We start from the raw sequence: 56522 nt of genomic DNA on the forward strand, positions 1-56522 counted from the left end.
TCCGGTGCTGGTCGGCCTCTCGTTCAAGGCCGGCGTGTGGTCCATCCTGCTTGGCGTGCTCGCCGGCACCTGCATTCTCGCGCCCATGAGCCTGTTCGGTCCGCGCAACGGCACGAGCGATCCCGTTTCGTCGGGTGCGCACTTCGGCATACACGGGCGGATCGTGGGCTCGTTCCTCGCGCTGCTCACGTCGATCGCGTTCTTCGCACTCGCTGTATGGAGTTCGGGCGATGCACTCGTGGGCGGCGCGCACGACATGGTCGGCGTGCCGGTCAACACCTGGACGCTCGGCTCGGCCTACATGGTGTTCGCCGTGCTCGTGGTGGTGGTGTGCATCTACGGCTTTCGCTTCATGCTGTGGGTGAACAAGATTGCCGTGTGGGCAGCGAGCCTCATGTTCGTGGTGGGCGCCTTCGCGTTCGCGGGCGCGTTCGATCCGAGCTATGCCGGCACGCTGCATGAGCGCGGCGCGGGATTCTGGGTGGCCTTCGTGAGCGCCGTGCTCGTCGCATTGAGCAACCCGGTGTCGTTCGCCTCGACGCTCGGCGACTGGGCACGCTACATTCCGCAGCACACGCCGCGCCGCCGCGTGATGGGCGCTGTCTTCGCCGCGCAGATCGCCACCTTCGTGCCATTCTTCTTCGGCCTCGTCACGGCCACGCTCATCGCAACGAAGGCGCCGAGTTATATCGCCGCGAACGATTACGTGGGCGGACTGCTGGCGGTGTCGCCGCGCTGGTTCCTGCTGCCTACGTGCCTCATCGCGATCATCGGCGGCATGTCCACAGGCACGACCGCGCTCTACGGCACCGGGCTCGACATGTCGAGCATGTTCCCGAGGCTCCTGAACCGCGTGCGCGCGACCATGCTGATCGGCACGCTGGCCATCGGCTTCATCTTCGTCGGCCGTTTCGCGTTCAATCTCGTGGAAAGCGTCTCGACCTTCTCCACGCTGATCTGCACGTTCAGCTGCCCGTGGATGGCGATCATGGTGATCGGCTTCATGACGCGTCGCGGCCACTATCTCGCCGACGATCTCCAGGTCTTCAATCGCGGCGGCCGTGGCGGGCACTACTGGTTCACGCACGGCTGGAATCTGCGCGCGATGGGCGCATGGCTGCCGGCGGCGTTCCTCGGTCTTTCGTTCGTGAATCTGCCGGGGCAATTCGTCGGTCCACTTGGCTCGCTGGCGGGCGGGCTCGATCTGAGCGTACCGGTTTCGCTGGCAGTGGGCGGGATGATCTATGTCGTATTGCTTGCGATGTTCCCCGAGCCGGATGCCGTGTATGGCCGGGAGGGGCGCCGCTTCGTGCGCGGCGGTGCGCGCGGGCAAGCCGTTACGCTGGTACCTGCTCCATGCATGCGCGAAGAGCAGACTGCTAGCGCGTTGCGTGAACTGCAACGCAGCCCGGAGTACGCTGAGTAAAGCTGTCAACACGGATCGCCTCGCCGGAGGCCGTTGCGCGCAGACCGGGTAAGATCACGGCTTTTGCGCACCGCGTAAGGAGGCGATCTTGCTTCGTTCACTCGTAGGGGCCTGTGCCGGCGCTCTGCTGTTCGCCATAGTCCTCAACAGTCCCGCCTTTGCCGCCGAACCCGCCACCGGTAGCGACGCGCAGATACGCGAAGCTGCGCTCGCGTTCATGCGCGAGAACGGCATTCCCGGTCTCGCGATCGGGGTCGCCGTGAACGGCACGGAGCGCTTCTACAACTTCGGCGTCGCATCGAAGGAAACGGGCGAGCCGGTCACGAATGAAACGCTCTTCGAACTTGGGTCGATGAGCAAGACGTTCGCCGCAACCCTCGCCGGGTGGGCGCAGGTGACCGGCAAGCTCTCGCTCGATGCGCCGGTGAGCGCTTATGTACCCGAGATGCGCGGCACGCCGTTTGGCGCGCTTACGCTCATCAATCTCGGCACGCATACGGGCGGCGGCTTTCCGCTGCAGGTGCCCGACGAAGTCACGAACGACGCACAGCTGATGGCGTGGCTCAAGGCATGGCGGCCGCGCTATCCGGCGGGCACGCAGCGCACCTATGCGAACCCGAGCATCGGCATGTTCGCGCGCATCACGGCGCAGCAGCTCGGCATGAGCTACCCGGATGCGGTGGAGAAAATGCTCTTCCCGAAGCTAGGACTCGCGCACACGTTCATTCGCGTGCCCGCCGCGGAGCGCGCGGCCTATGCGCAGGGCTACAGCAGCAAGAATGCGCCGGTGCGCCTGAATCCTGGCGTGCTCGCCGACGAAGCCTACGGCGTGAAATCGGATACGCGCGACATGCTGCGCTTTCTCGAAGCGAACCAGGGCCTGGTCGAAGTGGAGCCGGAGTTGCAGCGCGCGCTGGAGGCCACGCATGTGGGATATTTCCGCACGGGTCCGTTCATTCAGGACCTCGTATGGGAGCAGTACGCGCAGCCTGTGAGCCTGAACGATCTCGTGAAAGGCAACGCGAACCTCATGGTGCTGGAGGACAACCCGGCCACGGCGTTGACCCCGCCGTTGCCGCCGCAGCCCGATGCGTTGCTCGACAAGACGGGCGCGACCGATGGTTTTGGCGGCTATCTGGCGTTCGAGCCTTCCCGCAAGACGGCCATCGTCATTCTCGCCAACCGCAATCACCCCACCGCGTCGCGCGTGCGGTTCGCGTATCGCGTGCTGGAGTTGGTGCAGGCCGCGCCTGCGCCTTAGGTCGAATCGCTCGTCGCCCGGGCGGTTCTGCTGGCGGCCATATTCGTGTTGGCTGCCGGGCCGTCGTGCGCAGGCAGCCCGCTCACCGCAGCCGTGAGCCCGCGCCCGCCCGGGTTGTTGCGTAGCGTGAACGTCAGGCCTTGACGCTGCGCGATGCGCGCCACGATCGAAAGACCGAGCCCGCTGCCCGTGCCCTGGGCATGATCGCCGCGAAAGAAGCGGTCGAGCACGCGCTCGAGATCGGCTTCCGGAATCCCGGGCCCGTTATCGATGACTTCGAAGCCAAGCGTGTCCTGCGAACGCGTGAGCACGAGGTCGATCTTGCCGCCTGCCGGCGTGTAGCGGATCGCGTTGTCGAGCAGGTTGTTCAGCAAGGTGTTCAGGCCGTGCGCGTCGGCGTTCACGTTGCAGATGCACTCGGGCGTCACGGGCGGCCGCGACTCGAGGCCGAGGTCGATGCCTTTTTCCTCGGCGAGCAGCGAGAAGTCGCCGATGGCCTGCTCGCCCACCCGCCGCAGGCTCACGACAGTGGCGGGCGTGCTCGCTTGGGCATCTTCGCGCGCGAGCGTGAGCAATTGCTGCACGAGGCGTATCGTCCGGTTCAGGCGCGCTTGCATGCGCTCGAGCGTGCGCGCCTCGCCGTTCAGCGTGCCGTCGTGCAGCGCCGCCTGCCATTGCAGCTTGAGCGCGGCGAGCGGCGAGCGCAGCTCGTGCGCCGCATCGGCGATGAAGGTGCGCTGCGCCTGCGAGGCTGCATTCAGGCGGTCCAGCAGATCGTTGAGCGCGACGACGAGCGGGCGCAGTTCGACGGGCACCGAGCCATCGAGGCGCAACGGCTCCAGCTCATGCACCGAGCGCGAGGCGAGCAGCGCCGACAGCGCGCGCACCGGCGCGAGCCCGCGCGTCACCACGAACAGCAGGAGCACGATGGCCACCGGCACGAGCAGTGCGAGCGGCCACAATGTATGCAGCGCGAGGTGCAGCGCTAGCCCATCGCGCACGGAAATGGGCTGCGCGACCTGCACGAAGCGCTCCGGTTGCGCGATGCCGTACACGCGCCAATGCACCTCGTCGTGCTCGATCGTGCGAAAGCCCGTGGCCTGGCGCGGCAGCACGGGCGTTTCCTGCGAGCGGTAAACCAGCTTGCCGTCGCGGTCCCAGATCTGGATGAGAATGCGGTCGTCGGCGATCTCGTCGAAACCGGGGCCGGACTGCTCGACCTCGCGTGCCGTCGCGGCGTTCGCGGGCATGGAAAGCGCCACGGCATGCAGCTCGTAATCGAACAACTCGCCCGCTTCTTCGCGCGCGCTGTGAAAAATGCCGAAGCCCGCCACCATGGAAGCGGCCGCGAAACCGCAGATGAGCCAGCCCAGCAGGCGGCGGCGGATGGAATTCATTCCGATCTCTTGAGCCGGTAGCCCACGCCGCGCACCGTCACGATCTGGTCGGTGCCGATCTTGCGGCGCAAGCTGTGCACATGCACCTCGATCGCATTGCTGCCGACTTCCTCGCCCCAGCCGTACATGCGCTCTTCGAGTTCGGCCTTCGTGAACACGCGCGCAGGCTGCTCGATGAGCACGCGCAGCAGCGCGAATTCGCGCGGCACGAGCGCGACGCTTTCGCCGTCTTTCGTCACCTCGTGCGCGGCGGGGTCGAGCGCGAGTCCGCTGTGCGTGTAGACGGGCTGTTTCTGGCCCGTGCGGCGGCGTAGCATGGCGCGCGTGCGGGCGGCCAGTTCGTCGAGATCGAAGGGCTTGATCAGGTAGTCGTCGGCGCCGGCGTCGAGCCCGGCGATGCGGTCCGTCACCGAGTCGCGCGCGGTCAGGATCAGCACGGCCGCTGCGCCGCCCTTGCGGCGATAGCCGTTCAGCACTTCGATCCCGTCCTTCTTCGGCAGCCCGAGATCGAGCAGCACGAGGTCGTACACGTCGTTGTCGAGCGACAGCTCCGCTTCCCGCCCGTCGCGCGCCCAGTCGACGGCATGACCCTCGCGGCGCATCGAGTCGAGCACCGTTTCGGCAATCATTTCGTCGTCTTCCACCAGCAACAGGCGCATCGCTCGCTCCCCTAATTTCAGCCTTACATTGTCGCTCATCCCGGCTTAACCGGTGCTTAAGCGGCACGCTGAGCGAGCGCCTGGAGTTAGTCGAGGAGTTTCAGCACATCGTCGTAAAGCGCGCGCGGCACCTTCACGCCGTCTCGTTCGCTGCGCTCGCGTGCCTCGAAACGGCGCTGCGACGGCAAGCGCGCGCCCTGGGCGGTGATGGCGGCGAACAGCCGCTCGGCGCGCGCCTGACCGGCTTCGTAGCCGTCGCCGCCAAAGCGCCGGGGATCGATGGCGATGACAAGCTCGCCATGGCAAGGGCTCGCGCCCGCGCCGCCGTCGAAGGCCTGCGACTCCATGCTCGTGAGGTCGCCGATCAGCGCGCCCGCGAGCAGCTCGATCATGGCCGCGAGCGCCGAGCCCTTGTGGCCGCCGAACGTCTGCATCGCGCCGTCCAGCGCGGCGCGGGCGTCGGTGGTGGGCTCGCCGTCGCTATCGAGCGCCCAATGCGGCGGAATGGGCTTGCCCTCGCGCGCGCGCAGTTCGATGTCGCCGCGCGCAATCGCGCTCGTTGCGAAGTCGAACACGAACGGCAGGCCGCCTTCACGCGGCCACGCGAACGCGAACGGATTCGTGCCGAACACGCCGCGCGTGCCGCCCGCCGGCGCGACCCAGCTATGGCTCGGATTCATTGCCATGCCGACGAGCCCTTGCGCCGCGATGGCTTCGACCTCGGGCCACAGCGCCGAAAAATGAAAACAGTGGTTGATGGCCATCGCCGCGATGCCCTGGCTGCGCGCTTTCTGCGCGAGCACGGGGAGGCCAGTTTCGAATGCGAGCAGCGAAAAGCCATAGTGCGCGTCCACGGCCAGCACGCCGGGCGCGATATCGCGCAGCGTGGGCTCGGCGCGCGCATCGACTTTGCCGCTCTTGAGCGAGCGTGCGCAGACGAGCAGGCGATAGATGCCATGCGAATGGCATTCGTCGCGCTGGCCGTGGGTGATGACGCGCGCGATCGCATCGGCGTGCGCCTCGGACATGCCGTGCCGCAGCAGCACGTTACGCGAGAGCGTGAAGACTTCGTCGAGCGTGAGGACGACGGTGGTGGACATGGCATCCCGTGTAAAAAGACAAACCGGGCCAACTTGGCCCGGTTTCGGTGATTCGAATGTAGATTGGGAGAGAGGCGCGCTTGATTCAGTCTTACAGACCGACGTCCGGTAGCGCGGGGCGAGTGGCGAGGGCCTTCTCGACCACGGCCTTCACATGCGCGAGTGCTTCGCCTTCGAGCGCCAGGCGCGGCGGGCGCGTGATCGCGCTGCCGCGGCCCACCAGCTCCTCGCACAGCTTGATGCATTGCACGAGGTCGGGGCGCGCGTCGAGGTGCAGCAGCGGCATGAACCAGCGGTAGAGCGCGAGCGCTTCGTCAAAGCGCTTTTGCTTCGCGAGACGGAAGAGCGTTTCGCCTTCCTTCGGGAATACGTTCGACATGCCCGAGACCCAGCCTTGCGCGCCCACGGCCACGCTTTCGACCACCACGTCGTCGAGGCCCGCGAACAGCACGAAGCGGTCGCCCACGGCGTTGCGCAGATCGATGAAGCGGCGCGTATCGCCCGACGAATCCTTGAAGCAGACGATATTTTCGCAATCCTGAAGAGCGATCAGGATGTCGGGCGTCACGTCGTTCTTGTAGATCGGCGGATTGTTGTAGACCATCACCGGCACGTCGGTGCCGGAAGCCACGGCGCGGAAATGCGCGGCCGTTTCGTGCGGCTTCGAGGAATACACGAGCGCCGGCATGACCATCACGCCGTCCACGCCCACGCGCGCCGCTTCTTTCACGGTTTGACGCGCGAACTCGGTGGTGAATTCGGCAATGCCCGCGATCACCGGCACCTTGCCGCCTGCCGCGTCGCGCGCGGCCTCGATCACCGCAATCTTTTCATGCGTCGCGAGCGACGTGTTCTCGCCGACGGTGCCGCACACCACGAGGCCAGACACGCCGTCCTTGACGAGATTGCTCACCACCCGGTGCGTGGCGTCGATATCGACCGAGAAGTCCGCCTTGAACTGCGTGCTGACGGCGGGAAACACCCCGCTCCACTGGATAGCGCTCACTGTGACTCACTCCTTGAATGCGTAGCGGCTCGCGCCGGTACCTGTTGAATGTGAGTGAAGTATCGCTGTCCAAATCGTTTGGCGCTTGGGGCCTTTCGCTCTTCAAAAAGACGAAATCTGCATAGTCCGCCGCATGCTTCAACGGCCCAGGGACAACCCTGGGCGCGCTGCCGCGAGGCTCAAGCGCCGGACGTTTGCGCGCTTTCGGGCGTGTGCAGCAACGCGCGATACTGGCTTGGCGTGACGCCCACCGTGGCCTTGAATTGCCGCGTGAATGCGCTGTGATCGTTATAGCCGCACTGCGTGGCGATGTCGGTGATGCTCAGGTCGCTCGCGAGCAGCACCGAGGCCGCTTCCAGACGCGTTTTCAGCAGCATCTGGCGGGGCGTGAGGTGGAAGATCTTGTGGAAGTAACGCTCGATCTGCGCCACCGACATGTTGATGAGCTTTGCCAGGTGCGCGAGCTTGAGCGGTTGCGCATAGTTGTCCTGGATGTACTTCGCGGCGACCGCGAGCCGCTGGTAAGCGGGATGCGTGCCTTCGGCGGCCTGCAGGTCGCGCGAAATGCCCGCCACGCCCAGCACGCGGCCGCGCGCGTCGTGCAGCGGGACTTTCGAGGTGAGACACCAGCCCGGCTGCCGGCCCGGATACAGATGCAGTTCGAGCTGGTCGATGAGACTGCTGTCGTGCCGCACGACGGCCTGGTCCTGCGCGGTATAGCTGTGGCCGAAGCGCGAGGGGAAGACCTGCTCGGCCGTCTTGCCGAGCAGCGCGCGCTTCTCCTTGAAGCCGCAGCGCGCGGCGAGCGTGGTGTTTGCGATCACGTAGCGCGCCTCGTGATCCTTCACGAAGAACACCACGTCGGGCATGGCGTCGAACAGCGGTTCGAGCATGGTGAAATGCGCGACCATCTGCGCAAACGTGGCGTTTTCGGGGGCGGCGGGCAGGACCAGTTCGGGCATCGCGAGGCGCTTGGGACGGGATCGGCGGAAATCGCCATTGTGCCGATTTGCGCACGCTCGCGCATCTGCAACAAAAAACGTGTGCCGCGCTATTCCGTTGTTTCTGCGTGCATCAAGGTGTCGATGCGCGCGGGCGAGAACGGCGGGCGCTGCCCGTTTTGCGGCCAGCCGAAGCAGAACGCCGCCGCCTCGCCGCAAATCTTGCCCTGGCAGGGACCCATGCCGCAGCGCGTCTGCAGCTTGGCGTCGCGCCACGACGCGTGGCGCGCAACGTCGCGATACGCGACGTCCTCGCAACGGCAAAACACGGTGTCGGGTTGCGGGAGCGCCCGCAACGCGGGTGCGAGTTCGAATGCCGCGTGCAGGCGCATGGCGAAACGGCGGTAACGCTCACGCTCGGCGAACAGGGGCTGGGCGTTCGCGTTGTCCCCGAGCGCGGCGTATGCCGCGATGCGTCCTTCCACCGCCGCGAGTTCCATGCCGCCCACGCCGGTGCATTCGCCAGCCGCGTAGACGGCTTCGGCGGAGGTCTGCTGCCATTCGTTCACGGCGATGGCGGGAGAAGCCGCTTGGGTTTCGAGGTGGCAACCCAGCGCCGCGCCGAGACCCGTATTCGGTACGAGGCCATAGGCGCACGCGACGCGGTCGCAATCGACCAGCACTTCGTCGTTGCCGCGCCGCACGCGCGCCTGCGTCACGCGCGTTGTGCCGATGGCTTCGGTGACGTACGCATCGCACCAGTAAGGCGTGGCGCGCAGATCGAAGCGCATGCGCAGCGCCTGAGCGAGTTTCGCGGGCGTATGGACGAGGCCTGCCGCGAAGCGGCGCACCGCCTGGAGCGGCGCCTGCTCGACGATGGCGCCGATCGTCGCGCCATGCTGGCGCGCGGTGACGGCGGCGGCCCAGAGCAACGGCCCGCTGCCCGCGATGACGATGCGTTCGCCGCGCACGGGCATGCCGCTCTTGATGAGCGCCTGCAAGCCTCCCGCGCCCGTGATGCCCGGCAAGGTCCAGCCAGGATAGGGCAGGAAGCGCTCGCGCGCGCCCGAGGCGACGATGAGATTGCCGTAAGCGAGCGTGAGCGCACGGTCGGGGCTTTCCGCGAGCAGTTGCCGCCCCGACAGCGCTTGCGCGATGCGCGTGCCGCTCAGGAGCGTGACGTTGGTGCGCGCCGCGAGGGCGTCGAGCACGACGCGCGCGGGGCCAGCCGCACGATGACCGGGACCCTGACGCCAGATCTGGCCGCCAGGCAGCGCATTGTCATCGACGATGCCGACGCTTGCGCCCGCCTGTGCGGCGGTGCGCGCGGCGTTCAATCCGGCCGGTCCGGCGCCGATGATCAGGATATCGAACTTCATGGCGCTGCATTCCCGGTGACGACATTCATGCCCGCGGCGCAAACCGTCTGGCATGCAAGTCGATGCGGCACGCCGTCGGTGGTGACGCGGCATTCCTGGCAGATGCCCATGCCGCACAACGGCCCGCGCAGCGCGCCGCTCACCGAACGCCGCGTGACTGGCGCCGCGTGTTGTGCATTCGCGGCAATGGCGATGGCCGCTGCAACCGAACTGCCGGGCGCGACGCTCACTTTGCGCCCATCGATCGTCAACGTCGTATTGGATTCAGGCATGCACGGCCCCCTGGGCAGCGAAGCGCGCGGGGAGATACGGCGTCGCGTCGATGTCGGCGGCGCGCCCGAGCATTTGCGCGGCAATCAGCCTGGCGGTGCCGAGCGCCGTGGTGACGCCAAGGCCCTCGTGTCCGGTGGCGAGCCACGTGGACGGATGGCAGTCGTCATTGGCGAACGAGGCAGCGGGGCCGATCAGCGGCATGCCGTCGCTCGATGCCGGGCGAAATCCCGTCCATGCGCGAATCGCGTTGAGCGCGGGCAGTTGCGGCAGATATTCGGCGGCGCGGCGCAGCATGCGCGCGAGAATCGCCGGCTCGACGGCGGGGTCTGTGCTGTCGAACTGGCGCGACGAGCCGATCAGCAATTGCCCGGTCGGCCGCGGCTGCACGTTGAACGCAACCGATGTTCCGCTCGCGTTGTGCGCGCTCTTGATGTAGCCGAGTTCGAGAATCTGATGACGAATCGTGCCGGGATAGCGGTCGGTAATGAGCAGGTGTCCCTTCTTCGCCTGGAGCGGCAGGCGCGGCAGTAAATCGAGCGCCTGGAGGCCGTTCGCGATCAAAACCGCGCCCGCGCCAATGACCTCGCCATCGGCGAGGTGCACACCTGCGCGGTCGATACGCGCTACCTGCGTTTGCGTGCGGCAAGTCAGGCGGCCGCTAACCGGTTGTTCGAGCAACCATGCTGCTACGGCAGGCGCGTAGACCACAGCGTCGTTGTCGACGATCATTCCGCCTGCGAGGCCATTGCTCAGACCCGGTTCCGCTTCGCGCAACTGGCGCGCGTCGAGCGTCGAGCACGCCACGCCCTGGTGTTGCAGCGCCTGCTGACGTGTTTGCGCGAGCGCCAGTTCTTCTTCGTCGGCGGCGACCCAGAGCGTGCCGCAGCGCAAGAACGCATGGCGCTCGTCGAGACGCGGCGCAAGGGCGTGCCACAGTGCCAACGACCACGCGCTCAGCGCGAATTCGGCGGCCGTGTCGTCCATCACGACGAGGTGGCCCATACCGGCGGCCGTCACGCCGCCGCCTACGCCGGCTCGCTCGATGACGAGTACATTCAAACCCTGCGCCGCGAGTTCATGCGCGCATGCTGCGCCCACGATGCCCGCGCCAATCACGACGACATCGTGTTGACCGCTCGAACTTTGGATCACGCGGGAATGCCCCACGCGAACGGATCGTTGTCGGCGAAAATCAATTTGGACTCCGCGCTAATATGCGCGCTGCCGCGTATGCTCGGTCGCACGTGGCCCGCGGGGAGTTCGGGCGTGGTTTCATAGCATGCTTCGAACACGCTGCCGATGATGCTTTCCTGGCGCCACTGCGCACCGGGCGCGAGCGTGCCGTCCGCGGCGAGGCACGCGACCTTCGCACTCGTGCCGGTGCCGCACGGCGAACGGTCGTAGGCCTTGCCGGGACACAGCACGAAATTGCGGCTGTCGATGCCCGCGACGTCCGAGTGCGCGAACAATTCGATATGGTCGATCAGCGCGCCGTCCGCGCCGGTGATGCCGTTCGCCCCGAGCGCCTGGCGCATGGCCCACGTGGCTTCGGTGAGCGCTTCGACGTTGCTCGCTTCGAGCGTCAGGTTGTGATCGGCGACGAGGAAAAACCAGTTGCCGCCCCAGGCGATGTCGCCGTGAACGCGGCCGTAACCGGGCACGTCGAGCGGCACAGCCTGACGGTAGCGATACGCAGGCACGTTGCGCACGGTGACGCTGCCGTCGGCGTGCAGTTCGGCTTCGACATTGCCCACCGGCGTTTCAATGCGATGCACACCTGGCGCGATGCGCCCGAGATGCGCAAGCGATGCGATGAGGCCGATGGTGCCGTGCCCGCACATGCCGAGAAAGCCGACGTTGTTGAAGAAGATCACGCCGGCGGAGCAGGACGGATCATGCGGCTCGCAAAGCAGCGCGCCGACCATCACGTCCGAGCCGCGCGGCTCGTTGACGACGCCCGCGCGCACGCGGTCGAAGTCGCGACGGAAAACGGCGAGGCGTTCGGCGAGCGGGCCGTGGCCCAACTCGGGGCCGCCGGCGATCACGAGGCGTGTGGGTTCGCCACCCGTGTGGGAGTCGATAACGGTCAGGGTTTTCATGCCGACAATCGTAGGTCGCGCCATTTTGGCCGTCTTGCTCGAACGACCCATGCGCGGTGACGATTTCGGCATAGTGCGCCGGGCGTGAAAGCGCGGCGGCCAGGGGGAACCCTGGCGCGTGCTTTCTTTAGTCTTTCACGAGCGCCAGTTGCTCCAGCTGGCGGACCACTTCGGCGCGCAGGCGCGGCGGCATGTTCTGGTAGCCGAGCAGGTCGGAGATCCACAGGCCGTCCGCTGCGAGCCGGCAGATCATGAGGCGGGCGGCGGCTTCGAGCGCAAGCGGGTCGGGGCGCGTCCACTTGCGCATGGGCGCGGCGTAGCGCTCGCGAATCGCGGGATCGGTCATCATCGCGGCCACCAGTACGCGCAGCACGTTGGTGCTGGCGGCGGGGCTCGCTTCGTCGATCGTCGTGTGCAGGTAGGCGCGTGCGGCCGCGCTGTGTTTCGGCGCGCCTTCCGCCACGCCTTCGTCGATGCGCGTATGCATCTGCTGCTCGAAGCGCGCCAGCGTCTGCTCGAAGAGCGCATCGAGCAAGCCCTGCTTGTTGGCGAAGTGATATTGCAGTGCGCCCTTGGTCACGCCCGCGCGTTCGGCCACGGCGTCGAGCGTCACGGCGGGCACGCCTTGATCGGTGGCGATGTCGGAAGCCGCTTGCAGCAACTGCGCGCGCACCTGGGCCGGGGCTTTCTTGCGGCGCGTGCCAACGGCAGGCGCCGCGTCCTTGCGTGGGGAAGGGTGCTTCGAGGTCGAGGGGGCCGGCGGAGCCGAGGGTGCCGCTGCGTCAGCCGCCTTCGCGCTACGCCTTGCCGCGCGCGCGGGCGCCTTGACGGAGGAGTCTTTCATGGCGGCGATCATACCATTGCAGGCTTCCCGGCTAAACATTCCGTACGGATGGTATGATCCGCCGATGAAAAATTCCGCCCCGCCTTTTACTGCCTCCGCAGCCGCCATGGCGGCGCTCGACGCCTCGATCATTCGCGGCCGCGAGGCACTCGCGCGACAGCAGGACGCCGATGGAAGCTGGTGCTTCGAGCTCGAATCGGACGCTACGATCACCGCCGAATACATTCTCATGATGCATTTCATGGGCAAGATCGACGCGGTGCGTCAGGAAAAGATGGCGCGCTATCTGCGCGCCATTCAGCGTTTGCAGACACACGGCGCATGGGACCTCTACGTGGATGGCGCGCCCGATGTCTCGTGCAGCGTGAAGGCGTATTTCGCGCTGAAGGCGGCAGGAGATTCGGCGAACGCGCCGCACATGGTGCGCGCGCGGGAGACCATTCTGAAGCTCGGCGGCGCGGCGAAGTCCAACGTGTTCACGCGCATTCTGCTTGCCACCTTCGGTCAGGTGCCGTGGCGCGCCACGCCGTTCATGCCGATCGAGTTCGTGCTGTTCCCGAAGTGGGTGCCCATTTCGATGTACAAGGTCGCCTACTGGGCGCGCACGACCATGGTGCCGCTGCTCGCGCTCTGTTCGCTGAAGGCGCGCGCGGCCAATCCGCATGACGTATCGATTGCCGAACTGTTCGTCACGCCGCCCGAACAGGAGCGCGAATACTTTGCGCGCGGCAAGGGCATCCGCCGGTTCTTTCTCGCGGCTGACCGGGCGCTGCGTCATATCGAGCCGCTGCTGCCGCGCGCGCTGCGCCAGCGCGCCATGAAGCACGCCGAGGCCTGGTGCGCCGAGCGCATGAACGGCGAGGACGGCATGGGCGGCATTTTTCCGCCTATCGTCTACAGCTACCAGATGATGCAGGTGCTTGGGTATCCTGAGGATCATCCGTTGCGACGCGATTGCGAGAATGCGCTGGAAAAGCTGCTCGTCGAGCGCCCGGACGGCAGCGTGTATTGCCAGCCATGTCTCTCGCCAGTCTGGGACACAGCGTGGAGCACGATGGCGCTCGAGCAGGCGCGCACGGTCGTGCCCGCCGATCCGGCAACCGCCACTATCAGCGACCAGGAACTGCAGCGGCGCATTACGCGTGCGTACGACTGGCTCGCCGAGCGTCAGGTGGACGACGTGCGCGGCGACTGGATCGAGAACGCGCAGCCCGACACGCCGGTTGGCGGCTGGGCCTTTCAGTACGAGAACCCGTACTATCCCGACATCGACGACACGGCCGTGGTCGCTGCCATGCTCCATCGTCGCGGCCTTGGGGAGGCGCGCAAAACGGGCGTGGACCCGTATGCGGCGCGGGTCACGCGCTCGCTCGACTGGATGCGCGGCCTGCAATCGCGCAACGGCGGCTTCGCGGCCTTCGACGCCGATTGCGACCGCCTCTATCTGAACGCGATCCCCTTCGCGGATCACGGCGCCTTGCTCGACCCGCCGACCGAAGACGTATCGGGCCGCGTGCTCCTGTGCTTCGGCGTGACGGGCCGCGCCGAGGACAAGACAGCGCTCGCGCGCGCCATCGAGTACGTGAAGGCCACTCAGCAAGCCGACGGCAGCTGGTGGGGCCGCTGGGGCACCAACTACATCTACGGCACGTGGAGCGTGCTGGCGGGTCTCGCGCTCGCGGGCGAGGACCCGAGACAGCCGTACATCGCACGCGCGCTCGCGTGGCTGCGTGCACGCCAGCACGCCGATGGCGGCTGGGGCGAGACCAACGACAGCTATATCGACCCGCGCCTTGCCGGCACCAACGGCGGCGAAAGCGCGTCGAACTTCACCGCGTGGGCGCTGCTCGCGCAAATGGCGTTCGGTGACTGGGAGTCCGAATCGGTGCGGCGCGGCGTGGCGTATCTGCTATCCGTGCAGCAGGCCGACGGGTTCTGGTGGCATCGCTCGCATAATGCGCCGGGGTTCCCGCGTATTTACTACCTCAAGTACCACGGGTACACGGCTTATTTCCCGCTGTGGGCGCTGTCGCGTTATCGGCGGCTGGCGAGCGGTGCGGTTGTGGTGCGAAACGTGGAAGAAGCCGCGCTCGCGGACTGAATTCGAAGCGGGGCGCAAGCGCCCCGCGTTGTTCGCTCAACGTGACTTCGCCAGCGTAATCGTTTCGAACAACTCATAATTCCCGGTCGGCGTTTGATCCGCACCGGGCGCGTGATAGTAATTCATCGTGATCGTCGTCTGGCCGCCGTGCGTGCCGGGATCGACGTCGAACACCGCAATGCCATAGCCCGTGCCCGTATCGCGCTGCGCTGACCAGATCGCGTCTTCGAGCGCATCCGCTGTGGGGCGCGCGAAGGTGCCCGCGGTCGTGCCCGGCACCGGGTGGTTGGCCTTCGTGAACACCTGTGCCTGCGGATTGCCGTTGCCGGCGTCCACGCCATACACATCGAGCGGCGCGCTCGTGCCGCCGCCGCCCAGGATCAGGTGGATCGTGCCGTGGCTCGTGTCGAAGGTGTTGCTCGCGCCCTGAGCGTGCGTGACGGGACGCGGCTGAAGCGTATCGACGCTCACGCCTGTCTTCGCATCGACGCCCGCGTGATGATTGCAGCCGCGCACCGGGTAGCTGCGCTCGTAGTCGTGATCGTGGCCGCACACCACGAGGTCCACGCCATAGCGGTCGAAGAGGGGCAGCCATGCTTCCCGAATGCCCTTGTCCGAGCCGTTGCCGGTTTTCGACGAGCTGAGCGCGTCCTGGTGCATCTGCACTACGATCCAGTCGATGTCGTCGTCTTCCTTCGCCTGCTTCAGGGTTTGCTCGAGCCAGCGCGTCTGCACGCCGTTGCTGTAGCCGCGCACGTAGAACGAAGCGCCCGGTTGAATCGGCGCGTTGCCCGTGCTCGCGGCAGGCACGAGCGGCGCGGGGCCGGCCACGAACGCGGCGGCGTCCTGGTAGACCACGTCGTCGGCGTCGAGCGAGACGAACAGCACGTTGCTCACGCGGAAGCTGTACCAGCGCCCCGAAAAATGCGTGCCGTTATCGGGCAGCGTATAGCGCGTGAGATACGAATTCAGACCCTGCGGGCCGTTGTAGAACTCGATCTCGTGATTGCCGGGGCACGGCATCCACGGACGATTCGCCGACGAGGTCTGATTGTTGTTGCCGAAGTCGCGCCACACATCGGTCTGGTGCGCGGGATTCAGGTTCGCGTAGCAGAGGTCGCCATTGAGCAGATGAAAGAGCGGCTGGAAGCGCTCCACGGCTTCCACGGCGAAGCGGCTTTGCGGCGACGACAGCACCCAGCCCGTGTTCGGCGTGGCGAGGTCGCCGTAGCTCGTGAAGCGAAACGGTGCGCGCCCGCGCGGCGCCGTGGCGAAGCTCGACGAAAACGGGCTGCTCGCGTGGCTGTCGTTATCGGCGGTGACTTCGTAGCGGTAGGTCGTGGCCGGGTCCAGCCCTCGCAGCCGTGCGTGATACGTGAATACGACGACGCCGGTGAGCCCGTCGGTATAGGTGCGCTGAACGGCGTGCACCGTCTCGCGTTTGCCGCGATCGGCGCTGTAGATCACGCGCGGATTCGTGGAGGAGGCGAGCGATGCCCACGAAACGACGACTTCGCGTGTCGGGTCTTCGCCCCAGGTGAGGTGGATCTGCTCGGGCGTGCCGTCGGGTGTGGTGGCGTCGGCTTTCGCGGTGCCCGCGAAAGCGCTGGCCGCGCTTGCGAAGCCGGAAGCGCCGGCAAGCTTGAGGAAGCCGCGGCGCGAGACACTGGCGCCGCTTTCGGTGGATGCATTCTCGGGGATCTCTTTTTTCGTCATGTCGTCTCGCCTCGGGAGCAGAGGGCGAAGCCTGCGCTAGCGGACTTGCATGACTGACGCGCGCGGGCGCAAGCATCGCAGGGTGAGTGTCTGCGCAACGATGGCTCGCTTGCATGACCTGGCGATGACACTGCCCTTGTTTACGTAGCTTGCCGGGTCGCGCTGATGTCGCGCGACCCGTTAAGCATGAGCTTAGAACTTCAGGTGCATGCCTGCTGCGACGACTGCTTGCGTATTGCTGGACGAAGCCGCGAGATTGTAGATCGACGCATTGCCGAGCACCGGGATGCCTTGCGCGCCAGAAACGCGCTGGTAGACGCCTTCCAGATACACGTCGGTGCGGCGGCTCAGCGCGTAGTCGGCCTGCAGCATGAACTGGTTCCAGTGCGGCGACGCGTTGCCTTCCGCGCGGCTGACCGAGCCGTCCGTATAGGTATAGGCGCCGCCCCGGCTCAGTTGCGGCGTGAGCGCATAACGGCCGTTCACTTCGAAGTTATTGAACGTCAGGTAATCGGCGTCGAACGCATTGAGCGAGCCGCCCTGGGCGATTTGCGTGGGCTCGTCGACCATCGTGCGCGTGAACACGAGGCCCACCTTCGCCGGCCCTATCGTATAGCTGCCACCCGCGCCGAGCGTGCGCGTGCGCGCCGCTACGAACATCCGGTCGTTGGCGGTGCCGCTGCCGGCGCTCAATGCGCCGTTCGTGGTCGAGCCGGGCTCGTTGCCCTGGAAGTACGCCACGCCCAGGTTGATCGGGCCGCCGTTCCACGAAGCGCCCATCGTGTAGGCGTTATTGTTCGAGAAGCCGCCGCCCTGGTTGCTGAACGCGTAGGCGCCTTCGACCTGGAAGCCCGCGTAGGTCGCGCTGCGGAACTTGACGGCGTTGTTCATGCGCACGTCGTTGTTGAGGTTGTCGTTGTCGAACGGGTGCATCGCGACGTTGCCGCCGAAGCCCGAGCCCGTGGCCGACATGGGCGCGATCATGTCCACGAGCGTGTCGTACTGGCGCCCGAGCGTGAGCGTGCCGTACTGGCCGCTGGAGAGGCCCAACCATGCCTGCCGGCCGAACATATAGCCGCCGTTGGAGCCCTTGCCGTTGACGACCGAGAAGCCGTTCTCGAGGTCGAAGATCGCCTTGAGTCCGCCGCCCAGGTCTTCCGTGCCGTGCAGGCCCCAGCGGCTCGTGCTCACGTTGCCGGACTGCATGCCCCACGTCGTGCCATGACCCGTGGACGACTTCTGATTGCTGACGTAGTCGAGGCCCGCATCGACCGTGCCGTAGAGCGTAACGCTGCTTTGTGCGTGAGCGCTCGTGCAGGCGGCGGCCGCCGCGAGCGCGAGGATGTTCAACAACGCCTTTTTCATTTCGGTTCCGTAGAGAAGAAGGATTCTTCGTGTGTGGCGGAACCGGAAATTTAGGCGAGGGCGATTACGCAAAACGTGTCGAAAATGGCCCGTAAAATGAAACTTCGTTTAGGTTCTTGATACGTTCAGGTCATCGGAAAATCCGGCTCCAGATTATGGTTGATAAATCAACCATAATCTGGAGGGTTAGCGCGATAGATGTCCGCTCGAGAGGAGGCGTCAAGGCGCCGCAAGTTTGACGTCAGAGGATTTGACGATGGCAACGACCGCCGCGCCGGCTCTCAGGCCGAGCTGGTCCAGGATTCGGGTTTCGATGACGGACGTGAAAATCCCGGCCGCTGTGGAGACATCGACCTCACAATGCTCCGTGCCTCTGATGATTCCGACAATTCGGCCGGGGAACTGGTTGCGAACGCGGGTCGTTGGAATATCCATGATTCGCAAACGTCCAGGGTAGGGGTAAAGCGCTGGACCATACCGCGCGGCGCGGCTCCCGGGAAATCGGGTTTTCCCGCAGCCGGGGCGAACTTATCGAAACTATCGGATTTCGTGATGACTGGTATCCGGAATGCAAAGTTGAGTAGTCAATCACATAGGCCTACCATTTCTAGCACATAGACGGCGTGGGGCGGCGGTTCCCGGACACCCGTCAGTCGTAAATGGAGGCCTCTAGTGGACCACGGCGCCCGAACTCAAAACGAAAAGCTGGAAATCAAGACCACGACCTGCTACATGTGCGCGTGCCGTTGCGGCATTCGCGTGCATCTGCGTGAGGGGGAAGTCCGTTATATCGACGGTAACCCGGAGCACCCCTTGAACCAGGGGGTGATCTGCGCGAAAGGTTCGTCGGGGATCATGAAGCAGTATTCCCCGGCGCGCCTCACGCAGCCGCTCATGCGCAAGCGCGACGCTCAGCGCGGCGAGGCGCAGTTCGAGCCCGTTTCGTGGGACGTGGCGCTCGAAACGATCGAGAAACGTCTCGCCCACCTGCGGGCAACCGACCCCAAAAAGTTCGCGCTCTTTACCGGCCGCGACCAGATGCAGGCGCTCACAGGGCTCTTCGCCAGGCAGTTCGGCACCCCCAACTACGCCGCCCACGGCGGCTTTTGCTCCGCGAACATGGCCGCGGGCATGATCTACACGATGGGCGGTTCGTTCTGGGAGTTCGGCGGCCCGGACCTCGACCGCGCGAAGCTCTTCATCATGATCGGGACAGCGGAGGATCATCACTCCAATCCGCTCAAGATCGCCATTTCGAAGTTCAAGCGCGCGGGCGGCCGCTTCATCGCTATCAACCCGATCCGCACCGGCTACGCGGCCATCGCCGACGAATGGGTGCCCATTCGTCCCGGCACCGACGGCGCGCTGTTCATGGCGCTGATCCACGAGCTGATCGAGGCCGACGCGTACGACCACGAATTCGTCAAGCGCTTCACCAACGCGGGCGAACTGCTGGACATGCGCACGGAAAACGACACGTTCGGCCTGTTCGTGAAGGACGCCAATCTTCCCGAGGGCAATCCGCTGTTCCCGCAAAACCATCTGTGGTGGGACGAGAACGCGGGCAAGGCCGTGCAGCATCACACGCCTGGCGCGCAACCCGCGCTCGACGGCCGCTATGTGCTGGACGACGGGACGCCGGTGGCACCTTCGTTTGCGCTGCTGCGCGAGCGCTTCAAGGAAACGACGCCCGAATGGGCGCAGGAAATCACGGGCATCGCGGCGGAGACGATCCGCCGCCTCGCGCGCGAGATGGCGCAGACGGCGCGCGACCACAAGATCACGCTGCCGATTCCGTGGACGGACGCGTGGGGCATGGAGCATGAAAGCGTGACGGGCAACCCCATCGCTTTTCACGCCATGCGGGGGCTGGCCGCGCATTCGAACGGCTTTCAGTCGATCCGCGCGCTCGCCGTGCTGATGTCGCTGCTCGGCACGATCGACCGGCCTGGCGGCTTCCGTCACAAGTCGCCGTATCCGCGCGCGGTGCCACCATCGGCCAAGCCGCCACGCAGTCCGAACGATGTCAAGCCGAATACGCCGCTGCCGTCGGGGCCGCTCGGCTGGCCCGCGGCGCCGGACGACCTCTTCATCGACGAAGCGGGCGATCCGGTGCGCATCGACAAGGCCTTCTCGTGGGAATACCCGCTGGCCGTGCATGGCCTGATGCACAACGTCATTACCAACGCATGGCGAGGCGACCCGTACCCCATCGACACCTTGCTGATCTTCATGGCCAACATGGCGTGGAATTCGTCGATGAACACGAGCGAGGTCCGCAAGATGCTGACCGACCGCGGACCGGACGGCGAGTACAAGATTCCGTTCCTCGTGGTGTGCGACGCGTTCCAGTCGGAGATGACGGCGTTCGCCGATCTGATCCTGCCCGATACGACCTATCTGGAACGGCATGACGCGATGTCGATGCTCGACCGGCCGATTTCGGAGTTCGACGGTCCGGTGGATTCCGTGCGCGTGCCGGTGCTCGAGCGCACCGGCGAGTGCCGCCCGTTCCAGGAAGTGCTCGTCGAACTGGGTAGCCGCCTGAAGCTGCCGGCGTTCACGACGGCCGAAGGCAAGCGCAAGTTCAAGGACTATCCGGACTTCATCGTCAACTTCCAGACCGCGCCGGATTCCGGCGTCGGCTTTCTGATTGGCTGGCGCGGCAAGGACGGCGACAAGGCGCTCGTGGGCGAGCCCAATCCCCGCCAGTGGGAGGAATACGCGAAGAATAACTGCGTGTTCCATTACAGGCTGCCCGAAGCCCTTCAGTACATGCGCGGCGTAAATGGGCCGTACCTGCAGTTCGCCGTGGAGAAGGGATTCCGTAAGTTTGGTGAGCCCATCCTTATCCAGCTCTATTCGGATGTCATGCAGAAGTTTCGCCTCGCCGCGCAGGGCAAGACGGATGCGCGCCAGCCGCCCGAGCATTTGCGTGCGCGCGTCGAGCGCTATTTCGACCCGCTGCCTTTCTGGTATGCGCCGCTGGAACTCGCCGCGACTGATCTCGAACGCTACCCGTTGGCGGCGGTGACGCAGCGCCCCATGGCGATGTATCACTCGTGGGATTCGCAAAACGCGTGGCTGCGCCAGATTCACGGCGAAAACTACCTGTATGTGAATCCGCGTATGGCGCAGGAAAACGGCATCGAGGACGGTGGCTGGATCTACGTCGAGTCGCAGTGGGGCAAGGTGCGCTGCATGGCGCGTTACAGCGAGGCGGTCGAACCGGGCACCGTGTGGACCTGGAACGCCATCGGCAAGGCCGCTGGCGCATGGAATCTCGGCCCGGACGCCAATGAGTCGCAACGCGGTTTCCTGCTCAATCACCTGATTACCGAAGAATTGCCATTCGGCGATGGCCGGCGCGTTTCGAACTCGGATCCCGTGACGGGGCAGGCCGCGTGGTACGACGTGCGCGTGCGAGTGTATCCGGCCGAGGCCGATGCCGACCACACGCTGCCGCAGTTCGCGCCGATGCAGCCCTTGCCGGGTTCGACCGGCACGGTTGGCCGGATTCAGGCGTATTTCGCGGGCGGCGGCAAGTTCGCTGCGCGTCTGCGCAATGTTGTGACAGGCAAGTAAGGAGGATCCCGAAATGACGCAAATGGCCTTGGTGATCGACCTGAACGTCTGTGTGGGGTGCCAGGCGTGCGTGACGAGTTGCAAGGAATGGAATACCTCGGGGCAAGCGGGGAGCCTTTCGGACGTGCGCCCATACGACGCCGATCCGTCCGGCACCTTCTTCAACCGCGTGCAGACCTATGAGGCCGGAGAGTTTCCGAATTCGGAGACCATTCACTTTCCGAAATCGTGCCTGCATTGCGAAGACCCGCCGTGCGTGCCGGTCTGCCCGACCGGCGCGAGCTTCAAGCGCAAGGAAGACGGGCTCGTTCTCGTCGACTACGACAAGTGTATTGGCTGCAAGTATTGCTCGTGGGCATGCCCCTATGGCGCGCGCGAACTCGACGAAGAGCGCAAGGAGATGACGAAGTGCACGCTGTGCGCGGACCGCATCTACAACGAGGCGCTGCCCGAGCGCGACCGCAAGCCCGCATGTGTGCTCGCGTGCCCGACGTCGGCGCGGATTTTCGGCGACATTCACGACCCCGAGTCGGATGCGTCGAAAGCCATTCAGGCGCGTGGCGGTTATCAGTTGATGCCGGAGTGGGGCACGAAGCCGTCGAATCACTATCTGCCGCGCGTGAAGACCGAAGGCAGTTGTGGCAGCGGATCGTGTGGGTGCAGCGGCGGCGCATCGGCATCGTCGCCGGTGAGCATGCTCGAAGCTGGCGAGCCCATCAATCTCGCGAACCTGGCGATCCGGCGCGGCACACCGGCCATGTCGCGCGAGAAGCGGCTCGATGATCAACCGGATTCGGGCAAGCTCAATCTTGCCGGCTTTGCAACGCGAGTGAAGTCGCTATTCACGCGCGCACAAACGGTTGCGACCAGGGAGATTTGAATGAGACCCGCATTTTCCGTTGTTTTCCTGACCACGCTTTCAGGTGCGGGGCAAGGTCTGTTGATCGCGCTGTTTGGCGTCGAGTGGCTTTCGCGGCTACACCCTGAATGGACGACGTGGCAACTCGTGCCGACTCAGTTCTACGTTTGCGGCGCTGCGCTCGCAGTCACGCTTGGCGTGCTGGGGCTCGTTGCTTCGATCTTTCACCTTGGGCATCCGGAGCGCGCGTGGCGTGCCATCGCCATGTGGCGCACCTCATGGCTTTCGCGCGAATGTCTCGCACTGCCCGTGTTTCTCGCAACGACGTTCCTCTACGGCCTCGCGCACTGGATGCATGCGTCGTGGTCGCTCGCCATCGGTGTGGTTGCGGTGCTCGCGAGCGCCAGTCTTTTTATCTGCACGGCCATGATCTATGCGTGCCTGCGCTTTCTTCAGGAGTGGGCTACGCCGCTCACGCTGGTGAATTTCGTGCTGCTCGGCTGCGCATCGGGCTTCACGATCGCAACGGCGAGCGCTGCGTGGCTTGCGCCCGGCATCGTGCCGGGCCTTGGGTTCGCGGCCGGTGTGCTGATCGTGGCCGCTTGCGTGAGCCGCGTCGCCGCACTCGCGCGCAATCAAAGGCTGCATCCGCGCTCCACGTTGCAAAGCGCCACGGGTATCCGGGCCGGGAAAGTCAGGCAGATTTCACGCGGTTTTACGGCGAGTGCCTTCAATTTGCACGAGTTCTTTCACGGCCAGTCCGACACCGTGATGCAATGGGTCAAGTGGGGGTTTCTCGCGGGCGCGTTCCTCGTGCCGCTGGCGCTGCTCGCAATGGCGCTGCATACGCTCTCCGCAACGTTGCTCGTCGCGGCGTGCATCGTTCAGTACGCGGGCCTCGTTGGGGAACGCTGGTTCTTTTTCGCGCAGGCGCGTCATCCGCAGAACCTGTACTACCAGCGCGCGGCCTGATGGGCCCCCGGGGCAGCGCCGATGCCCCGGGCGTGCTTCGCGCTTCGGTCAATCGACGATCTTCTTCGTGACCACGAGTGCGATCACGAGGAACACCACGCACAGCACCACAAAGATAAAGAACAGGATCTTCGCAATTGCGGCCGCACCGGCCGCAATACCCGTGAAGCCAAACAGGGCCGCAATCACGGCTATCACGGCAAAGAACAGCGCCATTTTTAGCATGATCGGTTTTCTCCTCGCGTGAAGGCGCCGCCACGTGGGCCGCGCGACTGGGTGGACTGACGGCGCACCTGCGCAGCAATCGATGTGCCCGGCCGGGGGCGCCGTCGAGGGTCGAAAGCGAACAAAACGTTCGCGAGAATGGATGCGCGTTGCGCTTAGAGGTAGGAGGTTCCGTCGATATAGGCCTTGCGCCAGCGAACGATCTTCACGCTCTCGAACAGCCCGACATGCGTGAACGGATCCTGCGCGATGAAGCGCTCGGCTTCCTCACGGGTTTCGAGGTCGACGATATAGATACCGCCGCCTGCGCTGCTGCCATCGTCGTTGAGCTTCGCGCCGCAGGCAAGCAACAGCGGCTTGTTGCGCGCGAGGAATTCCAGGTGTACATCGCGCTCGCGTGCCCGCACCTCGGCGTGACCGGGCTTGTCGAATGTTTCGATGAGAAAAGGCATGGCGCGTTCTTCTTAGTTGGGCACGATGGCCGAAGGATGCTGGGCGAGCGGCGTCACGCTGATCTTCAGGAACGGGAAAAGCGGCAGTGCGGTAAGCAGCGTATGGAGTTCGTCGTTCGATTCGACATCGAACACGCTGTAATTCGCGTATTCGCCGGCCACGCGCCACAGGTGGCGCCACTTGCCTTCTCGTTGCAGCTTCTGCGAGAACGCTTTTTCCTTAGCCTTCAGGGCGTCGGCGAAGGCGGCGTCGGTGCCGTGCGGAATCTGCACCTGCATGTGCACGAGATACAGCATGAATGGTCTCCGGTGAGGATGGGGTTCAGGGAAGGGCGCGTATGAGATCCGGTCAGCCCCAGGCGAGAATCGCAACCGAATAAACGATGCCGATCCAGAACATCATGATGACCGTGTAGCCCATGATGTCCTTGAGTTTGAGTTTGGAAAGCGCGAGGGCGGGCAAGATCCAGAACGGCTGTACAAGATCGTTCCATGCGTTGCCGAGCATCACGGCCGTCGAGGTATGGCCCACGGAGGCGCCGATGGTCTTCGCCGCTTCGATCATGAACGGTCCCTGAATGACCCAGTGGCCGCCGCCCGAAGGCGCGAAGAAGTTGATGACGAACGAACTGATCAAGCCCCAGAACGGCAGCGTGCCCGGCGTCGCGATCTTCACGAACGCTGCGGAAAACGTATTGACGAGACCCGAAGACGCCATGATCGCCATGATGCCCGCGTAGAACGGGTACTGCAGAATGATGCCGCTGATCGTGCGAATGCCTTCGTTGAGCTTCTCCACATAGCGGATCGGCGTGCCGAGCAGCAGGATGCCGAGGAACAGAATGAAGAAGTTGATGAGGTTCAGGTCGATCGAGCCGCCCTGCACGAAGTGCAGCGCGACATAGCCCATGCCGATCAGGCCGATCACGTAGCTCAGAATACGACTGTTGTTCAGGCGGTTGGCGAGCGTGTTGCCTTCGTCGAGATCCACGCCGAGCGCGGCGGCCTTCTGCTGCTTTTCTTCCTGGGCGCGATCGATTTCCCTGATCGGCTGACCAGGCTTGGGGTGCAGCCATGCGTTCAGGAGCGGCAGCGTGATGATGGTCACGAGGCTCGTGATGAGCATGGTGGGCGAGAAAATCGTTTCGGAGAGCGGAATGACGCCCATTTGCGCTTCGAGCGGATGTCCCTTCGTGGAGATCAGCACGGGAATACTGGCCGAAAGCCCGAGGCCGTAGAGCGTGAAGCCGCTATACGCCGAAGCGATGATGAGCGGGTAGTGCACCCCTTTCACACGCAGCGCGAGCTTGCGTGCGACGATCCCGCCCACCACGAGGCCGAAGCCCCAGTTCAGATAGCTGCCGATGCCGCCCACCAGCGTCGCGACGATGATCGCCATGCGCGGATCGTTCACGCGCGCCACCACGCGGTTCAGAAAGCGGTCGGTGAGCGGCGCGGTCGCCAGCACGTAGCCCATCGCGAGAATCACCGCCATTTGCGTGGTGAACGCGAGCAGCGCCCAGAAGCCCTTGCCCCAGCTCGTAGTGAGGGCCGTGACGGCTTGTCCTTGCACGATCACGGCAAGTGCCATCGTCAGCAGGGTGAGGCCGATCGCGAACACGAACGGATCGGGCAAATACCGGCGCATCAGCTCGGTAAAGAAAGCGGTGACTTTCTGCATGGAAGTGTCTCTATCTGAATCGTAATAGTTGTCGGGTCTCTTCGGCTCTCGGCGCGCGTTCGAGGCGCTTATGAGTCGTCGTGGCTTTGGGTCTTGCGATGGCGGGTGAGATGCATGAGCTGGCGGTCGCGCCAGCCCACACGCTCGTCCCATTGATCGAGCGGCAGCGCTGCCCGTCTCGCCGTCTCGACCTGTGCGACGAGTTCAGGTGTCCACGGGTCGTGCTGGCCGCGTTCTGCGCCCATGCGTGCGTACGAAGGGCCCATTTTCTGCGCATGCGAGGCGATGCCGCCGCGCGTGTTCAGGTCGACGGTCTCGAACGGGCCGATCACCGACCAGCGCGGGCCGAGGCCTTCGCGCATCACGGTGTCGATGTCTTCCACCGACGCCACGCCGTCGCGCACGAGGCAATACGCTTCGCGCAGCACGGCGCCTTGCAGGCGGTTGAAGATGAAGCCTTCCACTTCGTGCTTCACGCGCACGGGCTTCATACCGGCTTCGGCGTAGAGCGCGATCGCGCGCGTGGCCGCCGCTTCGGACGTGAAGGGTGCGGGCACGACCTCGATCACGGGCACGAGGTAGGGCGGGTTGCCGGGATGGGCGACGAGGCACCGCGCGCGGCCGGGTAGCGTATCGTCGACGAATTTCGAAGTCGCGAGAAACGACGAAGCGCTCGCGAGTATCGCTTCGGGCGGCGCGGCGCGGTCGAGCTGCGCGAAGATCTCGCGCTTGAGTTCGGCGCGCTCGGGCGCACATTCCTGCACGAGATCGGCTTGCGCGACAGCGGCTTCGAGCGTATCGACGATCGCGACGCGCGCGGCGATTTCTTTCGCGCTTTCGTCGAGCAGGGCGTATTGCGTGAGATCGTTCAGGCGCAGCGCAATCTCTTCAGGCGCGGCGGCGCGGCGTGCAGCGTCGGGATCGTAGAGGCGCACGCGCCAGCCGGCCCGCGCAAAGCAGATCGCGAACGCCACGCCGATGCTGCCCGCGCCGACAATACCGGCGCGGCGCGTGTTGCATGCTTGCGCAGGCGTTTCGAGGGCCGCCATCGTCAGACCCCCGCGACGCCAACGGTCATGCCGCCGCACACGTAGAGCACCTGGCCGGTCACGAAGCCGCTGCGCGCGTCGAGCAGATACGAGGCCGCGTGTGCGACATCGTCGGGCGTGCCTACGCGCTTGACGGGCACGGCATTGATGATTGCCTCGGTGCGCGGCGCGCCGGGCGGATTCGCGCGGTCGAACAGTTCGGTACGGATCGGGCCCGGGCCAATGGCGTTCGCGGTCACGCCGAATGCGCCGAGTTCGAGCGCCCATACGCGCGTCATGCCGATCAATGCGGCCTTGGTGGCCGAATAGGCCGTGCGCAGCTCCTTACCGAGCGCGGCGCGCGACGACATGTTGACGATGCGGCCGAAGCCCGCAGCCTTCATGCCGGGCAATAGCGCCTGCATGCACTGCTGCGCGCAGCGCACGTTGAGCGACCATGCGCGTTCGAGTTCTTCGAGCGTCTGGTGCTCGGCGTCGTTGGGCACGACCACGCCCACGTTGTTGATGAGGCGCGTGATCGGGCCGCCTTCCAGCGCGCGGGCGAGCGCGGCTGCCGTTGCCTGGGTGTCGGAGAGATCGGCGATGATGCCGTCGCCCACGCGGTCGATGACGACGGCTTCGTAACCGTCAGCCTCGCAGCGCGCGGCGCACGCGGCGCCGATGCCAGCGGCGCCGCCAGTAATCAGGACTCTTTCTTTAGCCATGTTGTTCAGGAATGCGGACAAAACAAAGGATTACGGATTAGTTCATCAAACTGTTGCAACGGGCGTGACAGGCGAGCCCATGGCGCCCGGCAGCCGCAGCGGGGGCGCGGTGAGCATAAAGCGCGAGCGTTGGTGCTCGCGCAGCCACTGGGCAAGCTCGCGCAAATACCAAAGCTCGCCCAGCGGCAGACCGAGCTTGAAGAGGCAGTGATGATGCAGCGGCATGAGCGGGTGCTCGCCAGGCGTGGCCGGCGCACGCGCGGGGTAACGTTCGACGGCGTAGTTGTCGGCGGCGAGCGCGGCGATGCCCGAATCGGTGATCCATTGCAGCAGACGCTCGTCGCGCCCGTCGAGCGCGCTGCAGTGGCTCGACAAAATGGCTTCGTCGGGCTGGCGGTTCATTTCGAGCACCATCTCCGCGAAGCCGGTGCGCAGCACGAGCATGTCGCCGCGCTCGACTTCCACGCCGTCAGCCTCGATCACGCGCATCAGGTCGTCGTAGCCCACGGTGCGAAACTCACGGCCAAAATGCGCGGCGAAATCGATCAGCACGCCGCGGCCTTGCATGCCCTTGACGGCAAGGTGCTCGATGCCGAGCACCTCGGCATGGCTATGCTCGCCGCCGCACGCGTGAGGCGCAAAGTTGTCTTCCGCGCGATATTCCATCGGGCCGACCACGTCCACGTTCGCGCGATAGCCGTTGTAGTAAACGCTCTCGGCCGTGCCGTCGCCGTTGGCGTCGAAGCGCGCGCCCACGTGCGCAAGCGAATCCCACTGCGTGGAGTATTGGAGCGAGAGCAGCACCTGATCGTCGCTCACCACGTCGATCGCGCCCGCAACGTTCCGCGCGAACGGGAAGTTCACATAGGGCAGGCCGTCGCGGAAGGTGGGACGAAGCACCGGCGGATGGCGGCGCACGTTGAGCTTGCTGTCGCCGGGAAAGTCGAGCGGCAGAGAAAGGGTGAACGTGAGACCCGCGCGTATCTCCTGCGCGCCCTTGAGCACCTGCTCCGCGCCAATGAGATTGGGGCGGCCCAATTGATCGTCGGGGCCGAAGTCACCCCAGTTCGAGCCTTCCGGCCGGTTCTTCCAACGCATGCTTAACCCTCCACTTCAGGAATTCCGCGCTTGCTCACCGCTACATTCAGTGCCCGAGGCATTTGACGTGCCTTACGCGGCGAGCAGCGTTGGCGGGATTTGCGCGTACACCTCGAGCAGCGCCTTCACGGCGTTCTGCTCGTTCTTGAGAAGACGCGCCTTGGGCGCGCCGATGACGAGCGCAAACGCCTCACCATGAATCAGGAAACCGCGCGCGAGGCCGGCGACGTCCTCCACGCTCTCGCCCGTCGAGCGATGCCAGCCGTCCGTTACGCCCTGCTCGACGTCGCGCTCGAACGCGCCGCGGTCGATCACCGTGCCATTGGCCGAGTGCAACTGCGGCTCGCAACTGTCGAGCAGTTTGCGGCGCGCGGCCGGCGCGAGCGCGCCGAGCAGCGCCTTGCCCGCGGCGCTCGCAATGGTCATGAAGCCGCCCGGCTCGTCGCTGTAGCGGATCTTCTGGCGCGACTCCATCACGTCGAGATAGACCACGCGGTTGCCCGCAAGCGTGGCGAGCGCGGCGGTTTCGCCGGTCGCGTCGCGCAGCGCGGAAAGCAGCGGCTGAAACATCAGCGTGAGCGGGTCCTCGCTGCAGATGTCGCGCGCCACGTGCAGCAGGCGCTGCGTGGGGTAATAGCCCGCTTTCACGCCCGGCGCGTACAGATAGCCTTTGGCCACCATCGTCTGCAACAACGCGTGGCAGCTCGACAGCGGGATCTCGGTTCGACGCGCAATCTCGCTGTAGATCATCGGTTGCCGGACTTCGGCAAAGAGGTTGATTACGTCGAAGACACGCACTGCAGTTTTCACATCCATGAGAGCATTATCGGCATATCGATAACGAGCTGACAATACGATTACGGGTAAACACCTAAATCGTCGCAATCGCGGCCCACGCGGGCGGCGGGCAAACCGAGGGTTATCCCTTGGTTGACGCTAATGAGCGACCGTTTCATAGTCCGCACCTTCCGGCACTTTGTTCGATAAATGAAAGGTGGTTCGTAAGGCGAACGAAACAAGGTGGTGAAGCTGCCGATCGCCGAAGTGCTGCGCCATCACAAGGGGCTCGTGGCGATGGGCGTGGGCGCTTGCGTGATCGCGCTCTCGGCCACGTACTTCAAGACCACGTTCGCGCTTTCGTGGGCCGTGACCTCGATCGGGTTCGACCGCACGCAGTTCCTGAGCGTCATCACGTTCGCGATTGTCGTGCAGTTGATCGTGCAACCGTTCGGCGCGGTGCTCGCCACGAAGATGGATCTCAAGAAGGCGATCATCTACATGCTCGTGCCCGAGATCGTTGCGCTGCCGCTGATGTTCTCGATGATCGCCACCGGTTCGACCTGGCTCGCGATGATCGGCATGGCGCTCGCCTCGATTCCGCATTCGCTCTACTACGCGGCCATGGCGGGCATGCTGGCGAAGGCTTTCCCCGCGCAGGTGCGTTACACCGGCATTTCGCTCGCTTATCAGATTTGCGGCATGGTGTTCGCGGGCACGACGCCGATTCTCGGCCAGTACCTGTTGAGCGCCACGGGCAGCATTCTTTCGGTGGTTGCGCTGGGGGTGGTGCATGTGCTCATCACGCTGGTTTGCGCGCTGATGCTGGTCGCGCGCATGCAGGGCGAGGGCACGCTGGAGACGCAGCGCGCGGTGGCGCGGGTTTGATCTGCTGAATACCGATGCTGAATGGCAGACGGGGCGCGGGCGATCGAGTCCGCGCCCCGTTTGCGTTTAGCCCCAACCGCCTAACCCCGCGCCTTCTCCGCCTCTTGATAGAACTCGCGCAGCGACTGCCCGAAGGTGGTGTCGACATCGCGCAGCACGCCCGCGCGCGTGAACATCGCAACCGGCGGCAGCGTCCAGTCGAGCGTGTACGGCACGATCGCCACGCCCGCGAAGTGCACGAGTTCCTCGGCAATATCGGCGGGCACGATTGATACGGCGTTCTCGTTCGTGCTGATCATCTCGCCGATCAGCCGCGACGTGTAGCTCTCCACGATAGGCACGGGCGGCGCCACGCCCGCGTGCAGAAAGAGGTCGGAAATCTGCTCGCGGATGGGCGTGTGCGGCGCGCCCAGGATCCAGTCCAGTTCGACCAGCTTTTCCCAGTCGAGCTTGCCGCGCGCGAGGCGCGCCGCGAGCCGGCGGCTGGCGATGAGCCGCGGCTTTTGCTGATGCAGCACCTCGAAGCGCAACTGCGAGACATCGACTGCCGAAGACGCGCGCCCGATCACGATATCGAGCGTATGGTCGCGAAGCTGTGGCAGGAGCGCGTCGCTCGTGCCTTCGTGAATCGTCATGGTGACGCGTTGCGGCAGCCGTGACTGCGTGAGGCGAATGGCAGCGGCGAGCGTGCGCCCCGAGATGAACGGAATCACGCCTACGTGCACGCGCGTGGCGTGCCCGGCCACCACGGCTTCGATGTCGCGCGCGAGGTGGTCGAGGTCGTGCAGCATGGCCTGGGCGCGCGCGAGCACCACGTTGCCGAGCGCCGTGGGCGTCATGCCGCGCGACGAACGGTCGAAGAGCGGCGCGCCGAACATGCTCTCCATTTCAGCGAGCGCGTTGGTGACGGCGGGCTGGCTCGTCGCCATGTGTTCCGCCACGCGCGTGAGCGAGCCGTGCTGGCGGATCTGCAGGAGCAGGACCAGATGGCGCATTTTCAGGCGCGTATTCAACCGCCTCGTCACGTCGTCAATGCTGAAAGACACGATTCCCCAGGGTATTACCAAAAAATGATGGCCCCATACTAAATCAAAATGGGCACGTTATGAGGGCTCTCTAGAATCGTCTCATTCGAACACGCTTGACCGCGCCAGCCTCGATCCACGTGAGCTGCGCGAGCCGGGCCCTATCCATATCGAGTGAGGAACATGAACAAGACCGATCGTCAGGCCGCTCTGGAGTATCACGAATTTCCCACGCCGGGCAAGATTTCGGTGACAGCCAGCAAGCCGCTCGTCACCCAGCGCGACCTCGCGCTTGCCTATACGCCGGGCGTGGCCGTGGCCTGCGAGGAGATCGTCGACAATCCGCAGAACTCGTTCCGCTACACGGCGCGCGGCAATCTGGTGGGCGTGATCACGAACGGCACGGCCGTGCTGGGTCTTGGCAACATCGGCGCGCTGGCCTCCAAGCCGGTCATGGAAGGCAAGGCGGTGCTCTTCAAGAAGTTCGCCGGCATCGACGTGTTCGACATCGAAATCACCGAAAGCGACCCGGACAAGCTCGTGGACATCATCGCGAGCCTCGAAGCCACCTTCGGCGGCATCAATCTGGAAGACATCAAGGCCCCCGACTGCTTCACGGTCGAGCGCAAGCTGCGCGAGCGCATGAAGATTCCGGTCTTCCACGACGATCAGCACGGCACCGCCATCACCGTTTCGGCCGCGTTCATGAACGGCCTGAAAGTGATCGGCAAGGACATTACGAAGGTCAAGGTCGTGACCTCGGGCGCGGGCGCAGCGGCGCTGGCCTGTCTGGACCTCATGGTGGATCTGGGTCTGCCGCTCAAGAACATCTGGGTAACCGACATCGACGGCGTGGTCTACCAGGGCCGCACGACGCTGATGGACCCGGACAAGGAACGCTTCGCGCAGGACACTTCGGCGCGCTCGCTTTCCGACGTGATCGAAGGCGCGGACGTGTTCCTCGGTCTTTCGGCGGGCGGCGTGCTCAAGGCCGAAATGGTCAAGAAGATGGCGGACAAGCCGCTGATTCTCGCGCTCGCCAACCCCACGCCGGAAATCTTCCCCGAGGTCGCGCTCGAAGCGCGCCCGGACGCGGTGCTCGCCACGGGCCGTTCGGACTTCCCGAACCAGGTCAACAACGTGCTGTGCTTCCCGTACATCTTCCGCGGCGCGCTCGATGTGGGCGCAACGACCATCACGCGCAACATGGAAATCGCGGCTGTGCATGCGATCGCCAGGCTCGCCGAAGAAGAGTTGAACGATTCCGTGGCTGCCGCATACGGCGCCTATGATCTGCGCTTCGGCCCGAAGTACCTGATTCCGAAGCCGTTCGACTCGCGTCTGATCGTGCGTATCGCGCCGGCGGTTGCGAAGGCGGCGATGGAAGACGGCGTGGCCACGCGCCCCATCGACGACTTTGGCGCCTACACGAACGAGCTGCAGCAGTTCGTGTATCACTCGGGCGCATTCATGAAGCCGATTTTCGCGGCCGCGAAGCAGTTCGTGCGTGACGGCGGGAAGTCGCGCATCGTGTTCGCCGAAGGCGAGGAAGAGCGCGTGCTGCGCGCGGTCCAGGTGATCGTCGACGAGAAGCTCGCGCGTCCGATCCTGATCGGCCGTCCGGAAGTGCTGCTTGCCCGCATCGAGAAGTTCGGCCTGCGCCTGAAGCTCGGCGAAGACGTGGAAGTCACGAACCCCGAGTACGACGAGCGCTTCCATCAGTACTGGACGACCTATTGGGAACTGCGTTGCCGCGACGGCATTTCGAAGGAAATGGCGCGCGTGGAAATGCGCCGCCGCCTCACGCTGATCGGCGCGATGATGGTGCGCCTGGGCGACGCGGACGGCATGGTGTGCGGCACGGTGGGCGCGTATCACGACCACCTGCGCTTCGTCGACGAAGCCATCGGCATGCATCCCAATGCGAAGACGTATGCGGCGATGAATATCCTGCTGCTCGACAAGCGCACGGTCGCGATCGTCGACACCCACGTGAACGACAACCCGAATGCCGAGCAGATCGCCGAATTCACGCTGGCCGCGGCACGCCAGATGGAATGGCTGAATCTGCAGCCGAAGGTTGCGCTGCTCTCGCGGTCGAACTTCGGCTCGGGCAGTTCGGCTTCGGGCACGAAGATGCGTGAAGTGCTCAAGCTCGTGACGCAAAAGAATCCCGATCTGGAAATCGACGGGGAAATGCACGGCGACTGCGCGCTGGACGAAGCACTGCGCTTGCGTATCCTGCCGCATTCGAAGCTCAAGGGCGCGGCGAACCTGCTCGTGTGCCCGAACGTGGACTCGGGCAACATCGCCTACAACCTGCTCAAGACGGGTGCGGGCAGCAACGTGGCGGTCGGCCCGTTCCTGCTGGGTGTGAATGCGCCGGTGAACGTGCTGACGTCGAGCTCGACCGTGCGACGCATCATCAACATGGCCGCCTTGACCGTGTTGCAGGCGAACCGCGACTGAGTTCAGGCACAGGACGCACGCGATGCGTCCCGATGAAAAGCGCGCGATGGCTTCTGGCTGTCGCGCGTTTTTTCTTTTGAGTCAGGCCGGCGTATCGGCTAGCTGTTCGTCGATCAGGCGGCGGGCTGCGCTGTAGCCGCCCATCAACGCGTCGATATCGGAGCTGAAGGGCAGCCCGGCGGCGTTGTCGATTTTCAGGGGCGAGGGGAGGGCGCGTTCGTCGATCGCCACGATGCTCACCACCGCTGCATAGCGAGGTCGTTCGATTTCCAGGCGCTCGAGCGGGATCGTGCCATTCGCCTCGACGCCAACGCGGATTGCGTAGCCGCGATATTCATAGGTGCGATTCATGACTGCATTGCCGTACGGATTACAAAGTGCAAGGGTACGGCGCGCGAGCTTAAGTCAACCTTACGTAAGCACCGTACGAACCGGAAGAGACCTTATCACGTTGCGCACGAATCGAGGCAACACGAAAGGCGCTGAAAGGCGTTGGTTGGTAAGGTGCGCAAAGGATTTTCGTCCGACGAAAAAAGCGTATTCGCAGGCGCCTTTCCTTAAGGTTCTCTTCAGCTTGGAGCAGGCACGATCTCATAACTTTGCCCAGCGTCGCGCATTGCCATGCGCCTGACATTCGCCTGGCGTAGGGTGGAACCAGCCAGACTGGATATCGTTGTCCGCGCAACTTTCTGGAGTGCAGCCCCATGAAGCCGCCGACCGATCGCCTGCACGCTTACCTGTTCGTTGCTTCGCTTTCGGCGATTCTCATTCAGGTCGCCGTGTTCATTTCGATTCTGCTGCTGCACGTGCCGGAACGCGCGTTCGAGTCGTCGCCGTTTCGTGTGGCCGTGCTCGCGGCAATAGGTTGCGTGCTCCTCGGGGTGCGCAGGCAAGCGCGGCGCGCCACACGCGAGGCCGAGTCCCGCAACCGCAGTCAGGCGAAGCTGCGTGCTACGCGCGCGGCGTGCGCCTCGAAGCGCGCGGCCCGCGCGCCGCTGCGGGCGCGCCATATCCGCAACGCCATGACGGCTGCTGCGGCCCGTTCGAGCGCACGTTGAGGCGCCAGGCGCGCGCGAGCCTCAGCCGTCCACCGGCGCGGCGGGCATCTCCAGATTGAGCTGGTAAAACGCGGCGTCCAGCCAGCGTCCGAACTTGAATCCCGCTTCCTTGATCGTGCCCGAGTGCGTGAAGCCCAGCTTGGCGTGCAGCGCGATGCTGCCGGCATTGGTGGCGTCGATGCAGCCCACCAGCACGTGAATCTGTTCCTCACGGGCGCGGCGGATCAACTCCAGCAGCAGGCGCTCGCCGAGGCCGCGGCCGCGCTGGTCGCGGTGCACGTAGACGCTGTGCTCGACCGTGTACTTGTTGGCGGGAAATGCGCGAAACGTGCCCCAGCTCGCGAAGCCGAGCAGCGTGCCGGTCTCGTCTACGGCACCCACTACCGGAAAACCGTTCGCGCGCTTGGTGCCGAACCACGTGACCATGGCCTCGGGCGCACGCGGCTTGTAGTCGTAGAGCGCGGTTGAATTGACGATCGCGTCGTTGAGGATATCGAGAATCGCCGACGCATGGTCCGCTTCGTTGCAATCGATGAAGCGCACGCCGTCGCTCTGTGAATTCGAATTCATAGGGAATCCTCTTTAAATGAAAAGGGTGGCAGATCGAGGCGAATGACGCGGGTTCAGATACCGCTTACGTCGCAAATGGCGACGACGTAGTGCGCGGCCTGAGAGCCTGGATTGCTGAAGATCAGCGGCTGATCGAGCCGCATGGCGAGGCAATCGCCCGCGTGAAGCGAATGCCGTTCATTGCCCAGCTCCACGTCGATCCGTCCTTCCATCACCCAGACCTGCTGGTGAATCACATTCTCGCGGCTGCCCGTTTCGTAGGCTACGCGCGCGCCGGCCGGGAAATCCACTTCGACTAGCTGGATTGGCGAAGGCCAGTTCGGCGGCGACACGCTCCGGCGCGTATAGCCCGACTGCGGGTCGCGCCACTGTGCCTGCCGTTCGCGCCGCACCAGCGGCTCGGTGGGCGTGCTCTCGCTGCTTGCGCCGAAGAGGCTCGCCATCGAGACCGAAAGCCCCGCCGCGAGCTTTTCGAGCACCACTGCCGTGGCGCTGGCGGCGCCGCGCTCGATCATCGAGATCATCGAACGGCTCACGCCGCTGCGCGTGGCCAGCGCGTCGAGCGTCAGACCGCGCGTTGCGCGCAAGTCGCGCACACAGCGGGCAATGCGCGCGTTGATGCCGGCGTCGGTCGGGCTATCCATTGGGTTTGTTTCCAAGATGATGGAACCATTATCCAGTAAATTGGAAATTGCGGTCAACAAAAAAGCGTGCGGCCCGGTATCGGGGCCGCACGCTCGGCCGGGTTACGGCTTTTCCGGCAGGAACCAGTTCATCACGAGCGCGCAGATGCCGCCCGTTGCGACGCCTGATTCCAGCACGTTCTTGAGCGCATGCGGGAGGCTGGTCAGAATCTCCGGCACCTGTGAGACGCCAAGGCCCAGCGCGAGCGACACCGCAATGATGAGCAGGGCGCGGCGGTCGAGGCGAGTGCCCGCGAGGATGTTGATGCCGGAAGCGGCCACCGCGCCGAACATCACCATGGCCGCGCCGCCCAGCACGGGTTCGGGCACGGCCTGCAGCACGCCGGCCACGGGCGGGAAGAGGCCCAGCACGACGAGCATGCCGGCGATCCAGAGGCCTACGTGGCGGCTGGCAATGCCGGTGAGCTGGATGACGCCGTTGTTCTGCGCGAACACGGAACTGGGAAACGTGTTGAAAAAGCCAGCGAGCAGTGAGTTGAAGCCGTTCACGAGCACGCCGCCCTTGATGCGCCGCATCCACACGGGACCTTCCACCGGCTCTTTCGAGACCTTGCTGGTGGCGGTGACGTCGCCGATCGCTTCGAGCGAAGTCACGAGGTAGATGATCAGCATGGGCACGAAGAGCGACCACGAGAAGCCCAGACCGAAGTGCAGCGGGGTCGGAATCTGGAACAGCGCGGCTTCGCGTGCGCCGGTGAAGTCGAGCCGACCCATTGCGCCCGCAACGATGTAGCCGATGGCGAGTGCAATGACGAGCGCCGTGCTGCGCACCCAGACGACTGGCACGCGGTTGAGCACGATGATGGTGCCGAGCACGAGGCCCGAGAGCGTGAGGTTCTGGACGCTCGCGAAGTTGCCCCTGGCGATGGCGCCATAGCCGCCGCCCATGCTGATGAGGCCGACCTTAATGAGCGTGAGGCCGATCAGCAGCACGACGATGCCGGTGACGAGCGGGCTGATGAGGCGCTTGATGAAGGGCAGGATGCGCGAAACCGCCATTTCGACGAACGAGCCCGCGATGACGACGCCGAAGATGGCGGCCATCACGGTTTCGACGGCCGTGCCTTGCTTGACCATCAGGCTGCCGCCCGCGATCAGCGGGCCAACGAAGTTGAAGCTCGTGCCCTGCACGATGAGCAGGCCCGCGCCGAGCGGCCCGACGCGCTTGCATTGCAGGAAGGTGGCGATGCCGGAAATCACCAGCGACATCGAGACGATCAGCGTGGTGTCGCGGCTGGAGACGCCCAGCGCCTGGCAGATCAGGAGTCCCGGCGTGACGATCGGCACGAGGATCGCGAGCAGATGCTGGAGCGCGGCCACGAAGGCGATGGTGGGCGCGGGGCGGTCGTTGGGGCCGTAGACCAGGTCGTGGGTGGGGTCGGTGTCGTCGGCGCCGTGAGTCGCGGCGCGTGGGGTCGATGAGGCGGATTGCATCGGGAGCGGCTGATGAACAGGGAAAGCGCAGCATTTTAACGGAAGCTCAGGGGGAACCCTGGGCGCGCCCGCGGCCCCCATGACTTGCGTACGGCATGCATCGGCTTTCTCCTGAGTCGGGTGGGCAAGCCCTTACAATAGGTCGGTCCTCACTTGCATGCCAAACGAGCCCATGACACGAGATCCTCGCCTCACCCTTAACGCGCGCCAGCAGGAAATGCTCGAATGGGTGCAACGCGACGGCTTCGTCACGGTCGACGATCTCGCCTCGCATTTCGACGTCACGCCGCAAACCATTCGCCGCGACGTGAACTGGCTCGCCGACATGAATCTGCTGCGCCGCTATCACGGCGGCGCGAGCCTGCCCACGAGTTCGGAGAACGTCTCGTACAGTGCGCGGCAGCACATGTTCCATGAGGAGAAGCGCCGAATCGCGGCCCTTGCGGCCCAGCACATTCCCGATCAGGCATCGCTCTTCATCAACCTCGGCACGACGACGGAGGAAGTCGCGCGCGCGCTCAATCATCATCAGGGCCTGCGCGTCGTCACGAACAACCTCAACGTGGCGAGCATGATGAGCGGCTATCCCGACTGCGAAGTGATGATCACGGGCGGCGTCGTGCGGCCCTGGGACAAAGGTATCGTCGGCGAGCACACCATCGACTTCATCCGCCAGTTCAAGGTGGATTACGCGATCATCGGCACCTCGGCCATCGAGACCGACGGCACGCTGCGCGACTTCGACACGCGCGAAGTCCGCGTGGCGCAGGCCATCATCGAGCATGCGCGCACGGTCTACCTCGTGGCCGACCATTCGAAAGTCGGCCGCCCGGCGCTCGTGCGCCAGGGGCATCTGAGCCAGGTTCACGCACTCTTCACTGACCAGCCGCTGCCCGATGAAATGAACGAGGCGGTGCTCGCTGCGGGCACGCAGGTTCACGTCGCCGCGTAAGCCGCGGGATTTTCGTACGCGCTTGTTCTGAGCGCGTCGTCCGCGCGTTTTCCCCATTCCCATCTGAAATCCGGCGCGTTTCGCGAGTGGGCGGTGTGTTGCCTGGCGCAAACGCGCTAGCGCCCGTTTTCATTCGCGGCTGACGAACGTTCGCTGCATGTTCGATGAATGTTCGTTTACGCACTGCTTTCAGCCATTTTCCCGGAAATCGAACCTTTACTTTTTCGTTCGTGTTCGATAAATTTCGAATTCGAACATTTAGAGGTTCGTTTTTCTTTCAGGGACACAGCAGGGTGACTCAACAGAACCGGTACGATCTGCTCGTCGTGGGCGGCGGGATCAACGGCGCGGGCATCGCGCGCGACGCGGCCGGCCGCGGGTTGTCGGTGCTCCTTTGCGAGCAGGACGATCTCGCCTCGCATACCTCGTCGTGCAGCACCAAGCTGATTCACGGCGGGCTGCGCTATCTCGAGTACAAGGAATTCGGGCTCGTGCGCAAGGCGCTGCAGGAGCGCGAAACGCTGCTGCGCGCCGCGCCCCACATCATGTGGCCGCTACGTTTCGTCATGCCGCACATGCCGAATCTGCGTCCCGCCTGGCTCATTCGCATGGGCCTGTTTCTCTACGACCATCTCGCGAAGCGCGAATTGCTGCCGGGCTCGCGCGGCATCGACATGCGCCGCCATGCGGCAGGTGAGCCGCTCATCGATTCGATCCGGCGCGGCTTTGTGTACTCGGACGGCTGGGTCGACGACGCGCGTCTCGTCGTGCTCAACGCGCTCGATGCGCAGGAGCGCGGCGCGCAAATCCTCACCCGCACGAAACTCGTTTCCGCCGTGCGCCCGAATGCCACGAACGGCGCGGATAGCGAATGGCAGGCGCTCCTGCGCCGCCCGGACGGCAGCACCTTTGACGTGCGCGCTCGCGCCATCGCCAACGCGGCCGGCCCGTGGGTGGGCGAGGTGTTGCATGGTGCGCTCGGGCGTGGTGCGCAGCACAGCGTGCGGCTCGTGAAGGGCAGCCATATCGTCACGAAGCGCCTGTTCGATCACGACCACGCGTACATCTTCCAGAACCCGGACAAGCGCATCATCTTCGCGATTCCGTACGAGCACGACTTCACGCTCATTGGCACGACCGACGTGGAGTATCACAACGACCCCGCGAAGGTTTCGATCGACGGCGACGAAACGCGCTATCTGTGCGAGTCGATCAACCGTTATTTCAAACGCAAGATCTCTCCCGCCGACGTGCAATGGACCTACTCGGGCGTGCGTCCGCTGCTCGAGGAAGAGGGCGCGGCGAATGCGTCAGCCGTCACGCGCGACTACAAGCTCGAACTCGACGAAACCGCTGGCGCGCCGCTGCTTTCGGTGTTCGGCGGCAAGATCACGACCTTCCGCAAGCTCGCGGAAGAGGCTTCGGACGTGCTGTGCCGCGTGCTCGGCCACGCCGCGCCTTCGTGGACCGCGGGCGCGCCGCTGCCCGGCGGCGATATCGCGAACGCGCGTTTCGAGCCGTTTGCGCAGGACTTCGCCAGACGCCATGCCTGGCTGCCTGCCGCGCTCGCGCGCCGCTACGCACGCGCATACGGCACGCGCGCCGAGCGGCTCCTCGGCAACGCGCAATCGCTCGCGGACCTCGGCGCCGAAGTCGCGCCGGGTATCTATGAAGCCGAATTGCGCTACCTGCGCAACGCCGAATGGGCCACGCGCTCCGAAGACGTGCTGTGGCGCCGCTCGAAGCTCGGCCTCCATGTTGCGCCGGGCACGCTCAATGGCGTGGCCGCCGCAATCGATCACTGGTTTGCCGCAACAAGCGCGATGGCGACCGCGCAGCACTGAAGTTCGCCGGCATCACGCAAGGTAAGGTACGTACCCCCCACGCGCCGTTCCCGCGGCGCGTTATCACAACTAGTACAGACGGAGATGAGAGACATGCAGGAACAGTACATTCTTGCGCTCGACCAGGGCACCACGAGTTCGCGCGCCATGCTTTTCGATCGCCAGGGCAACATCGTTTCGATCGCCCAGAAGGAATTCGAGCAGATTTATCCGCAGCCGGGCTGGGTCGAGCACGATCCGCAGGAAATCTGGTCGACGCAGGCGGGCGTCGCCGCCGAGGCCGTGACCCGCGCTGGCATGAACGGCAGCAACATCGCTGCGATCGGCATTACGAACCAGCGCGAGACGACGATCGTCTGGGACCGAGAGACGGGCCATCCCATCTATAACGCCATCGTGTGGCAGGACCGCCGCACGGCCGACTTCTGCGACTCGCTCAAGGCGCGCGGCCTCGAAGAGAAAGTGCGCGCGAAGACGGGTCTGCCGATCGATTCGTACTTCTCGGCAACCAAGATTCGCTGGATTCTGGACAACGTGCCCGGCGCACGCGAAAAAGCGCGTCAAGGCAAGCTCGCGTTCGGCACCGTCGACAGCTGGCTCGTGTGGAACTTCACGAAGCACGAACTGCACGTGACCGACGTGACGAATGCGTCGCGCACCATGCTCTTCAATATTCACACGCGCCAATGGGACGACGAGCTGCTCGACGCGCTCGAAATACCGCGCAGCATGCTGCCCGAAGTCCGCTCGTCATCCGAAATTTACGGTCCGACCAAGACCACGGTGTTCGCCTCGAAGATTCCGCTGGCCGGCATCGCGGGCGACCAGCAGGCTGCGATGTTCGGCCAGATGTGCACGAGCACGGGCATGGTGAAGAACACCTACGGCACGGGCTGCTTCCTGATGATGAACACGGGTACGCAGCCCATCGAGTCGAAGAACAACCTCGTCACGACGATTGCATGGCAGATCGGCGACGAGGTCAACTATGCGCTCGAAGGGAGCATCTTCATTGCTGGCGCGGTGGTGCAGTGGCTGCGCGACGGTATGGGCATCATCAAGAGCGCGCCGGAAATCGAAGCGCTCGCCGCGAGCGTGCCGCATACGGATGGCGTGTACCTCGTGCCGGCGTTCGCGGGCCTCGGCGCGCCGCACTGGAACGCGCGCGCACGCGGCACGCTGTTCGGCGTGACGCGCGGCACGACCTCGGCGCATCTTGCGCGCGCGGCGCTCGATTCGATCGCGTACCAGTCGCTCGACGTGCTGGCTGCGATGGAAGCGGATTCGGGCATCAGCGTGGGCGAGCTGCGGGTGGACGGCGGCGCGAGCGCGAACAATCTGCTCATGCAGTTCCAGGCAGATTTGCTCGGCGTGGATGCGGTGCGCCCGAAGATCACCGAAACCACGGCGCTCGGTGCGGCCTACCTCGCAGGCCTCGCAACCGGCTACTGGCAGAACGTGGGCGAACTGCAGAGCCAGTGGAAGCTCGACCGTCGTTTCGCGCCGTCGATGCAGGCCGCGCAGGTCGACGCCTGTCGCGCGGGCTGGCAGCGTGCGGTGCGCGCGGCCAAGGCTTGGGCGGACGACTCGCACTGAGCGGCGTGGCCAGTTTTTTCAGGAAACAAGCATAACTAATTAACATAACCCGCAACGGGATTGCATGCGCTTCGTGCGCATGCACCGCGCGGGCAGAGAGAGACTACGACAATCATGTCACCCTATATTGCGGAATTTATTGGCACGGCCATTCTCGTGCTGCTAGGTAACGGCGCCGTTGCAAACGTCCTGCTGGCGAAAACGAAGGGCAAGGGCGCCGATCTCATCGTCATCGTGATGGGCTGGGCCATGGCCGTGTTCGTGGCGGTCTACGTGACCGCCTCGTTCAGCGGCGCGCACCTCAACCCGATCGTCACGATCAGCCTCGCGCTCGCGGGCAAGTTCGCGTGGTCGAAGGTCGGCGGCTATATCGCGGCGCAGATGCTCGGCGGCATGGCGGGCGCGCTGCTCGTTTGGCTTGCCTATCGACAGCACTTCGCGAACGAAGCCGACCCGGATATCAAGCTCGCGGTGTTTTGCACGGCGCCAGCTATTCGCAGCAAGCGCCACAACGTGTTGACGGAAGCAATCTGCACCTTCGTGCTGATCCTCGGCGTGCTCTATCTGGCCTCGCCGCAGGTAGGACTCGGCGCGCTCGACGCGCTGCCCGTGGGCCTGCTCGTGCTCGGCATCGGCATTTCGCTCGGCGGCCCGACCGGCTACGCGATGAGCCCGGCGCGCGATCTCTCGCCGCGCATCATGCACGCGCTGCTGCCGATTCCGGGCAAGCGCGACAGCGACTGGCGCTATGCGTGGATTCCGGTGTTCGGGCCGCTTGCCGGCGGTGCGGCGGCGGCTGGTCTCTATCATTACCTGCACGCGATGCACTGACCGCGCTGACCTGGATCGCGCCTGTGAGACAGGCGCGTTGCAGTGCACAAAGCCCGCGTACGCCACGGCGTTCGCGGGCTTTTGTTTGTCTGCATACCCACGGCGCATGACGATACAAAGGGCGCGATCCGGTTTCGCTATCGCCTCATGCCGCTTTCGGATTGTTCGGCTATCGCGGCACACCTATATTGGCTGTCAACGATCCATTCCAATATCAGGAGACGCCACATGAAGCTGGTCCGCTGGGGCAGTAAGGGGGCTGAAAAGCCGGGTGTGATCGATAACGAGGGGCGCGTGCGCGATCTCTCCGGTGTCACGCCGGACGTGGCGGGCAAAGGTCTTGGCGCCGCCGCGCTGCGTCAACTCGCCGGCTGCGATCTCGCCGCCTTGCCGCTCGTTCCCGCCGACACCCGCCTGGGCCCCTGCGTGGGCAGCGTCGGCAAGATCGTCTGCGTGGGCCTCAATTATTCCGACCACGCCGCCGAATCGAACATGCCCGTGCCCACGGAGCCCGTGCTCTTCCTCAAGGCAACGAGTTCCATCACCGGTCCCAACGACGACGTGCTGATTCCCCCGGGCGCGAAGAAGGTCGACTGGGAAGTCGAACTGGGCGTGGTGATCGGCGAAGAAGCCCGCAACGTGCCGCGCGAGCGCGCGCTCGACTACGTGGCCGGTTATTGCGTGGTCAACGATGTTTCCGAGCGCGCATGGCAGATCGAGCGCGGCGGCCAGTGGGACAAGGGCAAGGGCTACGACACCTTCGCGCCGCTCGGCCCCTGGCTCGTCACGCGCGACGAAGTCGCCGACCCGCAGGCGCTCGACATGTGGCTCGAAGTCGACGGCAAGCGGTACCAGAACGGCAACACGCGCACGATGATCTTCGACGTGGCCACGCTCGTTTCCTATATCAGCCAGTTCATGAGCCTGCAGCCCGGCGACGTGATCTCGACGGGCACGCCGCCGGGCGTCGGCATGGGGCAGAAGCCGGAGCCCATCTATTTGCGCTCGGGACAGACCATGCGGCTAGGCGTGAGTGGGCTCGGCGAACAACAGCAACGCCTCGTGGCGGAACAAGGAGGGCAGGCGCAATGAATCAACTGGATCTGAACAATCGCGTGATGGTCGTGACGGGCGGCGCGCGCGGTCTGGGTTATGCCGTGGCGCAACGTGCGCTGCGTTCGGGCGCGGCGGTCGCGCTCTGGGACATCGACGCCGAACGGCTCGAACGCGCGCGCGCCGAATTGTCGGAGTTGGGCAACGTCTCGGTGATGACGGTCGAATTGACCGATGAAGCCTCGGTCGAGGCGGCCGCACAGCAAACCGTGAAAACGCACGGCGCGATTCACGCGCTCGTGAACAGCGCGGGCATTACGGGTGGCAATGGCCTCACGTGGGAACTGCCCGTGGACGTGTGGCGCCGCGTGATCGAAGTGAATCTGATCGGCAGCTACCTCACCTGCCGCGCCGTGGCGCCGCGCATGATCGAGCAAGGCTATGGGCGCATCGTCAACATCGCCTCCGTGGCCGGCAAGGAAGGCAATCCGAATGCTTCGCACTACAGTGCATCGAAGGCCGGTCTCATCGGGCTGACCAAGTCGCTCGGCAAGGAGCTTGCCACGAAGGGCGTGCTCGTCAATGCCGTGACGCCGGCGGCGGCCAAGACCGAGATTCTCGATTCGATGTCGCAGCAGCATATCGACTACATGCTCGCGAAGATCCCGATGAACCGCTTCCTCATGCCGGACGAGGCGGCTTCGATGATCGTGTGGCTCACGACGGAAGACTGCGCGTTCAGCACCGGCTCGGTATTCGATCTTTCGGGCGGGCGCGCGACATACTGAGGCGGGCAGCAGGACCCGCGCGCATCGGCCGAACAACGCGCGCGGGATCACGATAACGGCGCGGTAGTCATAGAAGAGCGCCGACAGGAGACATCGATGTCGATCGAGGCACCCACATTGGCAGAAGCCGCGGGCCGCAAGGCCATGCGCCGCCTCTTGCCTTTCCTGCTCTTGATGTACGTGCTCGCGTTTCTCGACCGCGCGAACATCGGCTTCGCGCAAAAGGCGCTGCAGCACGATACGGGCCTTTCGGACGCAGCATTCGCGTTCGGTGCGGGCGTGTTCTTCGTCGGCTACGCGCTCTTCGAAGTGCCAAGCAATCTCGCGCTGCATCGCGTGGGCGCGCGGATCTGGATGTGCCGCATCATGGTCACGTGGGGTTTGATTTCCGCGGCAATGGCGTGGGTGCAGTCGCCCACCTCGTTCTACGTGCTGCGATTCTTACTGGGCGTGGCCGAAGCGGGTTTCTTCCCCGGCATCATCTATTACCTCACGCAGTGGTTTCCGCAGTCCTCGCGTGCGCGTGCCATCGGCGTGTTTTATTTCGGCGCGCCGCTTGCGTTAATCTTCGGCGGCCCGTTGTCAGGACTTCTGATCGACATGCACGGCACCTTCGGGCTGGCGGGCTGGAAGTGGCTCTTTCTCGTGGAAGGCGTGCTGGCTTCTGCCGTGGGCGTGTGGGCCTTCTGGTATCTCGTCGACAAGCCCGAGGACGCAAGCTGGCTGGCTCCCGACGAGCGCCGCGCGCTTACCAGCGCGATCCAACTCGATGCGCGCGAGGCCGCCACGCACGGCCCGCGCGATGCGCTCGCCGCGCTGTTCGACCGCCGCGTGCTCGCGTATGCCGGCATCTATGCGCTGATCCAGATGAGCGTGTACGGCGTGATCTTTTTTTTGCCGCAACAGGTGGCCTCGCTTGTGGGCGCATCCGTCGGGCTGAAAGTGGGCCTGCTCGCGGCCGTGCCCTGGCTGTGCGCGGTGGCGCTCACGTGGATCGTGCCGCGCCGGGCAGACCGCCTCGGAGGTCATCGGGTGTGGGCTGCGCGCCTGCTCGTGATGTCGGGTGTCGGCATCGCCGTCTCGGGCCTCGCGGGAGGCCTTGGCGGCACCGCGGGTGCGATCCTCGCGATGCTCGGCCTGTGTTGCGCGGCGAGCGGTTTCATCGCGGCGCAACCGCTCTTTTGGACCTTCCCGACGCGCGATCTTGCGGGCGCGGCCTCGGCCAGCGGCATCGCGCTCATCAATTCGCTCGGCGGTCTGGGCGGTTTCGTCGCCCCGATGCTGCGCGCCGCCGCCGATCGACATTTTGCTTCCCACGCGGCGGGCCTCGAACTGCTCGGCCTTGCGAGCATTGCCGCCGCGCTGCTCATTCTTATCGTCGCGCCGCGTGCCGTTACGCCGGCGGCTCGCTCGTTCGAGCCGCCCGTGCGGCGCGCGCGTTAATCCACTACACAGGAGCTACGTCACATGGCCATGCCAACCATCAAACACGTGCGAGCCTTTACCGTGCGCGGCGGCGGCGCCGACTATCACGATCAACCCGACGGCCACTGGATCGACGACCATATTTCCACGCCCATGGCGCGCTATCCCGAGTATCGCCAGAGCCGCCGCTCGTTCGGCATCGACGTGCTTGGCACGCTCGTCGTGGAAGTCGAGGCGAGCGACGGCACCGTGGGTTTTGCCGTGACCACGGGCGGCGAGATTGGCGCATTCATCGTCGAGAAGCATCTCGCGCGCTTTCTCGAAGGGCAGCGCGTGACCGACATCGAGAAGATGTGGGATCAGATGTACTACGCCACGCTCTACTACGGCCGCAAGGGTGTCGTGCTCAACACCATCTCGGGCGTCGATCTCGCGCTGTGGGACCTGCTCGGGCAGATCCGCCAGGAACCCGTGTACCAACTGCTCGGCGGCCCCGTGCGCGACGAGCTGATGTTCTATGCCACCGGCGCGCGCCCCGATCTCGCGAAGGAAATGGGCTTCATCGGTGGCAAGCTGCCGCTGCTGCATGGTCCGGCCGAAGGTGAGGAGGGCCTCAGAAAGAACATCGAGCTGCTCGCCACGATGCGCGAGCGCGTGGGCGACGACTTCTGGCTCATGTACGACTGCTGGATGAGCCTCGACGTGCGCTATGCGACGCGCCTCGCCCAGGCTGCGCACGAGTACGACCTCAAGTGGATCGAGGAATGCCTGCCGCCCGACGACTACTGGGGCTATGCCGAACTGCGCCGCAATGTGCCGCGCGGCATGATGGTGTCCACTGGCGAACACGAGGCTACACGCTGGGGCTTTCGCATGCTGCTGGAAATGGGCTGCTGCGACCTGATCCAGCCCGATGTGAACTGGTGTGGCGGCATGACCGAACTCATCAAGATCTCGGCGCTCGCCGACGCCCACAACGTGCTGGTCGTGCCGCATGGCTCCTCGGTGTACAGCTACCACTTCGTCGTGACGCGCCATAATTCGCCGTTCGCGGAATTTCTCATGATGGCGCCGAAGGCCGACCAGGTGGTGCCGATGTTCACACCGCTGCTGCTCGACGAGCCGGTGCCGGTGAAAGGACGGCTCAAGGTGCCGGACGCGCCGGGCTTTGGCGTGCGGCTCAATCCGGACTGCAAACTTTCGCGGCCTTACACACACTAGGCGCACTGAACGCGCACTAATCGAGGCTCATCAAAAGCGACGAGGAGAAACACGTGCTGCTCAAGAACAAGGTGGTGATCGTCACCGGCGGTTCGCGCGGTATTGGCCGCGCCATTGCGATTGCGAGCGCTCGCGAGGGCGCCGATGTCGCGATCAACTACTGGGGCGACAACGACGCCTCGTACGGCCGCCGCTCGGCGATCGACGAGGTGCTGGGTGAGATCGAGCGGCTAGGGCGCCGCGCGATCGCGCTGGAAGGTAACGTGGCCGCGCCGCAAACGGGCGTGGATCTCGTGCGCCAGACGGTGGAGCGCTTCGGCAAGGTCGATGTGCTCGCAAGCAATGCGGGTATTTGCCCGTTCCACTCGTTTCTCGACATGCCGCCCGCGGTGCTCGAACGCACGATAGGCGTGAACCTGAACGGTGCGTTCTACGTGACCCAGGCCGTCGCGCGGCAAATGAAGGAGCAGGGCACGGGCGGCGCAATCGTGGCGACGAGTTCGATCAGCGCGTTAGTGGGCGGCGGGATGCAGACGCACTACACGCCCACCAAGGCCGGCGTGCATTCGCTCATGCAGTCGTGCGCGATTGCGCTTGGGCCCTATGGCATACGCTGCAATTCGGTGATGCCGGGCACCATCGCCACCGACCTGAACGCCGAAGACCTGAGCGACGGAGAGAAGCGTGCGTACTTCGAAAAGCGCATTCCGCTCGGGCGGCTGGGCGCGCCCGAGGACGTGGCGGAATGCGTGGTGTTTCTCGCCTCGGACCGCGCGCGCTATGTGACGGGTGCCGCGCTGCTCGTGGACGGCGGGCTATTCGTGAATCTGCAGTGAGCCCTGGGCCACGCGTTTCAATGAGGAGCGAGCACGGCCGCGTGCGAACCATCGTGAGCGATATCGTCCCTCTTGAAGGGCTGCGAAAAGCGCCGCAGCAAGCCGACGAAATGCTCGGCGGGCTCGGCGAGCGGCTCGTTCTTGCGCGTGAGCACGCCGTAGCCCGGCAGGCTCTTGCCGATTTCGAGCGGCAGCACGACGAGCAGCTTGCCGCGCACGTGGTCGCGCACGACCGGCTCGGGCAGCATGGCCACGGCGTCGAAGCTTTCGAGCAGTTGCAGCGTGGCGAAGATCGAGGCCGACTCGGTGAGATTGGCGGGCGTGCCGAGACCGGCGCGCGCGAGTTCGCCTTCGAACAACTCGCGCGCGGGACTCGTAATGGGCTGCGCCACCCACGGCCAGTCCATCAGTTCCGCGAGTGTGACCTGTTCGCGCCGCGCAAGCGGATGGCGTGCGCGTACCACGAGCACGAGCGTTTCCCGCGCGATCGGCTCGAAGCTGAAATCGTTGTGCTGCAGCGGTGTGGTGAGGCGCCCGAGCGCGAGATCGACTTCGCGGCGATGCAGCAACTGCACGACCTGGTCGCTCGTTTCGCCGAGGATGCGCACGTGCAGCAGCGGCCGTTCGGTCTTGAGCGTCGCGACGGCTTGCGCGAGCAAGTCGGGCGCGGCGCCCATGATCGCGCCCACGGTGAGCTGGCCGTGACCGCCGCGACGCTTCACGTCGAGGTCTTCGGCAAAGCGCGTGAGTTCGGCGAGTGCGCGGCGCGCGTAGGCAAGCGTGACGACGCCGAGCGCGGTGGGCTGCATGCCGCGCGCGTTGCGCTCGAAGAGCCGGAAACCGAACGCTTCCTCGATGTCGCTCAGCATGCGGCTCGCGCTGGGCTGGGCCACGTTGATGGCGTCGGCGGCCTGATGAACGTTGCGCGCGTCGTCGAGCGCGACGAGCAGGGCAAGGTGTTTGAATCTGAGCCGGTTGACGAGTGCGACGACGGAAGTGTGATGATTCATGGAGCGATCCGGTTTGTGCATCGCCCGATCCCAACATCGGATTGGTTGGCTATCGATGCGGGAATTATAGTCGGATCACCACGCAGCTAACGACGAAAAAACGCGTGCTGGGCACGCCGCGAAGCCAGGGCAAATACCGAGGCCGCGCGTGGCCCTGGTCACATAAGCGGCATAAGCGCACGACGTAACAAGGCTGGACGGAGACACGATCATGGAGACAATGGCGTTTCGCATGCAGCTCGATCCCGGCAAGCGGGACGAATACGAGCGGCGTCACCGCGAAATCTGGCCCGAGCTGGCGAGCGCGCTGCGCGATGCGGGCGTGGAAAACTACCGCATCTTTCTCGACGAAGCGACGAACCACCTCTTTGCCGTGCTCGAACGCCGCGACGATCACACCATGAACGCGCTGCCCGAGTTGCCCGTCATGCGCAAATGGTGGGATTACATGGCCGACATCATGCAGGCGGATGCGCACAACGTGCCGCTGCAACAGCCGCTCGTGCAGGTCTTTCATTTGCCTTGAGCACACGCGAGGAACATGCCATGCAGGTCGTCGATCCGCACGTCCACTTCTGGAACCTCGATACGCATCATTACCCGTGGCTCGCGAATCCGGGCACGTCATTCGTAGGTGATGCGCGCGAACTCAAGCATAACTATCTGCCCGCCGACTTGTTGCGGGAGGCCGGCGACATCGACGTGCTCAAGGTCGTGCACGTCGAAGCGAATCACGATCCGGACGATCCGGTGGAAGAAACGCGCTGGCTCGAGTCGATTGCGGACAATGCGGCGAACGCGGGCGTGGCGCGCGCATTTCCGGAGGCCATCGTCGCGGCCTGCGACCTGAGCGCGCCGAATGCCGCGGCGGTGCTGGAGGCGCATGCGGCTTTTGCGCGTACGCGCGGCATTCGCCAGATTCTCAACGTTCACGAGAACACGCTCTACGACTACGTGGGGCGGCACTACATGCGCGAGGCAACGTGGCGCGAAAAGTTCGCGCTGCTGGAGAGGCACGGGCTTTCGTTCGACCTGCAGCTTTATCCCTCGCAGATGGAAGAGGCCGCCGCACTCGCGCGTGCGCATCCCGGCATTCAGTTCGTGATCAACCACGCGGGCATGTTCGTCGACCGAAATAGCGTGGCGGGCTACCGCGCGTGGCGCGAAGGCCTGCGCTTGCTTGCGGCATGCCCGAACGTGGCCGTGAAAATCAGCGGACTGGCGATGTTCGACCACGCGTGGAGCGTCGAAAGCCTGCGCCCTTATGTCCTGGAAACGATTGACGCATTCGGCGCGGATCGCGCGATGTTCGCCTCGAACTTTCCGGTCGACCGCCTGTTCGGCGGCTATTCGAAGCTTTGGCATGCGTATGCGTCGATCGTGAGCGGCGCGAGCGAGAGCGAACACACGGCACTATTTCGCGGCAACGCCGAACGTATCTATCGCATTTGAGTGTGCGCGCAACGACATGGAGACAGGCGTGGAAGCAGAAGCGAAAATCAGGGCCGACGACACTCCGCGGCTCGAATTGCGTAACGCGAGCAAGTCGTTCGGGCGCGTGCGCGCGCTCATCGACGGCAGCTTGAGGCTCATGCCCGGCGAGGTGCACGCGCTGCTCGGCGAAAACGGCGCGGGCAAGTCGACGCTCGTGAAGATCCTCGCGGGCGTGCACCAGCCCGATGGCGGTGAAATGCGCATCGACGGCGTGGAGCGCGCGTTCGCGACGCCCGCCCAGGCGCGCGACGCCGGTATCGCAGTGATTTATCAGGAACTCACACTGTTCTTCGATCTTTCGATTGCGGAGAACATCTACATGGGGCGGCAGCCCGTGGATCGCGTGGGCCGCATCGACTACGACACGATGCATCGCGAGGTTGCGGCGCTGCTCGAATCGCTCGGCGTTGAACTGAAGCCCGAACGGCTCGTGCGCGGACTTTCGATTGCGGACCAGCAGGTGATCGAAATTGCGAAGGCGCTGTCGCTCAACGCGAACGTGCTCATCATGGACGAGCCCACGGCCGCACTCTCGCTGCCCGAGGTCGAGCGGCTCTTTACGATCGCGCGCACGCTGCGCGACCGGGGCGTGGCGATTCTCTTCATCACGCACCGGCTCGAAGAAGTCTTCGCGCTCACGCAGCACGTGACGATCATGCGCGACGGCGCCAAGGTGTTCGATGCGCCCACGGCCACGCTCAAGACCCAGGACATCGTCGCGAAGATGGTGGGGCGCGACCTCGCCACGTTCTACCCGAAGGCGGACGTGCGGCCGGGTGAAGTGATGCTGCGCGTGCGCGGCCTTACGCGCCGTGGCGTGTTCAAGGACATTTCGTTCGACGTGCGCGCGGGCGAGATCGTCGCGCTTGCGGGACTCGTGGGCGCGGGGCGCAGCGAAGTGGCGCGCGCGATATTCGGCATCGATCCAAGCGACGCGGGGCAGGTTCAGATTGCGGGCAAGCCGCTTGCGCCCGCCATGCCCGCTGCCGCCGTGAAGGCGGGGCTCGCGCTCGTGCCTGAGGACCGGCGTCAGCAAGGTCTCGCGCTCGAACTGAGCATCGCGCGTAACGCATCGCTCACGGTGCTCGGGCGGCTCGTGCGCTTTGGCCTCATCTCCACGGAGCGCGAAGTGCAGCTTGCCGGGCAGTGGGGCAAGCGCCTGCGCCTGAAGGCGAGCGATCTGAACGCACCCGTGGGCACGCTCTCGGGCGGCAACCAGCAGAAGGTGGTGCTCGGCAAATGGCTCGCCACAGGGCCGAAGGTGCTCATCATCGACGAACCGACGCGCGGCATCGACGTGGGCGCGAAGGCCGAAGTCTACGGTGCGCTCGCGGAACTCGTGAAAGAGGGCATGGCCGTGCTGATGATTTCGAGCGAACTGCCCGAAGTGCTCGGCATGGCTGACCGCGTGCTCGTCATGCACGAAGGCCGTATTACCGCCGACATCGCACGTGCCGACGCCAACGAAGAGCGCATCATGAGCGCCGCGCTCGGCGAAACCAACATTCATCTGGGGCACGCCGCATGATGCGCCATTCCACTTCTCCTCATCCCCTGCACGGCGGCGAACCGCGCTCGCAGCGGCGCAACGCGGGTGCGTTGGCCGAAGCGCTGGCGCGCAGTCGCGAGACCACGCTTTTCGTGGTCCTGCTGCTGATCGTGGGCGGCACGGCGCTCGCGCGGCCGCAATTCCTCAACCTGCAGAATCTGCGCGACGTGCTGCTCAACGTCTCCATCGTGAGCTTGCTCACGGCGGGCATGACGATCGTGATCTTGATGCGCCATATCGATCTCTCGATCGGTTCGACGGTCGGCATTAGCGCCTATGGCGTGGGCAGTCTCTACGTGGCGTTCCCGCACATGCCTGTGCTCGTCGCGCTAGTCGCGGGGCTCGTCATCGGACTCGTTGCGGGCGCAATCAATGCGCTGCTCGTGGCCGTGGGACGCGTGCCGTCGCTCGTCGCGACGCTCTCGACGCTCTACATCTTCCGTGGGGCCGATTACGCGTGGGTACATGGCGGCCAGATCAACGCAACGAGCTTGCCCGACGCGTTTTCGCGGCTCGCCACAGGCTCGGTGCTCGGCATTCCGGTGCTGGCGCTCATCGCGCTCGTGCTGCTTGCAGCGCTCTCCGTGTATCTCAAGCAGTTCCGGCCGGGCCGCGAGTACTACGCGATCGGCTCGAACCCGGAAGCGGCGCGCCTTGCCGGCATCAACGTAGAGCGCCGCGTAGCGACGGGCTTTTTGATCAGCGGCGCGATTGCGGGCCTTGCGGGCGCGCTGTGGCTTGCCCGCTTCGGCACCGTGGATGCGAGCACCGCGAAGGGCATCGAACTGCAGGTGGTCGCGGCCGCCGTGGTCGGCAGCGTGGCGATCACGGGCGGCGTGGGCACGATCCTCGGCGCGACGCTCGGTGCGCTCGTGCTGGGCGTGATCAGCATCGCGCTCGTGGTACTGCACGTCTCGCCGTTCTGGGAACAGGCGATTCAAGGCGCGCTGATCGTGGCCGCCATCGCCGCCGATACGCTGCTCGCCCGCTCCGTGGCAAAACGCATGATGAGGAAACGCGACCATGGCTAAGAACGCCCCGAAACCCGACGCCGCGCTGCGCACGCGCAAGCCCGGCTTGCCGCTTGGCTGGGAAGCGCTGCTCGTTGTCATTCTCATTGCATCGCTGGTGGGGGGGCGCGTGCTCTCGTCCGTGTTCCTAACGGGCGCGAACATCAGCAACGTGCTTGCGGACCTCAGCGAAGTCGCGCTCATGGCATTGCCGATGACGCTCATCATCGTCGCCGCCGAGATCGATCTTTCGGTGGCCTCGGTGCTCGGCGCATCGAGCGCCTTGCTGGGCGTGCTCTGGCACATGGGTTTGCCGATGCCGGTTGCCATGGCGCTCGTGCTGGTGGCGGGCGGCCTCGCGGGCCTCTTCAACGGGCTCGTGATCGTGAAGCTCAATCTGCCTTCGCTCGCGGTGACGATCGGCACGCTCGCGCTCTTTCGCGGGTTGGCTTACGTGTTGCTCGGCGACCAGGCGATTGCCGACTTCCCGCCGGCTTATACGCTCTTTGGCATGAGCAACCTGGGCAGCACGTTTATCCCGTTGCCGTTCCTGATCGTCGCGGCGTGCGCCATCGTGTTCACGATATGCCTGCAGGCCACGGCTTTCGGCCGCAGCCTCTTCGCGATCGGTGCGAACAGCACGGCCGCCTCGTTCTCTGGCATCGACGTGCCGAAGATCAAGCTGCGCCTCTTCGTGCTCTCGGGCGTAATGAGCGCGCTCGCGGGCATTGTCTATACGCTGCGCTTCACGAGCGCGCGCGGCGACAACGGCGAGGGCTTCGAGCTTTCGGTGATCGCGGCGGTGCTGTTTGGCGGTGTGAGTATTTTCGGCGGGCGTGGGTCGATGTATGGCGTGCTGCTCTCGCTCCTGATCGTAGGTGTGCTGAAGAATGCGCTCACGCTCGTCGATGTGTCGAGCGAAACGCTCACGATCGTGACCGGGGCGCTACTTCTGGCTTCGGTGCTGATTCCGAATCTCGCGGCGCGCTGGCGCACGATGCGCGACCGGCGCGCGCTTGCGCGGGCTGTGTGAACGTGGTGTGAAAAAAGGGCTAGGAAGTAAAGAGGCAGTCAATCAACCGGACGCGTCCGGTACCCATCGAGGAGACGATTCATGAGAAAGCCAGTACGTCACGTGTGCACGGCCTTGCTGTGCGCGATGCTAGTCGGAGGCGGTGTCGCGGCGCATGCGGCCGGCATCAAGGAGGGGTTGAAGATCGCGTTCGTGCCCAAGCAGATCAACAATCCCTACGAGGTGATCGCCGATAACGGCGGCATGGACGCGATCAAGGAGTTCAAGGGCGACGGCAAGGTGGTCGGACCGTCGGACGCGGGCGCGTCCTCGCAGGTCTCGTACATCAATACGCTCACCACGCAGCATCAGGAAGCGATCGTCATCGCGGCCAATGATGCAAATGCGCTTGTGCCGTATTTGAAGCGCGCGATGGATCAAGGCATCAAGGTCGTCACGTTCGACTCGGACACGGCGCCCGAAGGGCGGCAGATCTTCGTGAACCAGGCGAACGCGGAGAGCATTGGCCGCGGCCAGATCCAGCTCGTTTCGAAGCTGATGGGCGGCGAGGGCGAATTCGCGATTCTTTCGGCCACGCCCAACGCGACGAACCAGAATACCTGGATCAAGTGGATGCAGGAAGAGCTGAAGAAGCCCGAGTATTCGAAGATGAAGCTCGTGAAGATCGCCTACGGCAACGACGACGACCAGAAGTCCTTCGTCGAGACGCAAGGCTTGCTGCAGGCGTATCCGAACCTGAAGGCAATCGTTGCGCCCACGTCGGTTGGCATCGCGGCGGCGGCACGTTATATCTCTTCGTCGCCGAGCAAGGGCAAGGTGGCGGTGACGGGCCTCGGTACACCGAACCAGATGCGCGCGTTCGTGAAGAACGGCACCGTGAAGGCGTTCCAGCTTTGGGATCCGGGTGCACTCGGCTATCTCGCCGCGTATGCGGCAGCCAATCTTGCTTCAGGCACGATCACGGGCAAGGAAGGCGAGTCGTTTGACGCGGGCAAGCTGGGTAAGCGCACGATCGGCAAGAGCGGTGAGGTGATTCTTGGGCCGCCCACGACTTTCGATGCTTCGAATATCGATAACTTCAATTTCTGATTCACGTTGCTTGTTTGACTAACGTGGCGTGCTAAACGACCCGGTTTTGCCGGGTCGTTTGCTATTGACCATTCGTCGGCCCGCTACCCGTCCAGGCCAGGCGTCCTGTCGCTGCGGCTGCCTCTGTACTGTCGTGCCATGCAGAACGTCCCAGATGCAGAGAATATTGCCGTAATTCGAGGATGCGTTGCCATAGCGGCCAATGCCGTGATGAGCGTGATGAAAGTCCTGCAGCACCACGACTTTTTCCACGATATCGAGCAGCCGGCCGGCACGATAACGGCGCAGCCAGAGGTCCCAACGATATCCCGTGTGCTGGAGAGGCGTGACGACCCCCTTGAATCCGAATACCAGTGCGGAGGCAGTGCCGGCGCCAAGGTAGATCAATATCGGCGCCATCCATAAGGCCGGAACAAGAAAATAGTAGAACGTATTTTCGCGCCCGGCCATCAGGACATTGAGGTAGGTTGGCGTGTGATGGGGTTTGTGCAGGCGCCACAGGAGCGGCCACTGATGCGCCATGCGATGTAGCCAGTAGTTGAGGTAGTCGTCGATCATGAGAATGACGAAGAACATCAACCAGACTGATACGTGAGCCAGCACACCTTTCCGCTGCGACAGGAACCGGGCGATCGGCCAGGCGAGCGCCACAAGCAACAGCGCCCGGACGGAAGACGTGAGAATCTGGCTCAACATGTTGATGCTGAGTTCACGCTTGCTCGACGCTTGCGGGTTGCGGAATTGTCCGGTTGACAGGTCGAGCGCGAGCAGGCAGAACATCAGGCCGAAAACGATCGCGACGTTCATGTTCTATCTCCTTGCTCAGGGCTGCCTGGCGCTGTCCCGCTGGTCTTCCATCAGGAATACAGCCTTTCCCACCTTGGTCGGGTTGACGCTGGCCTCTACCGCGACGCTGCCTGAGATGCCGGCAAAGTCACCCGCGCCGCCTTCGATGGAGATTTGTCCGCGATCGGCGTGTTCGGCGTCGCCCCGGTAATGCAGGTAGGCGACACCTCCTCCCGTCGACTTAAGCTCGCAGTCGCCAGCGCCCTCGACCGGGTCACGCATCGTGGCGGTGGGAGAGCACGGCATCGTGCTGCTTTCCGACGATGATGGCCGGTCATTCCGCCAGGCCAGCAAGGTACCGGTGAGTTCTACCCTAACCGCGGTGACATTCTCGGACGCCCGGCATGGATGGGCAGCCGGGCATTGGGGGGCGATTGTCGCCCCACAGGACGGAGGCGAGACGTGGAAGTTGCAGCGTGTGGATACGTCGACGGATCAACCGCTTTTCTCGATCGGTTTCCTTAATGCGAGCGATGGCTTTGCCGTTGGCCTGTGGTCGCTGTTGCTCGTCACGCATGACGGCGGCAACACCTGGACGCGCGTTGCGGTACCGAAGCCTGTGGGCGGCAGTCGTGGGGACCGCAATTTGTATCGTATCTTTACCGATCACTCGAAGATCATCTATGTCACTGCGGAGCAGGGCTCGGTTTTGCGGTCCAGGGACGGCGGCGCGAGCTGGAAGTGGTTGGAGACGGGAGGCAAGGGATCGCTGTGGGCGGGAGCTGCGCGGCCCGACGGTCGCATCTTCGTGGGCGGATTGCTCGGCAATATGTACGGTAGCGCCGACGAGGGTGAATCCTGGTCGCATGTGGATTCACACGCAAGCGG

The 56522-nt window shown here is 64.7% G+C and carries 54 protein-coding genes (2 of these 54 running past the window's edge); 25 read left to right on the top strand and 29 right to left on the bottom strand.

Features of this window, described 5'->3' with window-relative positions; all coding sequences use genetic code 11:
* A protein-coding gene (locus M3I54_RS17685) for a cytosine permease (RefSeq protein ID WP_254338071.1) crosses the window boundary here: on the top strand, nt 1–1426 show its 3' portion. It extends 143 nt beyond the left edge of the window; only the last 1426 of its 1569 coding nucleotides appear in the window; the start codon falls outside the window, past its left edge; its stop codon occupies nt 1424–1426.
* 88 nt (nt 1427–1514) lie between these two features.
* Nucleotides 1515–2687 carry a class C beta-lactamase gene (gene ampC, locus M3I54_RS17690; protein WP_254338072.1) on the top strand — a complete coding sequence of 391 codons (1173 nt, stop codon included), beginning with the start codon at nt 1515–1517 and terminating at the stop codon, nt 2685–2687.
* On the opposite strand, the gene M3I54_RS17695 is transcribed toward ampC, so the two are convergent.
* The 10 genes from M3I54_RS17695 to M3I54_RS17740 form a co-directional block, all read right to left on the bottom strand.
* Nucleotides 2684–4084: an ATP-binding protein gene (locus M3I54_RS17695; protein ID WP_254338074.1), complete on the bottom strand. Its 1401-nt coding sequence runs from the start codon at nt 4082–4084 to the stop codon at nt 2684–2686. The genes ampC and M3I54_RS17695 overlap by 4 nt on opposite strands.
* Nucleotides 4081–4743 (bottom strand): response regulator, encoded by a 663-nt coding sequence (locus M3I54_RS17700; RefSeq protein WP_254338076.1) that lies wholly within the window; start codon nt 4741–4743, stop codon nt 4081–4083. The genes M3I54_RS17695 and M3I54_RS17700 overlap by 4 nt, the downstream gene beginning before the upstream one ends.
* 86 nt (nt 4744–4829) lie before the next feature.
* On the bottom strand, nt 4830–5843 hold the full coding sequence (locus M3I54_RS17705; protein ID WP_254338078.1) for an Ldh family oxidoreductase: 1014 nt from the start codon (nt 5841–5843) through the stop codon (nt 4830–4832).
* 91 nt (nt 5844–5934) lie between these two features.
* Nucleotides 5935–6849, bottom strand: a complete 915-nt coding sequence (locus M3I54_RS17710) for a dihydrodipicolinate synthase family protein (protein WP_254338080.1) — start codon at nt 6847–6849, stop codon at nt 5935–5937.
* A gap of 179 nt (nt 6850–7028) precedes the next feature.
* Nucleotides 7029–7811, bottom strand: a complete 783-nt coding sequence (locus M3I54_RS17715; protein WP_254338082.1) for an AraC family transcriptional regulator — start codon at nt 7809–7811, stop codon at nt 7029–7031.
* A gap of 89 nt (nt 7812–7900) precedes the next feature.
* A complete protein-coding gene (locus M3I54_RS17720) occupies nt 7901–9169 on the bottom strand; it encodes an FAD/NAD(P)-binding oxidoreductase (RefSeq protein ID WP_254338084.1) in 1269 nt (422 codons plus the stop codon).
* The gene (locus M3I54_RS17725; protein WP_254338086.1) at nt 9166–9441 is read right to left on the bottom strand and encodes a 2Fe-2S iron-sulfur cluster-binding protein; all 276 of its coding nucleotides are present in this window, start codon (nt 9439–9441) and stop codon (nt 9166–9168) included. Before M3I54_RS17725 ends, M3I54_RS17720 begins: the two co-directional genes overlap by 4 nt.
* A complete protein-coding gene (locus M3I54_RS17730) occupies nt 9434–10594 on the bottom strand; it encodes an FAD-dependent oxidoreductase (RefSeq protein WP_309249620.1) in 1161 nt (386 codons plus the stop codon). Before M3I54_RS17730 ends, M3I54_RS17725 begins: the two co-directional genes overlap by 8 nt.
* The gene (locus tag M3I54_RS17735) at nt 10591–11550 is read right to left on the bottom strand and encodes a 4-hydroxyproline epimerase (protein WP_309249622.1); all 960 of its coding nucleotides are present in this window, start codon (nt 11548–11550) and stop codon (nt 10591–10593) included. The genes M3I54_RS17730 and M3I54_RS17735 overlap by 4 nt, the downstream gene beginning before the upstream one ends.
* Before the next feature lie 118 nt (nt 11551–11668).
* On the bottom strand, nt 11669–12385 hold the full coding sequence (locus M3I54_RS17740; RefSeq protein ID WP_254338088.1) for a TetR/AcrR family transcriptional regulator: 717 nt from the start codon (nt 12383–12385) through the stop codon (nt 11669–11671).
* 64 nt (nt 12386–12449) lie between these two features.
* On the opposite strand from M3I54_RS17740, the gene shc reads away from it, so the two are divergent.
* Nucleotides 12450–14486 (top strand): squalene--hopene cyclase, encoded by a 2037-nt coding sequence (shc, locus tag M3I54_RS17745; protein WP_254338090.1) that lies wholly within the window; start codon nt 12450–12452, stop codon nt 14484–14486.
* 36 nt (nt 14487–14522) lie between these two features.
* Here shc and M3I54_RS17750 read toward each other — a convergent pair whose 3' ends face one another.
* From M3I54_RS17750 to M3I54_RS17760, 3 genes are all read right to left on the bottom strand, one after another.
* Nucleotides 14523–16202: a fibronectin type III domain-containing protein gene (locus tag M3I54_RS17750; protein ID WP_254338092.1), complete on the bottom strand. Its 1680-nt coding sequence runs from the start codon at nt 16200–16202 to the stop codon at nt 14523–14525.
* A gap of 192 nt (nt 16203–16394) precedes the next feature.
* A complete protein-coding gene (locus M3I54_RS17755; protein WP_254338094.1) occupies nt 16395–17567 on the bottom strand; it encodes a porin in 1173 nt (390 codons plus the stop codon).
* A 219-nt stretch (nt 17568–17786) separates the two neighbouring features.
* Nucleotides 17787–18002: a TOBE domain-containing protein gene (locus tag M3I54_RS17760; RefSeq protein WP_254338096.1), complete on the bottom strand. Its 216-nt coding sequence runs from the start codon at nt 18000–18002 to the stop codon at nt 17787–17789.
* Nucleotides 18003–18239: 237 nt separating this feature from the next.
* On the opposite strand from M3I54_RS17760, the gene M3I54_RS17765 reads away from it, so the two are divergent.
* From M3I54_RS17765 to M3I54_RS17775, 3 genes are read left to right on the top strand one after another with little or no spacing between them, the layout of a single operon-like run.
* Nucleotides 18240–21152, top strand: a complete 2913-nt coding sequence (locus M3I54_RS17765; RefSeq protein ID WP_254338099.1) for a molybdopterin oxidoreductase family protein — start codon at nt 18240–18242, stop codon at nt 21150–21152.
* A gap of 13 nt (nt 21153–21165) precedes the next feature.
* A complete protein-coding gene (locus M3I54_RS17770; protein ID WP_254338101.1) occupies nt 21166–22032 on the top strand; it encodes a 4Fe-4S dicluster domain-containing protein in 867 nt (288 codons plus the stop codon).
* Complete coding sequence (locus M3I54_RS17775; RefSeq protein WP_254338103.1) at nt 22033–22983, top strand: DmsC/YnfH family molybdoenzyme membrane anchor subunit; 951 nt, start codon at nt 22033–22035, stop codon at nt 22981–22983.
* A 48-nt stretch (nt 22984–23031) separates the two neighbouring features.
* Here the strand turns inward: M3I54_RS17775 and M3I54_RS17780 are convergent, their stop codons facing one another.
* The 8 genes from M3I54_RS17780 to M3I54_RS17815 all read right to left on the bottom strand — a co-directional run bounded on the left by M3I54_RS17780 (nt 23032) and on the right by M3I54_RS17815 (nt 29008).
* On the bottom strand, nt 23032–23208 hold the full coding sequence (locus M3I54_RS17780) for a DUF1328 family protein (protein ID WP_028203043.1): 177 nt from the start codon (nt 23206–23208) through the stop codon (nt 23032–23034).
* Nucleotides 23209–23363: 155 nt separating this feature from the next.
* Complete coding sequence (locus M3I54_RS17785; RefSeq protein ID WP_254338105.1) at nt 23364–23660, bottom strand: YciI family protein; 297 nt, start codon at nt 23658–23660, stop codon at nt 23364–23366.
* A 12-nt stretch (nt 23661–23672) separates the two neighbouring features.
* Nucleotides 23673–23957, bottom strand: a complete 285-nt coding sequence (gene catC / locus M3I54_RS17790) for a muconolactone Delta-isomerase (RefSeq protein ID WP_254338107.1) — start codon at nt 23955–23957, stop codon at nt 23673–23675.
* A gap of 52 nt (nt 23958–24009) precedes the next feature.
* A complete protein-coding gene (locus tag M3I54_RS17795; RefSeq protein WP_254338109.1) occupies nt 24010–25341 on the bottom strand; it encodes a short-chain fatty acid transporter in 1332 nt (443 codons plus the stop codon).
* A gap of 68 nt (nt 25342–25409) precedes the next feature.
* The gene (locus M3I54_RS17800; protein WP_254338111.1) at nt 25410–26390 is read right to left on the bottom strand and encodes a 3-hydroxyacyl-CoA dehydrogenase; all 981 of its coding nucleotides are present in this window, start codon (nt 26388–26390) and stop codon (nt 25410–25412) included.
* A gap of 2 nt (nt 26391–26392) precedes the next feature.
* Complete coding sequence (locus M3I54_RS17805) at nt 26393–27094, bottom strand: SDR family oxidoreductase (protein ID WP_254338113.1); 702 nt, start codon at nt 27092–27094, stop codon at nt 26393–26395.
* Between the two features lie 45 nt (nt 27095–27139).
* Nucleotides 27140–28192: a cyclase family protein gene (locus M3I54_RS17810; protein WP_254338115.1), complete on the bottom strand. Its 1053-nt coding sequence runs from the start codon at nt 28190–28192 to the stop codon at nt 27140–27142.
* A gap of 72 nt (nt 28193–28264) precedes the next feature.
* On the bottom strand, nt 28265–29008 hold the full coding sequence (locus M3I54_RS17815; protein ID WP_254338118.1) for an IclR family transcriptional regulator: 744 nt from the start codon (nt 29006–29008) through the stop codon (nt 28265–28267).
* A gap of 207 nt (nt 29009–29215) precedes the next feature.
* Here M3I54_RS17815 and M3I54_RS17820 point away from each other — a divergent pair, with 207 nt between their 5' ends.
* Nucleotides 29216–29857: an MFS transporter gene (locus M3I54_RS17820; protein WP_254338120.1), complete on the top strand. Its 642-nt coding sequence runs from the start codon at nt 29216–29218 to the stop codon at nt 29855–29857.
* Nucleotides 29858–29937: 80 nt separating this feature from the next.
* Here the strand turns inward: M3I54_RS17820 and M3I54_RS17825 are convergent, their stop codons facing one another.
* Nucleotides 29938–30852, bottom strand: a complete 915-nt coding sequence (locus tag M3I54_RS17825) for a LysR family transcriptional regulator (protein WP_302059007.1) — start codon at nt 30850–30852, stop codon at nt 29938–29940.
* A gap of 213 nt (nt 30853–31065) precedes the next feature.
* Between M3I54_RS17825 and M3I54_RS17830 the strand changes: the two genes are divergently transcribed.
* Nucleotides 31066–33351: an NADP-dependent malic enzyme gene (locus M3I54_RS17830; RefSeq protein WP_254338124.1), complete on the top strand. Its 2286-nt coding sequence runs from the start codon at nt 31066–31068 to the stop codon at nt 33349–33351.
* Between the two features lie 81 nt (nt 33352–33432).
* Here the strand turns inward: M3I54_RS17830 and M3I54_RS17835 are convergent, their stop codons facing one another.
* Entirely contained in the window at nt 33433–33702 is a 270-nt protein-coding gene (locus M3I54_RS17835) for a hypothetical protein (protein ID WP_254338126.1), read from the bottom strand.
* 353 nt (nt 33703–34055) lie between these two features.
* Here M3I54_RS17835 and M3I54_RS17840 point away from each other — a divergent pair, with 353 nt between their 5' ends.
* On the top strand, nt 34056–34409 hold the full coding sequence (locus M3I54_RS17840; RefSeq protein WP_254338129.1) for a hypothetical protein: 354 nt from the start codon (nt 34056–34058) through the stop codon (nt 34407–34409).
* A gap of 21 nt (nt 34410–34430) precedes the next feature.
* On the opposite strand, the gene M3I54_RS17845 is transcribed toward M3I54_RS17840, so the two are convergent.
* From M3I54_RS17845 to M3I54_RS17855, 3 genes are all read right to left on the bottom strand, one after another.
* Nucleotides 34431–34979, bottom strand: a complete 549-nt coding sequence (locus tag M3I54_RS17845) for a GNAT family N-acetyltransferase (RefSeq protein ID WP_254338131.1) — start codon at nt 34977–34979, stop codon at nt 34431–34433.
* 53 nt (nt 34980–35032) lie between these two features.
* Nucleotides 35033–35623, bottom strand: coding sequence for a helix-turn-helix domain-containing protein (locus M3I54_RS17850; protein ID WP_254338133.1), 591 nt, complete (start codon nt 35621–35623; stop codon nt 35033–35035).
* A gap of 102 nt (nt 35624–35725) precedes the next feature.
* Complete coding sequence (locus tag M3I54_RS17855; RefSeq protein WP_254338136.1) at nt 35726–37117, bottom strand: uracil-xanthine permease family protein; 1392 nt, start codon at nt 37115–37117, stop codon at nt 35726–35728.
* 172 nt (nt 37118–37289) lie between these two features.
* Here M3I54_RS17855 and M3I54_RS17860 point away from each other — a divergent pair, with 172 nt between their 5' ends.
* The 9 genes from M3I54_RS17860 to M3I54_RS17900 all read left to right on the top strand — a co-directional run bounded on the left by M3I54_RS17860 (nt 37290) and on the right by M3I54_RS17900 (nt 47663).
* Nucleotides 37290–38069, top strand: a complete 780-nt coding sequence (locus tag M3I54_RS17860) for a DeoR/GlpR family DNA-binding transcription regulator (RefSeq protein ID WP_254338138.1) — start codon at nt 37290–37292, stop codon at nt 38067–38069.
* A 293-nt stretch (nt 38070–38362) separates the two neighbouring features.
* Entirely contained in the window at nt 38363–39913 is a 1551-nt protein-coding gene (gene glpD / locus M3I54_RS17865) for a glycerol-3-phosphate dehydrogenase (protein ID WP_254338140.1), read from the top strand.
* Nucleotides 39914–40006: 93 nt separating this feature from the next.
* Nucleotides 40007–41509: a glycerol kinase GlpK gene (gene glpK, locus M3I54_RS17870; RefSeq protein ID WP_254338142.1), complete on the top strand. Its 1503-nt coding sequence runs from the start codon at nt 40007–40009 to the stop codon at nt 41507–41509.
* A 114-nt stretch (nt 41510–41623) separates the two neighbouring features.
* A complete protein-coding gene (locus M3I54_RS17875) occupies nt 41624–42340 on the top strand; it encodes an MIP/aquaporin family protein (protein WP_028203061.1) in 717 nt (238 codons plus the stop codon).
* A 228-nt stretch (nt 42341–42568) separates the two neighbouring features.
* Nucleotides 42569–43432, top strand: coding sequence for a fumarylacetoacetate hydrolase family protein (locus tag M3I54_RS17880; protein WP_254338144.1), 864 nt, complete (start codon nt 42569–42571; stop codon nt 43430–43432).
* Entirely contained in the window at nt 43429–44181 is a 753-nt protein-coding gene (locus M3I54_RS17885; RefSeq protein ID WP_254338146.1) for an SDR family NAD(P)-dependent oxidoreductase, read from the top strand. The genes M3I54_RS17880 and M3I54_RS17885 overlap by 4 nt, the downstream gene beginning before the upstream one ends.
* 96 nt (nt 44182–44277) lie before the next feature.
* Entirely contained in the window at nt 44278–45624 is a 1347-nt protein-coding gene (locus M3I54_RS17890; protein ID WP_254338148.1) for an MFS transporter, read from the top strand.
* Nucleotides 45625–45648: 24 nt separating this feature from the next.
* Nucleotides 45649–46827, top strand: coding sequence for an L-rhamnonate dehydratase (rhmD, locus tag M3I54_RS17895; RefSeq protein ID WP_254338150.1), 1179 nt, complete (start codon nt 45649–45651; stop codon nt 46825–46827).
* Nucleotides 46828–46880: 53 nt separating this feature from the next.
* On the top strand, nt 46881–47663 hold the full coding sequence (locus M3I54_RS17900) for an SDR family NAD(P)-dependent oxidoreductase (RefSeq protein WP_254338152.1): 783 nt from the start codon (nt 46881–46883) through the stop codon (nt 47661–47663).
* 17 nt (nt 47664–47680) lie between these two features.
* On the opposite strand, the gene M3I54_RS17905 is transcribed toward M3I54_RS17900, so the two are convergent.
* Nucleotides 47681–48673 carry a LysR family transcriptional regulator gene (locus M3I54_RS17905; protein ID WP_254338154.1) on the bottom strand — a complete coding sequence of 331 codons (993 nt, stop codon included), beginning with the start codon at nt 48671–48673 and terminating at the stop codon, nt 47681–47683.
* Nucleotides 48674–48884: 211 nt separating this feature from the next.
* Here M3I54_RS17905 and rhaM point away from each other — a divergent pair, with 211 nt between their 5' ends.
* From rhaM to rhaS, 6 genes are all read left to right on the top strand, one after another.
* The gene (gene rhaM / locus M3I54_RS17910) at nt 48885–49199 is read left to right on the top strand and encodes an L-rhamnose mutarotase (RefSeq protein ID WP_254338156.1); all 315 of its coding nucleotides are present in this window, start codon (nt 48885–48887) and stop codon (nt 49197–49199) included.
* Nucleotides 49200–49219: 20 nt separating this feature from the next.
* A complete protein-coding gene (locus tag M3I54_RS17915; protein WP_254338158.1) occupies nt 49220–50125 on the top strand; it encodes an amidohydrolase in 906 nt (301 codons plus the stop codon).
* A 28-nt stretch (nt 50126–50153) separates the two neighbouring features.
* On the top strand, nt 50154–51695 hold the full coding sequence (locus M3I54_RS17920; RefSeq protein WP_375542159.1) for a sugar ABC transporter ATP-binding protein: 1542 nt from the start codon (nt 50154–50156) through the stop codon (nt 51693–51695).
* Nucleotides 51692–52747 carry an ABC transporter permease gene (locus tag M3I54_RS17925; RefSeq protein WP_254338162.1) on the top strand — a complete coding sequence of 352 codons (1056 nt, stop codon included), beginning with the start codon at nt 51692–51694 and terminating at the stop codon, nt 52745–52747. Before M3I54_RS17920 ends, M3I54_RS17925 begins: the two co-directional genes overlap by 4 nt.
* Nucleotides 52740–53759 carry an ABC transporter permease gene (locus tag M3I54_RS17930; protein WP_254338164.1) on the top strand — a complete coding sequence of 340 codons (1020 nt, stop codon included), beginning with the start codon at nt 52740–52742 and terminating at the stop codon, nt 53757–53759. Before M3I54_RS17925 ends, M3I54_RS17930 begins: the two co-directional genes overlap by 8 nt.
* Before the next feature lie 81 nt (nt 53760–53840).
* The gene (gene rhaS, locus M3I54_RS17935) at nt 53841–54848 is read left to right on the top strand and encodes a rhamnose ABC transporter substrate-binding protein (RefSeq protein WP_254338166.1); all 1008 of its coding nucleotides are present in this window, start codon (nt 53841–53843) and stop codon (nt 54846–54848) included.
* An 18-nt stretch (nt 54849–54866) separates the two neighbouring features.
* On the opposite strand, the gene M3I54_RS17940 is transcribed toward rhaS, so the two are convergent.
* Nucleotides 54867–55655 (bottom strand): sterol desaturase family protein, encoded by a 789-nt coding sequence (locus tag M3I54_RS17940; protein WP_254338169.1) that lies wholly within the window; start codon nt 55653–55655, stop codon nt 54867–54869.
* Nucleotides 55656–55670: 15 nt separating this feature from the next.
* Nucleotides 55671–55940, bottom strand: a complete 270-nt coding sequence (locus tag M3I54_RS17945) for a hypothetical protein (protein ID WP_254338171.1) — start codon at nt 55938–55940, stop codon at nt 55671–55673.
* 1 nt (nt 55941) lies between these two features.
* Between M3I54_RS17945 and M3I54_RS17950 the strand changes: the two genes are divergently transcribed.
* On the top strand, nt 55942–56522 hold the 5' portion of the coding sequence (locus M3I54_RS17950; protein WP_254338173.1) for a YCF48-related protein. Its footprint extends 196 nt past the window's final position; 581 of the gene's 777 nt are visible here — the first part of the coding sequence; the start codon lies at nt 55942–55944; its stop codon lies beyond the right edge, outside the window.

It is taken from the genome of Paraburkholderia sp. CNPSo 3274 (assembly GCF_024206475.1).
Classification (GTDB): domain Bacteria; phylum Pseudomonadota; class Gammaproteobacteria; order Burkholderiales; family Burkholderiaceae; genus Paraburkholderia.

Excerpts from the sequence above, each read along its gene's own strand:
- M3I54_RS17695 (WP_254338074.1), bottom strand. The coding sequence starts at position 4,084 with ATGAATTCCATCCGCCGCCGCCTGCTGGGCTGGCTCATCTGCGGTTTC.
- M3I54_RS17700 (WP_254338076.1), bottom strand. The coding sequence starts at position 4,743 with ATGCGCCTGTTGCTGGTGGAAGACGACGAAATGATTGCCGAAACGGTG.
- M3I54_RS17705 (WP_254338078.1), bottom strand. The coding sequence starts at position 5,843 with ATGTCCACCACCGTCGTCCTCACGCTCGACGAAGTCTTCACGCTCTCG.
- M3I54_RS17715 (WP_254338082.1), bottom strand. The coding sequence starts at position 7,811 with ATGCCCGAACTGGTCCTGCCCGCCGCCCCCGAAAACGCCACGTTTGCG.
- M3I54_RS17720 (WP_254338084.1), bottom strand. The coding sequence starts at position 9,169 with ATGAAGTTCGATATCCTGATCATCGGCGCCGGACCGGCCGGATTGAAC.
- M3I54_RS17725 (WP_254338086.1), bottom strand. The coding sequence starts at position 9,441 with ATGCCTGAATCCAATACGACGTTGACGATCGATGGGCGCAAAGTGAGC.
- M3I54_RS17740 (WP_254338088.1), bottom strand. The coding sequence starts at position 12,385 with ATGAAAGACTCCTCCGTCAAGGCGCCCGCGCGCGCGGCAAGGCGTAGC.
- shc (WP_254338090.1), top strand. The coding sequence starts at position 12,450 with ATGAAAAATTCCGCCCCGCCTTTTACTGCCTCCGCAGCCGCCATGGCG.
- M3I54_RS17750 (WP_254338092.1), bottom strand. The coding sequence starts at position 16,202 with ATGACGAAAAAAGAGATCCCCGAGAATGCATCCACCGAAAGCGGCGCC.
- M3I54_RS17755 (WP_254338094.1), bottom strand. The coding sequence starts at position 17,567 with ATGAAAAAGGCGTTGTTGAACATCCTCGCGCTCGCGGCGGCCGCCGCC.
- M3I54_RS17760 (WP_254338096.1), bottom strand. The coding sequence starts at position 18,002 with ATGGATATTCCAACGACCCGCGTTCGCAACCAGTTCCCCGGCCGAATT.
- M3I54_RS17770 (WP_254338101.1), top strand. The coding sequence starts at position 21,166 with ATGACGCAAATGGCCTTGGTGATCGACCTGAACGTCTGTGTGGGGTGC.
- M3I54_RS17775 (WP_254338103.1), top strand. The coding sequence starts at position 22,033 with ATGAGACCCGCATTTTCCGTTGTTTTCCTGACCACGCTTTCAGGTGCG.
- M3I54_RS17780 (WP_028203043.1), bottom strand. The coding sequence starts at position 23,208 with ATGCTAAAAATGGCGCTGTTCTTTGCCGTGATAGCCGTGATTGCGGCC.
- M3I54_RS17785 (WP_254338105.1), bottom strand. The coding sequence starts at position 23,660 with ATGCCTTTTCTCATCGAAACATTCGACAAGCCCGGTCACGCCGAGGTG.
- catC (WP_254338107.1), bottom strand. The coding sequence starts at position 23,957 with ATGCTGTATCTCGTGCACATGCAGGTGCAGATTCCGCACGGCACCGAC.
- M3I54_RS17795 (WP_254338109.1), bottom strand. The coding sequence starts at position 25,341 with ATGCAGAAAGTCACCGCTTTCTTTACCGAGCTGATGCGCCGGTATTTG.
- M3I54_RS17800 (WP_254338111.1), bottom strand. The coding sequence starts at position 26,390 with ATGGCGGCCCTCGAAACGCCTGCGCAAGCATGCAACACGCGCCGCGCC.
- M3I54_RS17805 (WP_254338113.1), bottom strand. The coding sequence starts at position 27,094 with ATGGCTAAAGAAAGAGTCCTGATTACTGGCGGCGCCGCTGGCATCGGC.
- M3I54_RS17810 (WP_254338115.1), bottom strand. The coding sequence starts at position 28,192 with ATGCGTTGGAAGAACCGGCCGGAAGGCTCGAACTGGGGTGACTTCGGC.
- M3I54_RS17815 (WP_254338118.1), bottom strand. The coding sequence starts at position 29,008 with ATGGATGTGAAAACTGCAGTGCGTGTCTTCGACGTAATCAACCTCTTT.
- M3I54_RS17825 (WP_302059007.1), bottom strand. The coding sequence starts at position 30,852 with ATGCGCCATCTGGTCCTGCTCCTGCAGATCCGCCAGCACGGCTCGCTC.
- M3I54_RS17830 (WP_254338124.1), top strand. The coding sequence starts at position 31,066 with ATGAACAAGACCGATCGTCAGGCCGCTCTGGAGTATCACGAATTTCCC.
- M3I54_RS17835 (WP_254338126.1), bottom strand. The coding sequence starts at position 33,702 with ATGAATCGCACCTATGAATATCGCGGCTACGCAATCCGCGTTGGCGTC.
- M3I54_RS17840 (WP_254338129.1), top strand. The coding sequence starts at position 34,056 with ATGAAGCCGCCGACCGATCGCCTGCACGCTTACCTGTTCGTTGCTTCG.
- M3I54_RS17845 (WP_254338131.1), bottom strand. The coding sequence starts at position 34,979 with ATGAATTCGAATTCACAGAGCGACGGCGTGCGCTTCATCGATTGCAAC.
- M3I54_RS17850 (WP_254338133.1), bottom strand. The coding sequence starts at position 35,623 with ATGGATAGCCCGACCGACGCCGGCATCAACGCGCGCATTGCCCGCTGT.
- M3I54_RS17855 (WP_254338136.1), bottom strand. The coding sequence starts at position 37,117 with ATGCAATCCGCCTCATCGACCCCACGCGCCGCGACTCACGGCGCCGAC.
- M3I54_RS17860 (WP_254338138.1), top strand. The coding sequence starts at position 37,290 with ATGACACGAGATCCTCGCCTCACCCTTAACGCGCGCCAGCAGGAAATG.
- glpK (WP_254338142.1), top strand. The coding sequence starts at position 40,007 with ATGCAGGAACAGTACATTCTTGCGCTCGACCAGGGCACCACGAGTTCG.
- M3I54_RS17875 (WP_028203061.1), top strand. The coding sequence starts at position 41,624 with ATGTCACCCTATATTGCGGAATTTATTGGCACGGCCATTCTCGTGCTG.
- M3I54_RS17880 (WP_254338144.1), top strand. The coding sequence starts at position 42,569 with ATGAAGCTGGTCCGCTGGGGCAGTAAGGGGGCTGAAAAGCCGGGTGTG.
- M3I54_RS17885 (WP_254338146.1), top strand. The coding sequence starts at position 43,429 with ATGAATCAACTGGATCTGAACAATCGCGTGATGGTCGTGACGGGCGGC.
- M3I54_RS17890 (WP_254338148.1), top strand. The coding sequence starts at position 44,278 with ATGTCGATCGAGGCACCCACATTGGCAGAAGCCGCGGGCCGCAAGGCC.
- rhmD (WP_254338150.1), top strand. The coding sequence starts at position 45,649 with ATGGCCATGCCAACCATCAAACACGTGCGAGCCTTTACCGTGCGCGGC.
- M3I54_RS17905 (WP_254338154.1), bottom strand. The coding sequence starts at position 48,673 with ATGAATCATCACACTTCCGTCGTCGCACTCGTCAACCGGCTCAGATTC.
- rhaM (WP_254338156.1), top strand. The coding sequence starts at position 48,885 with ATGGAGACAATGGCGTTTCGCATGCAGCTCGATCCCGGCAAGCGGGAC.
- M3I54_RS17915 (WP_254338158.1), top strand. The coding sequence starts at position 49,220 with ATGCAGGTCGTCGATCCGCACGTCCACTTCTGGAACCTCGATACGCAT.
- M3I54_RS17925 (WP_254338162.1), top strand. The coding sequence starts at position 51,692 with ATGATGCGCCATTCCACTTCTCCTCATCCCCTGCACGGCGGCGAACCG.
- M3I54_RS17930 (WP_254338164.1), top strand. The coding sequence starts at position 52,740 with ATGGCTAAGAACGCCCCGAAACCCGACGCCGCGCTGCGCACGCGCAAG.
- rhaS (WP_254338166.1), top strand. The coding sequence starts at position 53,841 with ATGAGAAAGCCAGTACGTCACGTGTGCACGGCCTTGCTGTGCGCGATG.
- M3I54_RS17940 (WP_254338169.1), bottom strand. The coding sequence starts at position 55,655 with ATGAACGTCGCGATCGTTTTCGGCCTGATGTTCTGCCTGCTCGCGCTC.
- M3I54_RS17945 (WP_254338171.1), bottom strand. The coding sequence starts at position 55,940 with ATGCCGTGCTCTCCCACCGCCACGATGCGTGACCCGGTCGAGGGCGCT.